The organism is Kitasatospora sp. NPDC003701, from assembly GCF_053587085.1.
Map to the genome: position 1 here is coordinate 1 of NZ_JBSFNM010000071.1, position 46,590 is coordinate 46,590.

At 73.4% G+C, this 46,590-nt stretch carries 37 protein-coding genes and 1 pseudogene; 18 read left to right on the forward strand and 20 right to left on the reverse strand.

Annotated elements, in window-relative coordinates:
• Positions 1-112: 112 nt before the first annotated feature.
• Both ACWDRR_RS38345 and ACWDRR_RS38350 read right to left on the reverse strand, forming a co-directional pair.
• The gene (locus ACWDRR_RS38345; protein WP_449776912.1) at positions 113-2,548 is read right to left on the reverse strand and encodes a M4 family metallopeptidase; all 2,436 of its coding nucleotides are present in this window, start codon (positions 2,546-2,548) and stop codon (positions 113-115) included.
• Positions 2,549-3,174: 626 nt separating this feature from the next.
• Entirely contained in the window at positions 3,175-4,782 is a 1,608-nt protein-coding gene (locus ACWDRR_RS38350; protein WP_449776913.1) for a peptidoglycan-binding protein, read from the reverse strand.
• 562 nt (positions 4,783-5,344) lie between these two features.
• On the opposite strand from ACWDRR_RS38350, the gene ACWDRR_RS38355 reads away from it, so the two are divergent.
• The gene (locus ACWDRR_RS38355) at positions 5,345-5,725 is read left to right on the forward strand and encodes a hypothetical protein (protein ID WP_449776914.1); all 381 of its coding nucleotides are present in this window, start codon (positions 5,345-5,347) and stop codon (positions 5,723-5,725) included.
• A 236-nt stretch (positions 5,726-5,961) separates the two neighbouring features.
• On the forward strand, positions 5,962-6,504 hold the full coding sequence (locus ACWDRR_RS38360; RefSeq protein ID WP_449776915.1) for a DUF1349 domain-containing protein: 543 nt from the start codon (positions 5,962-5,964) through the stop codon (positions 6,502-6,504).
• Positions 6,505-6,658: 154 nt separating this feature from the next.
• Here the strand turns inward: ACWDRR_RS38360 and ACWDRR_RS38365 are convergent, their stop codons facing one another.
• From ACWDRR_RS38365 to ACWDRR_RS38380, 4 genes are all read right to left on the reverse strand, one after another.
• A complete protein-coding gene (locus ACWDRR_RS38365) occupies positions 6,659-7,717 on the reverse strand; it encodes an RNA polymerase sigma factor (protein ID WP_449776916.1) in 1,059 nt (352 codons plus the stop codon).
• 642 nt (positions 7,718-8,359) lie between these two features.
• Entirely contained in the window at positions 8,360-9,244 is an 885-nt protein-coding gene (locus ACWDRR_RS38370) for a DMT family transporter (protein WP_449776917.1), read from the reverse strand.
• Positions 9,245-9,368: 124 nt separating this feature from the next.
• Entirely contained in the window at positions 9,369-9,818 is a 450-nt protein-coding gene (locus ACWDRR_RS38375; protein ID WP_449776918.1) for an SRPBCC family protein, read from the reverse strand.
• 492 nt (positions 9,819-10,310) lie between these two features.
• On the reverse strand, positions 10,311-11,120 hold the full coding sequence (locus tag ACWDRR_RS38380; protein ID WP_449776919.1) for an alpha/beta fold hydrolase: 810 nt from the start codon (positions 11,118-11,120) through the stop codon (positions 10,311-10,313).
• 299 nt (positions 11,121-11,419) lie between these two features.
• Between ACWDRR_RS38380 and ACWDRR_RS38385 the strand changes: the two genes are divergently transcribed.
• Positions 11,420-12,718: a hypothetical protein gene (locus tag ACWDRR_RS38385; protein ID WP_449776920.1), complete on the forward strand. Its 1,299-nt coding sequence runs from the start codon at positions 11,420-11,422 to the stop codon at positions 12,716-12,718.
• A 159-nt stretch (positions 12,719-12,877) separates the two neighbouring features.
• Here the strand turns inward: ACWDRR_RS38385 and ACWDRR_RS38390 are convergent, their stop codons facing one another.
• Together ACWDRR_RS38390 and ACWDRR_RS38395 are read right to left on the reverse strand one after the other, a co-directional pair.
• Positions 12,878-13,681 (reverse strand): methyltransferase domain-containing protein, encoded by an 804-nt coding sequence (locus tag ACWDRR_RS38390; protein WP_449776921.1) that lies wholly within the window; start codon positions 13,679-13,681, stop codon positions 12,878-12,880.
• A 148-nt stretch (positions 13,682-13,829) separates the two neighbouring features.
• A complete protein-coding gene (locus tag ACWDRR_RS38395) occupies positions 13,830-14,174 on the reverse strand; it encodes an ArsR/SmtB family transcription factor (protein ID WP_449776922.1) in 345 nt (114 codons plus the stop codon).
• 88 nt (positions 14,175-14,262) lie between these two features.
• Here ACWDRR_RS38395 and ACWDRR_RS38400 point away from each other — a divergent pair, with 88 nt between their 5' ends.
• Together ACWDRR_RS38400 and ACWDRR_RS38405 are read left to right on the forward strand one after the other, a co-directional pair.
• Complete coding sequence (locus ACWDRR_RS38400) at positions 14,263-15,249, forward strand: quinone oxidoreductase family protein (RefSeq protein WP_449776923.1); 987 nt, start codon at positions 14,263-14,265, stop codon at positions 15,247-15,249.
• A 119-nt stretch (positions 15,250-15,368) separates the two neighbouring features.
• The gene (locus tag ACWDRR_RS38405) at positions 15,369-15,896 is read left to right on the forward strand and encodes an NUDIX hydrolase family protein (protein WP_449776948.1); all 528 of its coding nucleotides are present in this window, start codon (positions 15,369-15,371) and stop codon (positions 15,894-15,896) included.
• A gap of 184 nt (positions 15,897-16,080) precedes the next feature.
• On the opposite strand, the gene ACWDRR_RS38410 is transcribed toward ACWDRR_RS38405, so the two are convergent.
• Positions 16,081-16,683 carry a DUF4328 domain-containing protein gene (locus tag ACWDRR_RS38410; protein WP_449776924.1) on the reverse strand — a complete coding sequence of 201 codons (603 nt, stop codon included), beginning with the start codon at positions 16,681-16,683 and terminating at the stop codon, positions 16,081-16,083.
• 504 nt (positions 16,684-17,187) lie between these two features.
• On the opposite strand from ACWDRR_RS38410, the gene ACWDRR_RS38415 reads away from it, so the two are divergent.
• A complete protein-coding gene (locus ACWDRR_RS38415; protein WP_449776925.1) occupies positions 17,188-18,984 on the forward strand; it encodes an oleate hydratase in 1,797 nt (598 codons plus the stop codon).
• A gap of 132 nt (positions 18,985-19,116) precedes the next feature.
• Here ACWDRR_RS38415 and ACWDRR_RS38420 read toward each other — a convergent pair whose 3' ends face one another.
• Both ACWDRR_RS38420 and ACWDRR_RS38425 read right to left on the reverse strand, forming a co-directional pair.
• Positions 19,117-20,019, reverse strand: a complete 903-nt coding sequence (locus ACWDRR_RS38420) for an MBL fold metallo-hydrolase (protein WP_449776926.1) — start codon at positions 20,017-20,019, stop codon at positions 19,117-19,119.
• A 37-nt stretch (positions 20,020-20,056) separates the two neighbouring features.
• On the reverse strand, positions 20,057-21,307 hold the full coding sequence (locus ACWDRR_RS38425; protein WP_449776927.1) for an MFS transporter: 1,251 nt from the start codon (positions 21,305-21,307) through the stop codon (positions 20,057-20,059).
• A 157-nt stretch (positions 21,308-21,464) separates the two neighbouring features.
• Between ACWDRR_RS38425 and ACWDRR_RS38430 the strand changes: the two genes are divergently transcribed.
• Positions 21,465-22,040: a TetR/AcrR family transcriptional regulator gene (locus tag ACWDRR_RS38430; protein WP_449776928.1), complete on the forward strand. Its 576-nt coding sequence runs from the start codon at positions 21,465-21,467 to the stop codon at positions 22,038-22,040.
• 122 nt (positions 22,041-22,162) lie between these two features.
• Here ACWDRR_RS38430 and ACWDRR_RS38435 read toward each other — a convergent pair whose 3' ends face one another.
• A complete protein-coding gene (locus tag ACWDRR_RS38435; protein WP_449776929.1) occupies positions 22,163-22,921 on the reverse strand; it encodes a DeoR/GlpR family DNA-binding transcription regulator in 759 nt (252 codons plus the stop codon).
• Positions 22,922-22,970: 49 nt separating this feature from the next.
• Here ACWDRR_RS38435 and ACWDRR_RS38440 point away from each other — a divergent pair, with 49 nt between their 5' ends.
• Together ACWDRR_RS38440 and ACWDRR_RS38445 are read left to right on the forward strand one after the other, a co-directional pair.
• Positions 22,971-23,354, forward strand: coding sequence for a DUF4406 domain-containing protein (locus tag ACWDRR_RS38440; protein WP_449776930.1), 384 nt, complete (start codon positions 22,971-22,973; stop codon positions 23,352-23,354).
• A complete protein-coding gene (locus ACWDRR_RS38445; RefSeq protein WP_449776931.1) occupies positions 23,351-24,028 on the forward strand; it encodes an NUDIX domain-containing protein in 678 nt (225 codons plus the stop codon). Before ACWDRR_RS38440 ends, ACWDRR_RS38445 begins: the two co-directional genes overlap by 4 nt.
• 137 nt (positions 24,029-24,165) lie before the next feature.
• Here the strand turns inward: ACWDRR_RS38445 and ACWDRR_RS38450 are convergent, their stop codons facing one another.
• The 3 genes from ACWDRR_RS38450 to ACWDRR_RS38460 form a co-directional block, all read right to left on the reverse strand.
• Entirely contained in the window at positions 24,166-26,649 is a 2,484-nt protein-coding gene (locus tag ACWDRR_RS38450) for a SpoIIE family protein phosphatase (protein WP_449776932.1), read from the reverse strand.
• A gap of 49 nt (positions 26,650-26,698) precedes the next feature.
• Positions 26,699-30,994, reverse strand: a complete 4,296-nt coding sequence (locus tag ACWDRR_RS38455) for a HAMP domain-containing protein (protein WP_449776933.1) — start codon at positions 30,992-30,994, stop codon at positions 26,699-26,701.
• Between the two features lie 348 nt (positions 30,995-31,342).
• Entirely contained in the window at positions 31,343-32,278 is a 936-nt protein-coding gene (locus tag ACWDRR_RS38460; protein WP_449776934.1) for a SigB/SigF/SigG family RNA polymerase sigma factor, read from the reverse strand.
• A gap of 285 nt (positions 32,279-32,563) precedes the next feature.
• Between ACWDRR_RS38460 and ACWDRR_RS38465 the strand changes: the two genes are divergently transcribed.
• The 4 genes from ACWDRR_RS38465 to ACWDRR_RS38480 all read left to right on the forward strand — a co-directional run bounded on the left by ACWDRR_RS38465 (position 32,564) and on the right by ACWDRR_RS38480 (position 34,570).
• A complete protein-coding gene (locus ACWDRR_RS38465) occupies positions 32,564-32,899 on the forward strand; it encodes an STAS domain-containing protein (RefSeq protein WP_449776935.1) in 336 nt (111 codons plus the stop codon).
• Between the two features lie 164 nt (positions 32,900-33,063).
• A complete protein-coding gene (locus ACWDRR_RS38470; RefSeq protein WP_449776936.1) occupies positions 33,064-33,537 on the forward strand; it encodes an ATP-binding protein in 474 nt (157 codons plus the stop codon).
• 83 nt (positions 33,538-33,620) lie between these two features.
• Positions 33,621-34,115 carry a MarR family winged helix-turn-helix transcriptional regulator gene (locus ACWDRR_RS38475; protein WP_449776937.1) on the forward strand — a complete coding sequence of 165 codons (495 nt, stop codon included), beginning with the start codon at positions 33,621-33,623 and terminating at the stop codon, positions 34,113-34,115.
• Positions 34,112-34,570, forward strand: coding sequence for a MarR family transcriptional regulator (locus ACWDRR_RS38480; protein ID WP_449776938.1), 459 nt, complete (start codon positions 34,112-34,114; stop codon positions 34,568-34,570). Before ACWDRR_RS38475 ends, ACWDRR_RS38480 begins: the two co-directional genes overlap by 4 nt.
• A gap of 99 nt (positions 34,571-34,669) precedes the next feature.
• On the opposite strand, the gene ACWDRR_RS38485 is transcribed toward ACWDRR_RS38480, so the two are convergent.
• The 5 genes from ACWDRR_RS38485 to ACWDRR_RS38505 form a co-directional block, all read right to left on the reverse strand.
• The gene (locus ACWDRR_RS38485) at positions 34,670-36,793 is read right to left on the reverse strand and encodes a family 20 glycosylhydrolase (protein WP_449776939.1); all 2,124 of its coding nucleotides are present in this window, start codon (positions 36,791-36,793) and stop codon (positions 34,670-34,672) included.
• 470 nt (positions 36,794-37,263) lie between these two features.
• Positions 37,264-38,181: a carbohydrate ABC transporter permease gene (locus ACWDRR_RS38490; protein ID WP_449776940.1), complete on the reverse strand. Its 918-nt coding sequence runs from the start codon at positions 38,179-38,181 to the stop codon at positions 37,264-37,266.
• Complete coding sequence (locus tag ACWDRR_RS38495) at positions 38,181-39,095, reverse strand: carbohydrate ABC transporter permease (RefSeq protein WP_449776941.1); 915 nt, start codon at positions 39,093-39,095, stop codon at positions 38,181-38,183. Before ACWDRR_RS38495 ends, ACWDRR_RS38490 begins: the two co-directional genes overlap by 1 nt.
• Positions 39,096-39,140: 45 nt before the next feature.
• Positions 39,141-40,403: an extracellular solute-binding protein gene (locus tag ACWDRR_RS38500; protein WP_449776942.1), complete on the reverse strand. Its 1,263-nt coding sequence runs from the start codon at positions 40,401-40,403 to the stop codon at positions 39,141-39,143.
• Between the two features lie 553 nt (positions 40,404-40,956).
• Positions 40,957-41,757: a DeoR/GlpR family DNA-binding transcription regulator gene (locus tag ACWDRR_RS38505; RefSeq protein ID WP_449776943.1), complete on the reverse strand. Its 801-nt coding sequence runs from the start codon at positions 41,755-41,757 to the stop codon at positions 40,957-40,959.
• Positions 41,758-42,128: 371 nt separating this feature from the next.
• Here ACWDRR_RS38505 and ACWDRR_RS38510 point away from each other — a divergent pair, with 371 nt between their 5' ends.
• From ACWDRR_RS38510 to ACWDRR_RS38530, 5 genes and pseudogenes are all read left to right on the forward strand, one after another.
• Positions 42,129-43,223 carry an ROK family protein gene (locus tag ACWDRR_RS38510; protein WP_449776944.1) on the forward strand — a complete coding sequence of 365 codons (1,095 nt, stop codon included), beginning with the start codon at positions 42,129-42,131 and terminating at the stop codon, positions 43,221-43,223.
• A complete protein-coding gene (locus tag ACWDRR_RS38515; RefSeq protein ID WP_449776945.1) occupies positions 43,220-44,152 on the forward strand; it encodes a 1-phosphofructokinase family hexose kinase in 933 nt (310 codons plus the stop codon). Before ACWDRR_RS38510 ends, ACWDRR_RS38515 begins: the two co-directional genes overlap by 4 nt.
• A 138-nt stretch (positions 44,153-44,290) precedes the next feature.
• On the forward strand, positions 44,291-45,241 hold the full coding sequence (locus ACWDRR_RS38520) for an SIS domain-containing protein (protein WP_449776946.1): 951 nt from the start codon (positions 44,291-44,293) through the stop codon (positions 45,239-45,241).
• 130 nt (positions 45,242-45,371) lie between these two features.
• Entirely contained in the window at positions 45,372-46,208 is an 837-nt protein-coding gene (locus ACWDRR_RS38525) for a class II fructose-bisphosphate aldolase (protein WP_449776947.1), read from the forward strand.
• A 170-nt stretch (positions 46,209-46,378) separates the two neighbouring features.
• Positions 46,379-46,590: pseudogene (locus tag ACWDRR_RS38530) on the forward strand (N-acetylglucosamine-6-phosphate deacetylase); the annotation flags it as partial.

The following is a 46,590-nucleotide window of genomic DNA, read 5'->3' on the forward strand; positions in this document are numbered from 1 at the left end:
AGCTCGCGCCCGCGCGGGCACGGACCCCGCGCGGCTTGATTCGTTCCCCGGGGCCCCCCCGGCGCCCCCCCCCGTGCGCGCACGGGATCGGCCAACGGCTGCGCCGGGTCGCTCAGTTGCCGAGGGTGAGCGCGGTGTCGTCGATCAGGAAGGTGGTCCGGGCCGCGAGGTCCTCCCGGCCCACGAACCGGACGGTGACGTACTGTCCGGCGTAGGCGGACAGGTCGACGCTCCGGCGGACGTAGCCGGTGGTCGCGTCCAGGTTGGACCAGCTCGCCAGCGCGGTGTCGCCGGCCTGGACGGTCAGCGTGTCGTACGGGACCTTGGTGGTGCCTTCGTCGGTACTGATGGCCGTCCAGAAGGACAGCGTGGCGCGGCAGCCGTAGGGGATGTGGACGGTCTGGGACAGCGTGTCGGTGGTGGTGCTGCCGTGCCCGCTGAGCCAGGCCTTCCACGAGCCGCTGCGCGGGAGGGTGTAGGGGTTGGTGGAGTCGATGGTCCTGCTGTTCGACGCGCGCCAGTCAACGGGACCGGACTCGAAGCCGGGGTTGGCGAACTGCTGGGCCGTGGCGCACTGGCCGATGGTGTAGGTGATCCAGGAGAAGGACAGGACGTCGAACGCGCCGGTGGAGTCCGTGGCCGTGAGCGTGACGGTGCTGGTGGCCTGGGTGGTCGGGGTGCCGGAGATCAGGCCGCTGGCGGCGTCGATCGTCAGGCCGGCGGGCAGGCCGGTGGCGGTGTAGGTGAGCGGCCCGGGGTTGCTGCTGCCGGCCTCGGTCTGGAGGTTCACCGCCGTACCGGTCCGGGTGACCTGGTCGCCGGGGCTGACCAGGGTGACGCCGGTGGTGATGCGGGGGCCGACGTTGACGGCGGCCCAGGCGTTGGCGGTGTTCCGGTAGGTGGCACTGTCGGCGCCGTACAGGTCGGCGGCGGCCTTCAGGGTGGCGGTGCGGGCACCGGCGTAGTCGGTGGCGGAGGTCATGTAGGTACTGAGCGCCCGGTACCAGATACCTGCGGCTGCCTCGCGGCCGATCGGGTTCACCGGCAGGCCGTCGGAGGTCGGCGAGTCGTAGTCGATGCCGTTGACCCGCTTGGCGCCGCTGCCCTCGGAGGCCAGGTAGAACCAGTGGTTGGCCGGGCCGGAGGAGAAGTGGACGTCGGTGGAGCCGATGCCGGAGAACCAGGAGTCCTCGGACGCGCCGTCCTTGGAGGGCCTGTCCATGTGCCGCAGCGGGGTGCCGTCGCCGTTGATGTCGATCTTCTCGCCGATCAGGTAGTCGCCCGGGTCGGCGGCGTTGCCGGCCCAGAACTCCACGGCGGTGGCCATGATGTCGGAGGTGGCCTCGTTCAGGCCGCCGGACTCGCCGCGGTAGATCAGGCCGGCGGTGTTCGAGGTCACCCCGTGCGTCATCTCGTGGGCGGCCACGTCGATGGAGGTGAGCGGCCTGGCGTCGTAGTCGCCGTCGCCGTACGTCATGCAGAAGCAGGCGTCCCACCAGTACGCGTTGGCGTATCCCGTGCCGTAGTGCACATGGCTGGTGGCGGCGACGCCGTCGTTCCTGATGCCGTCGCGGCCCTGGACGTTCTTGTAGTAGTCCCAGGTCAGTTGGGCGCCGTAGGCCGCGTCGACGCCGGCGGTCTGCGTCTGGTCGGGCCGGCCGTTGCCCCAGACGTCGTCGGCGTCGGTGAACAGGGTGCCCGTGGCCCGGTCGTCCTCGGTGTGCTGCAGGTCGTAGGTGCGGTGCCCGCCGCGGGTGTTGTCGGTCAGGGTGTGGGTGCCGTCGGCCTCCGTGGTGGCGATGGTGACCTGGCCGGAGTACTGGCTGTTGCCGATGCCGTTCTTGACGCTCTGGTAGTCGAACAGCTCGGCACCCGTGCCGGCGTCGGTGATCACGTGCAGCTCCGACGGGGTGCCGTCGTGCTGCAGGCCGCCGATGACGCTCTCCCAGGCGGGCACCGGGGTACCGGAGGCGGCCCACACCACCTTGCGGACGGATTCGGCCTTCGGGTCCTTCGCGCCCGCGGCCCTGGCGCGCTCCAGGGCGCGGGCGTTGGCGGTTTCGGCGGTGACCCCCGCGAGACCGGAAGTCACCGCGATGGTCGCGTCCGTGGCCTTGTCGACGCCCTTGACGGTGCCGTCCGCGGCCGTGTGGACGACCAGATCGCCGCCGAGGACGGGCAGCCCGGCGTAGGTGCGGTCGTAGCGGGTGTGCCGCGTGCCGTCCGCGTCCACGGTGACGGACTTCGGCAGCAACTCCTCCTCGGCGCCCAGGCCCAGGGCCTCGGCGGTGCCGGACCGGCGCGACCGGGCATCGGCCAGCAGCGCGGCCTGCTGGTCGGGGTTCAGCGCCGCCGACAGGGCACCCGCCCGGGGAGCGGCGCCCCCGGGGGTGGCCCGACCGGCACCGGCGCGCTCGGCCGCGGTCACGGTGGTGGTGTCCGCTCCGGGCGTGGCACCGGCGGTACCGGTGGGCAGGGCGACGGCGACCAGGGCGACGCCGAGTATCAGGGCACTCGTGGCGGCAGCCGTGTGGGGGGAACGTTTCAACGGAACTCCTCAAGGCGGCAGGGAACTCGACCGGTGGGGCCCGGACGAGCCGGAGAGGGTGTCCAGTGGGTGGTCAGGACGGCGCCACGCACTCAACTGCCGTTGTCCACAGCATGCGTGAGTATGCGTCAGGCTGGCAGCAGCGTGCCATGTTTGCGCGGACATGTCATCACGGCCGCTCCGGATCGGCCGAAAGGCGCGCGTCGCCGGCGGCGGGTCGGCCGGCCCCGGCCGCGCCCTGCGGCGTCGTCGGCGGCGTTGGCAGGGGACTGGTCGGAGGGCGTGCGGGGGCGCCGTCGGCCGGCGTGGCGTCGGGGCGGGTTCCAGGGGTCAATCGCGTCGGGAGGCGGCCGCGGTGGTGGTGGGGGGATGGCCGAATGCGATCCGTCGCGGCCGCCGCCGGCGGGGTCCGGGTGGATCCCGCCGGCAGCGACGTGGCCGGCGCGGGAGTCGGCCTTCTCGTTCTCACCCGGCGGGCGGTCCCGAAGGCTGCGCCGACGCCTCGGCCGCGTCCGCCGGTGGGGCGCAGGCGAGTGGCCGGGTGCCAACTGCCGTGGCACTGAGGAGATCACGGTCACCGTCTTCTCCCGGCCAGCCGCGGATCACTCGATCGCCCGGGTGGCCGGTCACCGGCCCGGTTGCCCGGGCCGGCACCGCGGCCCCGCCATCGCCTGTTCGAGGGCCGCCCTGGTGCGGGCGCCGTACGCGACGAGATTGCGTTCCTCACCGCCGACCCCGGCGGCCTGCTGGAAATCGGCGAGGTAACGCTCGGTGGCGGCGTCGAAGCGGCCCCGCGCGAACGTCGGGTCGGTCGGTGCGCACCCGGCCTCGACCAGGAGTTTCTGCAGCGCCACCACGTCCGGTCCGCTGTCGCCCCGTCGGAGTGCCCGGGCGGAGGGCAACGCCGTGGCGGTCTGCGCGGCGGACGGGGGCGAGGACGGGGTGACCGGTGGTGGTGCGCTGGGCGTGGCCGGTGTGCTCGGTGTGCTCACTGCACCCGGTGCGGCCGCGGGTTCGGGGGCGGACGGTGCGGGCGGGAGGGCGGGCCGGGTGCCGGTCGGGGCGCGCGGCGTACTCCGGCCCGGAGTCGGCGTCCGCCTGACCGTCGGTGCTGCGCTCGTCGGGGGGACGGGTGCGGCGCTCGGGCCTGCCGTGCCCGGGGCGGCCGGGTCCGGGCCGATGACGTCCGGGCCGGTGACCGGGACCCGGTCGGGCACCGGCGAGCCGGTGACGTCGACCGCTGGTGGCTCGGCCATCGCCAGGCCGAGCGCCAGCGCGACCGTCCCGAGGCCGGCGGCCCCGATGGCGAGGCGACGGCGCGCCGCCTCGTGCCGGGCCGGTCTGTCGGTCCGGCGGTGGGCGGCGCCGATGACGACCTCGGCCGACGACTCCTCGCGGGGCGGTGCCGGTGCGTCCGCGGGGCCCGGCCCCGGGGCCTCCGGCGCGGTGGTGAGCAGGGCAGTGGTCCGCCCGGCGACCGAGGCCCGGAAGCGGAGCAGCAGAGCGTCCCGCAGGTGGTCGGCCTCCCAGCGGTGGACGGCCCGCAGGTCGTCCAGTGCCCGGTGGCAGCGGGGGCACCGCGGCAGGTGGGTGGCGAGCTCGGTGGACGCGGCCGTGCCGCCGGAGGCCGTCTCCGAGAGCAGGGCTGCCAGGTGCCGGCACCGCCGATCGGGCGCCCCGACGGCGTGGACCCGGATGTACGCGTCGGCGAGGCCCCGGCGGGCCGCCGGCGGGGGCACCGCGTCCGCGGCCGGTGCCGGGCCGGCTCCGGGGCCCGGTGTGAGCGCCCGCCACAGCTGGGTGACCGTGCGGTCCGGGAGCTGCTCCAGCGCACCCAGCAGCGGACTGTTCTCCTCGGCGGTGGCGACGACATCGCGGTAGCTCTGGTGCGGCGCCTTGCGTACGGCCAGCCAGGCCCGGAAGTCCGGTGACAGGTCGCCGCCCCGTCCGGTGGCGGCCCAGGCGGCGGCGAGCAGGCGGGCCTCGGCGAACAGCCGGCAGGTCCAGGACGGACCGGGGAGCTCGCCCCGCTGGGAGGAGTCGAGCGATCTGCCGAGGGCGGCGGTCGCCAGGGTGTGCGCGTCCTGCGGGGTCGCGCAGAGCGCACCGGCGTAGGCCAGGAGCGCGTCGCCGTAGCGGCGGGTCAGCTCCCGGGCCGCGGTCCGCCGCGCGGACGCCGAGAGCAGGAGCTCGCCGAGCTCCGCGTCGCTGAGTGAGTTGTGGGTGGGTGACATGAGGGTCCTCGGGTGACATCGGCCGACGGCGGACGCGTACGGATCGGGTGTCCGCCGTCGTCGAAGACGTGTGCGCTGTGGTGTCGGGTCAGGACGCGGTGGGCCGGGGCCGCCGTCCGTCGCACGGCGGTCGGGCGGGGCGCGGTCGGGCGCGGCGCGGTGCTCCCCGGGTGCGTGCGGCGGGTACCCGGTCCGGTCCGCTCCCGGTACCGGCGGGGGTCCGGCAACGGATCACGGCGTCGGCGGCACGACGGGACGGCACGGCACGGCGCGACGGCACAGCACACTCCTCGTGGCCGGGGACTCGAACTGGTGGAGCCGGAACCACCGTCGGCATCCCGTTGCGTTGCGCGATCGTTATCCGGTCGGAGTGGGGCGGACACCCTCGGCGACGGCGGGCCGGCCACTACCCATGACTACGCGGGGGAGTACCTAGGGTTCGGCGCACTCGCGGGCTTTTCGGGTGGCCGCAGTGCTGGACCGCGCCCCCGTTCTCGATCTTTCCTGGAAGCAGGAACACCAATCGAGCGAGGTGGGGGCGCCGCCCGTGGGAGAAGAGATCATGAACAGACGAAGTCGGCCGGTCGCGAGTCGCTCCACCGCCATCTACCTGCGCTGCTACCCGTACGACACGGCGTACCTGCTCGACTACTGGCGGGTGCTCGCCCGCTACGCGATCGAGTCCGGGCTGGGCGAGGCGACGGTCTTCATGGACAACGGCCGGCGGTCGACCGAACCGCTGGCGGCACTGGAGGACCTGCTGCGCGCCGCCGTGACCGGGCTGTGCGACACGGTGGTGATCCCCGGACCCTTCGTGTTCTCCCTGGACGACACGGTGGCCGCGGCCGTCATCCGGAGGCTGGAGGAGGCGGGGTGCCGGGTCGTCGAGATGCCGCGGCCCACCGGCGGGAGGCCCGCCGGGGACCTGGTGGCCGTTCGTTGAGGGGCGGGCCGGAGACGGTCCGGCCGTCGACGGCTTCTTCCGACGGGTCCCGACCCGTGCCACGATGCTCCGGCGGGCCGCGTCGCCCGCCCGCAGACCCCTGGGCGGGCCGCGTCGCCCGCCCGGTACCCGCCCGAGGGCGGTCGTCCATCCACCGCCCCTGTCGTCGGAAGTCGGACATGCAGCTCGATACCCTCACTTTCCTTTCGCGGGCGCAGTGGCTGGGATCCACGCCGGTGCACACCCTGAAGGACGGCACGCTGTCGGTCTTCGCGGAGCCGGGCACCGACATCCTCACCGACCCGCTGACCGGCGCGGTCCGGAGCAACGCCGCGATCGCCCTGGTCGATCCGCCGAGCGGTGACTGGCAGTTCTCCGCCCGCCTCCGCGTGGGGTTCGAGGCCCCGTGGGACGCCGGCGCGCTCTTCGTCCGGTCGGACCGGGACCACTGGGCGAAGGTCAACTTCGAGCAGGCGCCCGACGGGGTGCCGAGCATCTACTCGGTGGTCACCCGAGGCCGGTCCGACGACGCCGTCGGCTGGGCGGCCGCGGGCGGGGCGCTGTGGCTGCGGATCAGCCGGGTGGACGGTGCGTTCGCCTTCCACGCCTCCTCCGACGGCACGACGTGGCGGCTGGTCCGGCAGTTCGACCTCGGCCCGGACCGTGCGGTCCGCGTGGGCATCGAGGCCCAGTCGCCCGTGGGGAAGGGGTGCCGCGTGGACTTCGACTCCGTCCGGCTCACCCCGACGCGGCTGGCCCACCTGTTCGACGGCCGGTGAGCGCGCCGCTCCCGGGTGTGCGGTGCCGCGGGCGATGACCGGCGCCCGCCCGTCGTGACCGACGCCGCCGAGAGCGGGCAGCAGGGGGCCGGTCGCATCCCATGTGCAGAGGGCGCTGCGCGGTCATCCGTGGGCTGTGACGCGGGACGGTGCCTCAACCGCCGGCGTCCGGGTGCGGCCCGGCGTGCGATCCGGATCCGGCGGAGTTGCTCGCGGCCGAGGAGTTTTCGTCCCCCGCGTCGGCCGCGAGGGGCCCGGGCGCTGCTCCGCCTGTCGCGGGCCCGGGCGCTGCTCCGCCTGTCGCGGGCCCGGGTGCCGGCGCGGCCGCCGTGCTGTCCGGAGCGTCGGGTGTCGGCCCCAGGAGTGCCGTCCTTGCGAGCCGAAGGCTTCGATTGATGTCGCGCATCTCCTCGTAGCGGTGCCGGCAGGGTGCGCAGTCCTCCAGGTGGCGGGTCAGCAGCTTGGACTTCCTGCGCGCGGGGTGGCGGGCGAGTGCCTTGAGCCGGTCGGTGTGGGCGAGGCACTCGGGGGAGTCCGGTCCTTGCAGGTGGGCCGCCAGATAGGCCCGGCGCAGTCCCTCGTGGGCACGCGCGAGCAGCGAGGAGGCCCCGCTGCCGGTGAGGCCGAGGAGTTCGGCGACCTCCTCGGTCGGCCGTTGCTCGACCACGGAGTGCCGCAACGCCGTGCGCCAGCGCCTGGGCAGGGTGCGGTAGGCGGCGAGGACCAGGTCGCGTTCGACGGCCGACGCGAGGATCTGATCGGGGGACAGGGCGGCGGTGTTCCGGTCGGCCAACGGTTCGACGTCGGCGGTGAGAACGGTGCGGCGGTCGGCGCTCGCCCAGGCCATGGCGGTGTTCCGGACCACGGTGAGGAGGTAGGGGCGCCAGCTTCCGGTCGGACCGCTGCCGGCCCGGACGGCCGCGAGGGTGCGGGTGAACGCCTCGCTGGCGAGATCCTCGGCGGTACCCGCGGCGGGGCCGAGCGAGCGGGCGTGGGCGAGGACGGCCGGGTGGTGGCGTGCGTACAGCACCGACGCGACACCGTCCTCCCCCGAGCGCAGGCGCTCCGTCAGCTCCGCGTCGTCCTCGGGCTCCGCCGCCGGCTCCGCCCCGGGGTGAGGGGTGTCGCGTTCCTCCGCCGCCCGCTCGTCGCCGGCGCGGGGAGCGGGCAGGCGAGCGGACCGGTCGGAGCTCCGGGGCGAGCGACGGTGCATGGGTGGTCCTTTGACCGTGTGCGGTGACCTGACGAATCGGGGTGCACCGGCGCGGGCCGGCCCCGGTACCGCCATCCGGGGACCGGCGCCGCCCAAAGGCTGCGCCCCGCTGCCGGCAGCGGGGCGCGGGCCTCGCGAAGGGCGACGCGAACTCCCTGGAGTGCGAATGGACTTGCACAGATCAAGAGGCGCGGCCGGAGTCCGGCTCCTGCGGGGTTGCCTGATCGTTACCGATCGGGGGCGGGCTGCGGCGTCCGCCGCCCGCCTGGGCGGGGGTCACCAACGGTCGCGCCCCGCCGCATCCCCATCCAGAACAACATCAATCAGGAAGCAACACAGTAGAACATTGGGCGAGGTCGTGGACACACACGGCAACGGTCGCGTCGGACCGGCCGCGCCGCACCGGGGCGCCCACCACGGCGCCTCACGGTCGATGAGAGGCGGCTTCCTGCGGCCGGTTCGGAGCGGGGCCAGGGGGCGACGGCGGGACCATCAAGGGGGCTCGGGCTTGGTGCCCGTCGTGGAGGCGCTCGGGCGGCTGCTCCGCGTTGCCGGCTGCCGTGGGCGCGGGTGGTCCGGTGGTCGGACCGGAGGCGACCGCGGAGCCGACCGTCGCCTCCGGTCGAGGTGGTGGGGCTCCGTTCAGCTGCGCCGGGAGACGGCGACGCCGGCCAGGCAGAGCGCGCCACCCGCCAGGGTCAGCAGCGCGGGCGTCTCGCCGAGCAGGAGCCAGGCCATCAGCACGACCAGGGTCGGCACCGAGTACGTCGTCGCACCCATCCGTGCGGCGGTCGTCCGGGAGATCGCGTAGGCCCAGGTGGTGAACGCCAGCGCGGTCGGGAACAGGCCCAGGTACACCACGTCGAGCGTCGCGGACGGCGGCGCGGCCGCCAGGTCCGACACCAGCTCCGGGGCGAACGGCAGGCAGGCCACCGCGCCGATCAGACAGCCGAACGTCGTCACCTGGAGTGCGCTGGCGTGGCGCAGCGCCGGCTTCTGGCCGACCACTCCCGCCGCGTAGGCCACGGCGGCGACCAGGCACAGCGCGATGCCGAGCGCCGAACTGCCGCCCCCGCCCGACATGGAGACGCCCACCACCACGGCCCCGCCCAGTGAGACCGCCATCCCGGCCAGCAGCTTGGGCGGGAGCCCCTCACGCAGCAGCCAGCCGCCGAGCAGGGCGATCAGCACCGGTCCGATGCCGACCAGCATCGCCGCCGTGCCCGCGTCGACCTGCTTCTCGCCCCAGTTCAACGCGACCATGTACAGCCCGAACCAGAGCACGCCCGAGGTGGCGATCCCCGGCCAGGCCGCGCGCGGCGGCAGGCCCTCCCGGCGGTACGTCAGCAGGCCGAGCAGTGCCACGGCTCCCACCAGCAGCCGACCGAGCGCGAGCGAACCGGGCCCGAAGTGCTCGCCCGCACTGCGGATCGCCACGAACGCGGACGCCCACAGCACCACCGTCGTCGAAGCCGCCGCGAGTGCCCTGCTGTCCTTCGGGGCCACGCCCGTTGCTGAAAGGTCCATGCCGGAGAACCTACGGCCTGCACCGTTCGGTCCCCACCGAAATGTCGACGGGCCCGGGTGCTCTCCGGTGCGGCCGGGCGCCCGGGGTGTCGGATCCTCGGCCGCCGCCCGGGGTGGCGACTCCTCAGGCGTCGCCCGGGGCGGCGCGCCCGGTGGCGCCGCCCTCCTCGACGAAGTGCTTGAAGCGACGCAGGTCGCCCCTGACGATGCGATCGAGCACACCCAGTTTGTCCGCGGCGGTCTCGGCCAGTCCGGTGGGCTGGAACTCCATGATCATCGTGACGTGCGTCCGGGTCGCGTCGAGCGGTCGCAGCGAGACCATGCCGGTGTGCTTCACGTTCTTGCTGCTGGTGCGCCAGGACACCCGCTCGTCGGGGACCCGTTCGATGATCTCGGTCTCGAACTCGCGGGACAGTCCGGCGATCTTCGTCTTCCAGTGGGCGTGCAGGTCGTCGAGCTGCCTGACCTCCTCCACGCCCTCCATGAACTCAGGGAAGCGCTCGAAGCTCGTCCACTGGTCGTAGACGAAGCGGACCGGCACGTCCACGTCGATCGACTCCTCCACCCTGCCCATTGCTACACCCACCTCCACGCCGTCCGGGCGCTGCGCCGATGAACGGTCCCCCGGGGCGGAGGACGGCCGGCAGCGCCACCACGAATGTCCGTCCTCGGGTGGGCGACGGCAACCCGCCCGCCCGGGTGTCCGGCGCTCCCGGGGCCGTGCGGCTCCGGGAGCGGGCGGACGGCCGCGAGGTCCGGACGGCTGTCGGCCCGGGTGGCGTTCGACCGGTCGAAGGAACGACCGGCCTTCCGCCGCCCTTCCGCCGATGGTGTGTTCCGCTCCGGTGAACGCGCTCCTCCCCGGTGGCCCCGGGCCGGGGGAGGGGCCGATCGCGGTCGTCCCGGCAGCCGGCCCGTGGGGAGGGGGTTTGGGAGGGCGAATCGGGGTGAGAAGAGGGCGCGGTGGGTGCGCCCGCCGCGCCCGGACGGTGGCCGTCCCCCCTCGCCCGCCGTCCGGGCCGGGCGTCCGCGGTCGGGCCCCGTCCGGGCCGGGAGTTCGCGGTGGTCAGCGGTCCGGGCCGAGAACGACGTCGGCGATCAGGCGGGCCACCGCTTCGGGCTGTTCCAGCATCACCAGGTGCCCGGCGTCGGGGACCACCTTGAGGGTGACGGAGGGGCAGGCCTCCAGCGCGGCGTGCTCGGCGTCGGTGAGCCCCACTTCGTCCCGGTCGCCGCGCACCACCCAGGCCCGGGCGCCGGAGCCGCACAGCCGCGGCACCAGTTCGCCGTGCCGGTCCAGGTAGGCGAAGTACTCGGCCATGGCCCGGCGGCAGAACGACGCGGAGTTCTTCCTCAGGTCGGCGATCAGCGCCTCCCGCCGCCGCTCCGGCATGCTGTCCGCCAGGGCCTTCGGCGTCAGCCACAGCATCACCGGCCAGGCCAGCGAGCCGAGCCCGGGTACCCGCCCGAGTGCTGCGGCGATCGCCAGCGCCTTGGACTCGTCCGGCCGCGAGAACGTCGGGGAGAGCAACACCACCGGCCCGGAGAAGTGCCCGCCGCTCACCATCTCCAGCGCGATGTTGGCGCCGATGCTGTGGCCGACCACGGTGGTGCAGCCGTGTTCGGCCGCGAAGGCACCGGCGATCGCCGCGTAGTTCTCCATCGAGACGTCTTCGGGTGCGACCGTCCCGGCGTGCCCCGGGACGGTCGCCGCCACCAGCCGGATCGGCGCACCGTCGAGGGGAGGCGCGGCCGTCATGTCGTCGTAGAAGGCCGTACTGCACAACCCGCCGGGCAGCAGCAGCACCCGGTGCGGGGCGTCGGCCGGGCCCGACTCCCGGACGTCCCAGCTGTGGAATTGCGCGGTACCGCCCATGATGTGCCCTCCAGGCTCGTACGACCGCCTGGATTCTGCCGCGCCGGAGTCCGCCGGTCGGCGACCTTGGGCCGGGCGCGGCATGTCGGACGGTTGCCGGGGCGGCCGTGTTCGATCGCTCCGCCCGGGCCGGACCGCGGTCGGTGCGGGTGGGGAGCATGGGCACCGGGCCGGTCAAGGCCGGGCATCCTGATGTTCAAGAGCGGCCCAAATAATCGCACACCAAGCTGTTGATAATGTGATCAGATGTGACGTCACTGTGGCACTCCTCGCCACAGGGGGAGGGACCGGCCTGTCCCGTGAACAAGGCCCAGCCACACAGGAGATGCAGCATCAACACCGTCATCCGCCGGGCCGCGCGCAGCGCCCTGCCCGTCGCCGTCAGCGCCTCCGTCCTCGCAGCGGGCCTGACCGCCTGCGGCACCGTCGAGCAGCTCACCGCCGCCCAGAAGGTGAGCAAGGCCTTCGGCAAGCTCGGCGACAGCAAGGCCGCCGGCCTCACGATCTCCCTGGACGCCTCGCCCGAGCAGATCGTCGCCTTCGGCAACGCCACCGGTGACAAGGTCGAGCAGAAGACCGCCGAGGCGCTGTCCGGTCTGAGCGTCTCGGTCGCGGTGGCGGCCGACAAGCCCCTCAAGGACCTCGACACCTTCAAGAACGCGCAGGGCGCGGGCAAGGAGGCGACGCCGGACAAGTCGCTGCGCGTCTCCTACCTGCTCGCCGACAAGAAGGGCACCGCGCTCCTCGAGTACCGCCAGGTCGACGCCAAGGCGTACCTGCGCGCCGACGCCAAGGGTCTGGTGAAGCTGGTCGGCGAGGACCCGGCCGAGGTGGACTCGGTCAGCAAGGACCTGCCGGCCGAGCTGAACCCGGTCAAGGACGTGCTGGCCGGCAAGTGGGTCTCCTTCGACCTGCAGGAGCTGGCCGACCAGGCCAAGAAGCCCGACGCCGCCACGTCGCCCGCCCCGTCCGGCAGGCCCACGCTGGACCCGGACACCGCCAAGCAGCTGACCGCCTCGCTGAAGGACGTCTTCTCCCGCACCGTCACCTTCGACGACAAGGGGAAGAAGGACGGCGCCGAGCACCTCCTGGTGAGCGCGCCGGCCCGCCAGCTGACCGACGAGCTGCTGAAGGCGCTCAAGCCGCTGTCCGCGAAGCTCCCCGAGCAGTTCGAGAAGCTCCCCACCAAGGCCCCGGCCGACCTGCCCGACACCAAGATCGGCGTCGACCTGTACCTGAAGGGCGGCAAGTTCTCCTCGGCCACCTTCGACCTCGCGCAGCTGGAGCCCAAGGCCGGCCCGGGCAACCCCTTCCCGGTCAAGCTCGCGTTCAACGAGTCCGCCCCGACCGTCCAGGCGCCCGCCGACGCGGTCAGGATCACCGACAAGGACATCCGGAACGCGGTGCTCGCGCTGGCGAGTGCCGGCGCCGGCGAGGACGAGGACGCCCCCGGCGAGCCCCTCGCCCCCGGCAAGCCGCTGACCGACGCCCAGGTCAAGGAGCTCACCGGCCTCGGCATCCCCGAGGAGCAGGTCCGGCTCTTCAACGGTCTCGGCATGGACTTCGAGGAGATCAAGAGCTTCGCCAAGAAGAGCTGAGCACTCGGTGACGCCGGGGCGCGGGAGGTCGGATCCACCGACCCTCCCGCGCCCCGGCGGCCGTTGGCCGTCAGGGCGTGGCGAGCATCCGGACGCCCGGGGCCACGAGTGACCCCGGGACGGCCGTCGGCCAGGGGCGCCTCCCCGGGCGGCCGACGGCTACGGGCGGCGTCCCCAGGCGGAGACCATCGGCGCGGTGGCCAGGTCGAGCCGCCCGGCCGCGACGTTCGCCAGGTGCCGGTCGATCTCCTCCTCGGTGGCCAGGCCCTCCCGGACCAGATGGTGGCGGATCTGCCGCACCGTCGCGTCCTCCAGCACGGCGCACGCCGGTGAGGTGATCGGGAAGTACGCATCGGCCTGAACATCCTCCAGGCCGGCCTCGCGCAGCACCCTCGGCAGGGTGCGCCCGTACGCGAGGTCCGCGCCGCGCGCCGCCATCAGGGTGCGGAAGCCGGCCCGCAAGCGGTTGGCGAGCCGCTGCTCCGGCCCCGACTCGTCCGGGCACAGCAGCGGTTGCAGTGCGGGATCGGCGTCCTCCAGGAGCAGTCGCCCGCCGGGCCGCAGGGCCCGGACCATGCGGCGCAGGGCCTCGGCGCGGTCGGAGACGTGGACCAGGACGAGCCGGGCGTGCACCAGGTCGAAGCCGCCGGGCGGCGGTGGGTCGGCGGCCACGTCGTGGGTCAGCACCTCGATCGTGCCGCCGGCGATGCCCTCGGTCCACGACACGTCGATGTCGGTCGCGACCACCGCACCCGTCGGGCCGACCCGTCGGGCCAGCCCGAGCGGCACCGAGGGGCCGCCGGCGCCGACCTCCCAGCACCGCATGCCGGCGCCGATGCCGAGCCGGTCGACATGGCGGAACGTCACCGGGTCGAACAGCTCGGCCAGGGCGCCGAACCGGACACCCGCCTGCGCCTGCTTGTTGGCCAGCAGGTAACCGCGGTCGTCGGCGTGCTCGGTCATGCCGCGATTCTGGCAGACGGATGCGCGGGCGGGCCCGAGCGCCGGTCCGGCCCCTGCGGAGCGGCCGTGCGCGGCAGCGGACTCCGGCGCGCGCCGACGCCGACCGGGCCCGGGGGTTCCGGGGCGCCGCCCGGAAGGTGGTGGCGGCTCAGGCCGGGGCTTCCGCGGTGCGGTCGTAGGCGGTGAGGACGGTGTCGAGCAGCCCCGGGAACCGCTCCTCCAGCTCGGCGCCGCGCAGCGCAGTGAGCCGCCGGTTGGCCTCCTCGCGCTGCTGGATCAGACCGGCTTCGCGCAGCACCTTGAAGTGGTGGCTGAGCGTGGACGGCGCGACGTCCACCGGGAAGGTGCCGCAGGCCCGTTCGGGTTCGGCCCGCAGGACGCGCACGATCGTCATCCGGGTGGGGTCGGACAGGGCGTGCAGCACGTCCAACAGGTCGATGTCCTCGGCCGCGGGGTGCGCCGGCGGGGTGCGGCGTCGGCTGCTGCGGGGCACGGGCGGACCTCCGTTGTTCGACAGTCGTCGAAATTGCGTGATACTAATTTCGTCGTTCGTCGAACATCGTAGCTGGAGGGGGTCCGACATGCGCGCACTGGTGATGACCGCACCCGGTGGAGCCGAGAACTCGCGGGTGGTGGAGGTCGAGGCGGTCCACCCCGGCCCGGGTCAGGTGTCGATCGAGGTGGCCTACGCGGGGCTGAACTTCGTCGACGTGATGGCCCGTCGGGGCGATGCCGGGTACGTGAGCGCCTGGCCGTACCGTCCGGGCAAGGAGGTCTCCGGCAGGGTCCGGGCGGTCGGCGAAGGCGTCGTCGGCCTGGCCGAGGGCGATCCGGTGGTGGCCGCGCCGGTCGGCGGCGGCCTGGCCGAGGTGGTGGTCGCCGAGGCCGCGCTGACCGTGCCGCTCCCGGCCGGGGTCGCGCTGCGCGAGGCCGCGGCCGTCCCGCTCGGCCTGGCGACGGCTCTGCTGCTGCTGACCGACGCGGGCCGCTTCACCGCCGGGGACACCGTCCTGGTGCACTCGGCCGGCGGCGGCATCGGCGCCGCGGTCGCCCAGTTGGTGCCACTGCTCGGCGGCGGCCGGCTGATCGGCACGGTCGGCCGCCCGGAGAAGGCGGCCGCGGCCGTGGCCTCCGGCTACCACGCCGCGTTCGCCCGCGACGAGCGGCTGAGCGAGGCCGTCCGGGCCGCCACCGGCGGGCACGGCGTCGACCTGGTCCTCGACCCCCTGGGCACCGAGGCCCTGGAGACGGACCTCGAACTGGCCGCACCGGGCGGGCGGATCGTCCTGTTCGGCAACGCGGGCGGCGGCGCCGTCGACGCGCTGCCGCCGCTGGGCCGGCTGCTCGCCGGCAATCTCACCGTCACCGGATTCAGCCACCGCTCCCTGGCCGCCGCCGCCCCGGCCAGGCTGGCCCGGGGGATCGGCCGGGCACTCGACCTGCTCGCGGACGGCCGGCTCACCCTGCCGGTCGGCGAACTGCCGGGCCTCGCCGACGTTCCCGCCGCCCACGACGCCATGGCGGCCGGCCGGGCCACCGGGAAGTACGTGGTGCGGGTGGCCGGCTGAGCGGCGTCCACCCGGCCGGCTCGGGGCCCGCCCGCCCCGGCGACCGATTCCGGACGGGCCACCGAGCGGGGCAGCAGCCGGGGGAGGGCGGGGGAACGTACGATCAGCGAATGTCTGACATGACGGATACCAAGCCAGGCTGGCTCGCCCCCGAGGAACTCGAGACCACGCGGGCCCGGATACCGATCCTCTACGTCGAAGCCGTACCGGTGCGCGTCGACGACGCCGGCGAGGTCACCCAGATCGGTCTGCTGCTGCGCATCGGGCCGGACGGGACGGTCAGCCGCACACTGGTCTCGGGCCGGGTGCTGTACCACGAGCGGATCCGCGACGCGCTGCTGCGGCACCTGGAGAAGGACCTCGGCCCGGTGGCACTGCCCCGGATCCCGGCCTCGCTCCAGCCGTTCACCGTCGCCGAGTACTTCCCGACCCTGGGCACCACCGAGTTCCACGACCCCCGGCAGCACGCGGTGTCCCTCGCCTACATCATCCCGGTGGCCGGTGACTGCCGGCCGCGGCAGGACGCACTCGACCTCGTCTGGTTCAGCCCGGAGGAGGCCGCGTCGCCGCTGGTGCAGCAGGACATGCCCGGCGGGCAGGGGGCGCTGCTCAAGCGGGCCCTCGCGCACGTCGGCCGCCTGACCTGAACCCCGGCCGCACGCCGTCGGCGTGACCGCCGCCGCGCCCTCCTCCGCGCCCCGCGTCCCCGGGCCGGAGGAGCGCTCGGCGGTCGGTCACCCGCTTCCCCGGCACCGCCGCGGGGGACCCCCGGCCGTCCTCGCCGCGAGCGAACCACCGGAGCCCGGGTCCGCCCGGAGCCCGCCCGCGTGCCTACAGCGCCGGCGAGTTCGTGGGTTCGGCGCGTTCGACGACCGGCGTGCCGAGCTTCGAGAGCGGGGGAAGGCCGAGGGCCTCGACCTGGCGGGTGGTGACCTGGCCGATGATGCGGATGAAGGCCACCGCCCTGAGCGGCAGCACCGCGCACGCGGCGAGAACGGCGGCCCGGGGCGGGTCACCGAGCACCGCGGTCGTGCCGCAGAGGAACATGACGACGCCCGCTCCCCACCACAGGTTCACGAGCCGCTCTCCCGCCAGCCCGCTCGCGCGCCGGATGTCCAGCAGGATCCGGCGGGGCAGCCAGAGGTTCGCCACGGGGACGAACCAGATGCCGGCGGCCCAACCACGGCCCAGGCGCTGGTGTCCGGGCGCGATCAGCTCGGCGTTCGTCCAGCAGCGCCGGAACCAGACGCTGCGCACGATCCAGTACGCCACCAGCGAGCCCAGCGTGACCAGGACGATGAGGCCGAGCACGGTCCGCGAGGGGGTGTAGAGGAAGGCGGTGTTGGTCAGGACGAGACCGGCGGTCATCAGAGCGGTGAGCGCCCTGAGGTTGGTGGCCGGCTCCCGGGGGTCGGCCGGCTGGACGGACGTCACTGGTGGTGTTCCTCTCCGTGTCATGATCGCTGGGAGGCTACGAGACGATCGGTCCGGCTGTCCAGATCCAGCCCGTCGGGCCGCGCGGGCGGCCGACGGGATCAGCGCCCCGGCCACGGTCCGAGGTGCTACCGGCCTCCCACCGCCCGCACGTTGACGGGACCGCAGGGCGGCGGCGGGCCGACGTCCCGGCCGTGCTCCCTCGATGCCGTCGCGGCTGCGCCGGTGGGGATCGCGAACGCGGCGGAGCGGGGGAGCCGGCCCCGTGCCCGGCCGGCCGCGGCCTCACCCGGACGGCCCACCGGGAGTGCGGCCGCCCCCGCCGTGACGGTGAATGGCCGGGTGCATGCCTGCGCGCGGTGCCCACCGGAGCGGAGGGCACGCGAGCATCAGCGACCCCGCTGACCGGGGGCGGCACCGACGGCCCGGCCGGCTGCTCCTTCGTCGGCCGCGCGGTCGGGCCCGGATCGTCGGCCGGCCGAGCACACCACCGAGGAGTCGAGCGTGTACTACAGCAGCGGCAACTACGAGGCCTTCGCCCGCCCGCGGCGGCCGGAGCGGGCCGAGCGGGTGAGCGCCTGGTTCGTCGGGGCGGGGCTGGCCTCGCTGGCCGGGGCGGCGTTCCTGGTGCGGGACGCACAGGTGCCCGGGGAGCGGATCACGATCCTGGAGCGGCTCGGGCTGCCCGGCGGTGCGCTGGACGGGATCAAGGAGCCGAAGAAGGGCTTCGTGATCCGGGGCGGCCGGGAGCTGGAGGACCACATGGAGTGCCTGTGGGACCTCTTCCGCTCGGTGCCCTCGCTGGAGGTCGACGGGGCGTCGGTGCTGGACGAGTTCTACTGGCTCAACAAGGACGACCCGAACCGCTCCCTGCAGCGCGTCACCGAACGCCAGGGCCGGGACGCGGGCACGGACGGGCTGTTCGCGTTGAACGACCGTGCGCAGAAGGACCTCGTCAAGGTCTTCCTCGCCACGCGCGAGGAGTTGGAGGGCAAGCGCATCGACGAGGTGTTCGGCCGGGACTTCCTGGACAGCAACTTCTGGCTGTACTGGCGCACCATGTTCGCGTTCGAGGAGTGGCACGGCGCGCTGGAGATGAAGCTGTACCTGCACCGCTTCGTCCACCACGTGGGCGGCCTGCCGGACCTGTCGGCGCTGAAGTTCACCAAGTACAACCAGTACGAGTCGATGGTGCTGCCGCTGACGCGCTGGCTGATGGACCAGGGGGTGACCTTCCGCTTCGGCGTGGAGGTCACCGACATCGACTTCGACATCGCACCGGGCCGCAAGCAGGCGACCCGCCTCCACTGGCGCGAGGGCGGCGGGCAGGGCGGCGGGGGCACCGGGCAGGGCGGCGTGGACCTGGGCGAGGACGACCTGGTGTTCACCACCATCGGCTCGCTCACCGAGAACTCCGACAACGGTGACCACCACACCCCGGCCCGCCTGGACGAGGGCCCCGCGCCGGCCTGGGACCTGTGGCGCCGCATCGCCGCCAAGGACCCGTCCTTCGGGCACCCCGAGGTGTTCTGCGGCGACATCCCCCGGAGCAAGTGGGAGTCCGCCACCGTCACCACCCTGGACGAGCGGATCCCCCGCCACATCCAGAAGATCGCCAAGCGCGACCCGTTCAGCGGCCGGGTCGTCACCGGCGGCATCGTCACCGCCCGCGACTCCGGCTGGCTGCTGAGCTGGACGGTCAACCGCCAGCCGCACTTCAAGCAGCAGCCCCCGGATCAGATCGTGGTGTGGCTGTACTCGCTGTTCGTGGACCGGCCGGGCGACTTCGTCAAGAAGCCGATGCAGGAGTGCACCGGCGAGGAGATCACCCGGGAGTGGCTCTACCACCTCGGGGTGCCGGTCGCGGAGATCCCCGAACTCGCCGCCGGCGCCGCCCGCTGCGTGCCGGTGATGATGCCCTACATCACCTCCTTCTTCCTGCCCCGGCGGGCCGGCGACCGCCCGGCGGTGGTGCCTGACGGCGCGGTGAACTTCGCGTTCATCGGGCAGTTCGCGGAGACGGGCCGGGACTGCATCTTCACCACCGAGTACTCGGTCCGCACCGGCATGGAGGCCGCCTACCGGCTGACCGGCGTCGAGCGGGGCGTGCCGGAGGTCTTCAACTCCACCTACGACATCCGCACGCTGCTGGCCGCCGCGAGCTTCCTCCGGGACGGGGCCGAACTCGACCTCCCCGGCCCCGCGTTCGTCCGCAAGCGCGTCCTGCGCCGCCTGGAGGCCACCGAGGTCGGCGAGCTGCTCCGGGAGTTCGATCTCGTCAAGGAGCAGGATCAGCCCTGAGGACCAGCCCTGACCGGCGAAGTCCCGGCCCTTCCGCGCCTGTTCGGCAGGGCCGGGTACCGGACTCGCGGCCGTGACCCGCACCGATCGACGGCCCGCCCGTTCCCGCCCCGGGGAGCCGGCGACGCCCGGTCAGCCCGCCGCCGGGACGGGCAGCAGCCGGTAGGCGTCACCGTGCGCGATCACGCGGCCGGCGGTGGGCGGCGCGAAGTGGGTGCCGAGGACGAGGGCGTCCGTGCCGGCGAGCGAGGAGAGCAGCGCGCGGCGCGAGGCCTCGGACTGCCGCGGGTCGATGTCGACGCAGGCGCCGACGGCGGGGTGGGCGAGCTGGACCGGGTGGTGGATGCAGTCGCCGGTGATCAGCGCCGTCTCGCCCCGGCTGTTCAGCTCGACGGCGACGTGGCCGGGGGTGTGTCCGGGCGTGGGCAGCAGGCGCAGGCCCGGCACGATCTCGACGCCCCCGGCCGGGACGTCGACGAGGTCCAGCAGGCCCGCCCGCTCGACCGGGGTCACGGAGTCGCGGAACATCTGCCGCCGTGCCTCGTCCATGTCGTAGGTGGCCCAGAACTCCCGCTCGGCGCGGGAGGTGAGGTAGCGGGCGTGGGGGAACGTCGGGACCCACTCGCCGTCCACCTCCCGGGTGTTCCAGCCGACGTGGTCGGCGTGCAGGTGGGTGAGGACGACCAGGTCGACGGAGTCCGGGGCGAATCCGCCGGCGGTGAGGCGCTCCAGGTAGTCGGTCCGCAGGTCGTGCCAGGCCGGGTTGGCCCGCTGCTTGCCGTTGCCGATGCCGGTGTCGACGAGGACGCGCAGCCCGCCCACGGTGAACGCGAAGCTGTGGCTGTCGAGGTGCAGGACGCCTTCGTGGTCGGCGAAGTGGGGGTGCAGCCAGCTCTGCGCGGTCACCAGCCCGGGGGTGGCGTCGGGCAGCAGCCACGGTCCGGTCGCGGGCGGCAGGAGGACCTCGTCGACGCGGTGGACGGTGATGTCGCCCACGGTCCAGGAGGGGAGCGGGGTGGCGGCGGGAGTCTGCATGGTCGGTCGTTTCCTTTGTACGTGTCGGCTGCGCGGGTCAGCGGAGGTGGTCGGCGGCGGGGCGGGCTGCCGCGCGCCGTGACGCGGCGAGTGCCGCCAGGGCCGCGACGGCGAGGAGGGCGGCGAGGAGGGCGTAGGCGTGGGTGGCGGTGCCGAGCCCGACGCGCCGGGTGGCGGCCCCGGCGGCGATCGCGGGCAGGCTCATGGAGAGGTAGCTGAGGACGTAGTAGGTGGCCAGGGCGCCGGCGCGGTCCTGCTCGTCGAGCGAGGCGAGGACCAGGCGCATCGCCCCCTGGGAGACGGCGCCGAAGGCGATCCCGGCCAGGGCGGCGCCGCCGTAGACGGCGGGGAGGCCGGTGCCGTGCAGTCCGCTCAGGGTCAGGGCCGCGGCGGGCAGGACGGTCAGGCAGCCGCCGATCGCCGTGGCGAGCGGCGCCGTGCGCCGCAGTGCCCCGACGGTGAGGGCCGCGGCGGCGCTGAGGGTGAAGAAGACCATGCCGCGGGCCGCCTGCGGGGCGTCGGGTGCCACCAGGCGCACCAGGGCCGGCCCGAGGGAGGAGTAGAAGCCGCCCAGGGCCCAGACGGCGACGACCCCGGTGCCGGCGGTCGACAGTGCGCGGCGGACGGTGGGCGGGAGGGCGAGCCGCGGGCGCAGCGACTTCAGCGCGCCGGGCCGGCGGTGGGCCGTCTCCGCGGTGAAGGTGACCGCGATCGCCTGGGCGACGAACAGCGCCGCCAGCAGGAGGTAGACGGTGACGGTGGGGGCGGGCGCGAAGCGGACGAGGAGGGTGGCGGCGAGGACGCCCGCGGCCATCCCGGCGACCGGGGTGATGCTGTTGGCGAGCGCGGCCCGGCCCGGGCGCCGGGTGTCCTCCAGGTCGAGAAGGGCCGCGCCCGCGGCGCCGGTGGCCGCGCCGGTGGCCACGCCCTGAAGGACCCGGGCGGCCGTCAGGGAGCCCGCGCCGTCCGCCGAGGCGAGGAGCACCATGGAGCCGGCCTCCGCGAGCAGCGCGCCCAGCAGGACGGGGCGCCGCCCCAGGTGGTCGGAGAGCGCCCCGGTGGTGAGCAGGGCCAGCAGCAGCGCCAGGGCGTAGGCGCTGAAGACCACCGTGACGGCGAGCGCGGAGAGGTGCCACTGGTCCTGGTAGAGCGGGTACAGCGGGGTCGGGGCACTGGACGCCGCCAGGAGGGCCACCAGGATCGAGGCGTTGAGGACGAAGGACGTCGCGCGGGCACGGGCGATCCGGAGGGGACGGTGCGCGGGTGCGTCGGCGAGGACGCTGGGCATGGGACTCCTTCCCGGTAAACGCAATGTGTTTGCTTTAGCTGACCGTAGGGCCTGCGGTCAGCTAAAGCAAACTCTTAGCGTTTGGGGATCGGGGCGTGCTTCCCGGCTTCGAGGCGAGTCCCCCCTAAACGCAAGTGCTGTGCTTTAAGGTGGTGTCATGAGCGGCAGACAGATGGTGCGCCCCGGCGGGCGCAGCGCCCGGGTGCAGGCGTCGGTGCACACCGCCGTGCGGGAACTCCTGGCGGAGGTGGGCCGTGATGCGCTGACGGTGCCGCTGGTCGCGCAGCGTGCGGGAGTCACCCCGTCGACGGTCTACCGCCGCTGGGGCGACCTGCAGGAGCTGCTGTCGGACGTCGCGGTGGAGCGGCTGCGGCCCGACGCCGAGCCGGGGGACCACGGTGACCTGCGGTCCGACCTGACGGCCTGGACCGAACAGTTCCTCGACGAGATGGCGTCCCCCTCCGGCCGCGCCTACATCCGCGACGCCCTGCTCGGCGACCCGGACGGCAGCAACGCCGGCCGGTGCTCGGCCTACGCGGCCGAACAGCTCGACGTGGTGCTGGCCCGGGCGGGCGCCCGCGGCGAGAGTGCTCCCGGGGTCGAGGCGGCCATGGACCGTGTCGTCGCCCCCCTGATGTACCGCATCCTCTTCCGCCCGGCCGGCCTCGACGCCGCGTACGCGCGCCGGCTCGTCGCCGAACTCCTCGGCCCCGGCGGGGAAACCGGCCGCTGACCGGGTGCTGACCGGGTGCCGACCGGCCGCGAGCCCGGCGTTCTCGACCGGCCCGTTCTCGCCCGGCCCGTTCTCGCCCCGCCCGTTCTCGTTCCCCGGCGCGGGGCGGCCGCCCGGCGGCGTCAGCCGGTGGTGAGGACCTCCACGCCGCGCGCCGTGAGCTGCTCGACGACCGCGTCGTGGGGGTCGGCGTCGGTGATCAGGCCGCTGACCTCCTCCCAGGGCAGGACGCGGAACCGCGAAGCCGTGCCGATCTTCTCGGAGGAGGCGAGGATGTAGGTGTCCGCGGCCCGCGCGGCCAGGGCGCGTTTCATCGCGGCCTCCTCGGCGTCCCCGGTGGTCAGGCCCGCCTCGGGATGCACGCCCGTGACGCCGAGCAGACAGAGGTCGGCGGAGACGTTCTGCGCGGCCTCGACCGCGGCGGCCCCGCAGGCGACGGCCGAGTGCTTGAAGACGCGGCCGCCGAGCAGGAAGATCTCCGCCGCCGGGTGGTCGAGCAGGGCCGCGGCGATCGTCGGGCTGTGGGTGATCACGGTGCAGGCGAGGTCCGGCGGGAGCGCCTGGGCGACGGCGAGGGTGGTGGTGCCGCCGTCGAGGATCACCGCACCGCCCTGGCGCACCAGCCCGGCGGCCACCGCGGCGACCTTGCGCTTGCCGGAGGGGGCCACGGCCTGCCGGGCCGCGTAGTCCGCCACGGCCGGCGAAACCGGCAGCGCCCCGCCGTAGACCCGCTGGCAGAGCCCCTCGGCCGCGAGATCGCGCAGGTCGCGCCGCACGCTGTCCTCGGAGATCCCCAGTTCGGCGGCGACGTCCTTGGCGACGACCTTGCCCTCCCGGGCGAGCAGACCCAGCAGGTGGTCACGCCGTTCAGCAGCCAGCATCCGTATTCTCTCCTGTTCTTGCCTGTTTCTGCATGTATCGTAGCGCCCCATGACAGACAAGCCCATGCTCGTCCTGATCGCCGGGCCCTACCGCTCCGGCACCGACGGCGACCCCCAGGCCATGGCCGCCAACCTCGCGCGGCTCGAAGCCGCCGCGTGGCCCGTGTTCGCCGCCGGCCACCTCCCCGTGATCGGGGAGTGGGTCGCCCTGCCCGTCCTGCGCTCGGCCGGCGCGGGCCCCACCGACCCCCTCGCCGACCAGGTGCTTTACCCGACCGCCGAGCGACTGCTCGCGCACTGCGACGCCGTGCTGCGCCTGCCCGGCGCCTCCGTCGGGGCCGACCAGGACGTCGCCACCGCGCGCCGTCGCGGCCTGCCCGTCTACCACGACGTCGCACAGATCCCGCCCCGGGCCCCCGAGGTGGCCGCATGACGCCCCGCCCGGGCGTCGACAGCCCCGACCACCGCGGCCGCACCGGCCTCGACACCGCCGGACGCGGCCTGGACCGCAACCCCGACGTCGTGATCCGCGAGGTCGAACTCACCTCCCAGGGCTGGCACGTGCTGCGCCGCACCACCTTCGACCAGCGCCGCCGCGACGGGCGCTGGGTCACCCAGCAGCGCGAGACCTACGACCGCGGCAACGGCGCGGTCGTCCTGCCGTACGACGTCGAACGCCGCTGCGTCCTGCTCACCCGCCAGTTCCGCTACCCGGCCTACGTGAACGACCACCCCGACGGCATGCTCGTCGAAGCGGCGGCGGGGCTGTTGGACGCGGACGACGCGCCGACCGCCGTCCGGCGCGAGAGCGCCGAGGAGCTCGGCGTCGCACTCGGCCCGCTCGTCCACGTCCTCGACGCCTACATGAGCCCCGGCTCCGTGACCGAGCGCCTGCACTTCTTCGCCGCCCCCTACACCGCGGCGGACCGGACCGGGGCGGGCGGCGGCCTGGAGGAGGACGGCGAGGACATCGAGGTCCTCGAACTCCCCTTCGCCGAGGCCCTCGCCATGACCCGCGACGGACGGATAGCCGACGGGAAGACCATCATGCTCCTGCAATGGGCGGCCCTGGACGGGCCCTTCGCCCCCGTACCGGCCGGCCCCTGACAACGAACGGGCCCTGACAACGAACGGCACCTGACAACGAACGGCACCTGACGGCCCGGACGGCCGGCGGCAGCAGGCGGGGGAGGCCGGAGCGGGGGAGGCCCGGGCGGCGGCCCTCCCCACCCGTGGGCCGCCGGTCAGCGGACGGTGACCCCGATCAGGCAGGTGTCGTCGTCGGTGTCGGAACTGCTGTACCGCAGGAGGTGGTCGAGCCGGCGGTCGAGCTCCGTCAGGCCGTCCGCGTCCCCGGCGGTGGTCAGCAGGTCCTGGAGCGACTGCTCCAGCGAGCGGTCCCGGCGTTCGATCAGGCCGTCGGTGTACATCATCAGGGTGTCCCCGGGCTTCAGCCGGATCTCGCCCTCCTCGTAGTCGGCCTGGTCGATCGCGCCCAGCAGGATCCCTGCGACGGTGGGCAGTTCGGTCGCCAGGCCGTCGCGGACCAGGATGGGAGGGAGGTGGCCGGCCCTGGCCCAGCGCAGGGCCCGCGTCCGCGGGTCGTACAGCGCGCAGATGGTCGTCGCGGTGACGTTGTCGGTCAGATGGTGGGTCACGGTGTTGAGCCAGCCCAGGAGCTGGCCCGGGCCGGCCCCGGTGGCGGCCAGGCCGCGCAGGGCGTTGCGCAGCGCGACCATGCCGGTGGCGGCCTCGATGCCGTGCCCGGCGACGTCGCCCACGCACAGGAGCACCTGGCCGGTGGGCAGCGCGAGGGCGTCGTACCAGTCGCCGCCGACCAGGTGGTCCTTCTCGGCGGGCCGGTAGCGCACCGCCACGTTCAGGTCGTGCAGGTCCAGCGGGCCCCGGCTGGGCGGCATGATGGCGTGCTGCAGTTGCAGGGCGAGCCGGTTGCGTTCGGCGGCCTGCTGTTCGGTGTGGGCGAGCTGGTCGCGGGTGGCGGCGAGCGCCACCTCGGTCCAGTGCTGGGCCGAGACGTCCTGGTAGGCGCCGCGGACGGCGATGATGCGGGCATCGGCGTCGAGGACGGGTTCGGCGACGACCCGGATGTGCCGGGCGATGCCGTCGGCGCGCTGGAGGCGGAAGGCCGTGGAGGCGGGCCGCTGGTGGTGCAGCAGGGTCCGCAGGAACCGGCCGATGGTGTGCCCGTCGTCGGGGTGCGCGTGGGCGGGCAGGTGCTCCAGCGGGATGGGATCGGCGTGGGACGGGAGGCCGTGGAGGTCGAACAGGGTCTCGTTCCAGACGATCTCGCCGGTGTGCAGGTTCTCCTCGAACCCGCCGATCCGCCCGAGGCGCTGAGCGTGCTGGAGCAGGCTGGCGACCCGCGCGGTACCGTCCTCGGTGCGCCAGATGACGACCGCGCTGGTCCCGTGGCGGCTGATGCTCACCCGGGCCCGGGTGGTCAGCGGGACGCCGTCGACCAGCGCGGACAGGCTCATCCCCGGCGAGCGGAACGATTCGCCGGTCGCCAGGACGTGTTCGATCTTCTCGAAGAGGCCGCCCGGCTCGGCGGCCAGCGGATAGGCCTCCAGCAGCCGGGCGCCGACGACGGCGCTGCGTGGCCGGCCGGCGAAGTCCTCGAAGTGCGGGTTCCCGTGCGTGATCAGGTAGTCGGCCGCCCGGCCGGCCGCGTCGACGTCCGGTCGCATGACCAGGCAGGGATCGTGCAGGCCGTGGACCAGCTCCAGCAGGTCGGCGGTCTGCGGGTCGACGCCGTCCTCGCCGCCGCAGGCGGCCGGCCGGGACTCCAGCGCGGTGGCGCACAGCTCCGCCAGCGCCTCGAACTGCCGTTGCAGCGACTGGGACTGCGGCGGGAGGCCGCCGCTCCAGCAGACCTCCAGGACGCCGGTGATCCGGCCGCCCGCTCCGGCCGGCACCGCCAGCCGTCCGCCGCCGAACTCCCGCTGCCCGATGGAGGGGAGCCCCGCGGCGGCCAGCGACTCGTAGGCCGCGGGGCCGCGCTCGGTCAGCGCGCGGCGCGCCGGGACGGGCACACCGGGCGGGACGTGGCGCCAGCGGATCGCCTCCTCGTCGGCGAATCCGGCACTGCCCGCCAGGGTCAGCGACTGGTCGGAGTTGGCCGCCCAGATCGCCACCGCCTGCGCCCCGAGCGGCCGCAGCGCGTGTTCGAGGACGGACTGGGCGACGGCCTGGACGTCGTCGGCGCCCAGCATGCCGGTCTCGGCGCTGCGCAGCCGGACGGCCACGGACGGCTCGCCGGTGGAGGCCAGGAAGTCCCGGGCGACATCGGCGATCCGGTCGTGCGAGGCCTGGTTGACCAGGTCGGCCGCCAGCTCCAGGACGGACACGTTCGACTGGCTCGCCAGGTCCTCGAGCTGTCGCAGGGCGTCGGCGGGGCCGTAGCCCAGCCGCTCGACCAGGATGCCCTTGGCGAGTTCGACCAGCGCCCGGCCGTCGGCCTCGGCCCGCGCCACGGTGAGTTCACGGCGGAGGCGCTCGACGGTGGCGGTCAGCCGGCCGACGACGCCGGAGTCGGCGGGCCGGTCGGGGGGCTGGTCGGGCGACTGGTCGGGGGGCCGGTCGCCCGGCGTCCGCTGGGCGACGACCGGCCGTGCGGTCGGTACGGGCGCCCGGTCCGGGGTCTCGCCGCCCTCCGCCGCGGGGTGGGGTCGGTCGTCGGCGCCCCGAGGCGGTCGGCGGTCGCGCATCGGTCTCTCCTCGGGGTTGCACGGTGTCAGGTGGGCCGGCCGGATCGCCCTACGGGCGCAGCCACTGCTCGATGCGGGCGATGAGGTCGCGCGCGTCGACCGGCTTGGTGACGTAGTCGCTGGCGCCGGAGGCGAGGCTCTTCTCCCGGTCGCCGATCATCGCCTTGGCGGTGACGGCGATGATCGGCAGATCGGCGTACGCGGGCATCGCGCGGATGGCCGAGGTGGCCGCGTAGCCGTCCATCTCCGGCATCATGACGTCCATCAGGATCAGGTCGACCCCGGCGTTGCGGGTCAGGGTGTCGATCGCGGCGCGTCCGTTCTCGGCCTGCAGGACCAGCATGCCGTGCAGCTCCAGGATCCCGGTGAGGGCGTACAGGTTGCGGTCGTCGTCGTCGACGACGAGCACGGTGCGGCCCGCGAGCGAGCCGTCGACGTCCTGGGGGAGCGGGGCGGCGGTGTCCTCGGCCCGTACCAGCGGCAGCACGTCGCCGGGCTGCTCCGCACTCAGGTGCAGGGCGATGCGCTCACGCAACTCGTCCAGGCTGGACAGCAGTTCCAGTGGTTGTGTGGTGGCGCGCTCCTGCAGCAGCCGCTCCTGCTCGGCGCCGAGGCGCCGGTTGTTGTGCGCCAGGACGGGCACGCTGTGCAGCGCGGCGTCCCGTGCCATCTGTTCGAGGAAGTCCAGCGCCGCGCCGTTCGGCAGGTCCAGCTCCAGGACCACGCAGTGGCACGGCGTCGCGGCGAGCGTCTCCGCCGCCTCCCGGGCGCCGACCGTGGTGATGACCTCGACGGCCCCGCGAGGCCCGCCGAAGTCGGCGTGCCCGGTCAGGTCGGCGACGGCGCTCTCCGCGACGAGGGACAGCAGGCCGCGCCGGCGCTCCTCGATGACCAGCAGGCGCTTGGGCTGGACGACCTCCGGCGCGCCGGGCTGGCCGGCCGGGTCCTCGTGGCCGGTCCGGGCCGCCTCGGCCGGTCCGGGTTCCGCGGCCTCCTGCGGGTCCTGGGTGCTCAGTTCGAGGAACTCCGCCCGGGCCGCGGGCAGGTAGAGGGAGAAGGTGCTGCCCTGGCCCGGGGTGCTCTGTGCCGTGATGGCGCCGCCGAGGAGGAAGGCGATCTCCCGGCTGATCGACAGGCCCAGGCCGGTGCCGCCGTACTTGCGGCTGGTGGTGCCGTCGGCCTGCTGGAACGCGCCGAAGACGCTCTCCAGGTGCTGGGGGTCGATCCCGATGCCGGTGTCCACGACGTGGAAGGCGATGACCGGGCCGTCGTCGCGGCGGGCCACCTCCGGCACCTGCGCGTCGTCCGCGACCTCGATGCGCAGGTCGACGCTGCCCCGCTCGGTGAACTTCACCGCGTTGGACAGGAGGTTCCGCAGCACCTGCCGCAGCCGGTAGTCGTCGGTGAGCAGCTCGGCCGGCACGCCGGCGCCGGTGGTGGCCTGGAAGGTGAGGCTCTTCTGGCTGGTCAGCGGCCGGACGGTGGCCTCGACGTAGTCGAGCAGCTTGCGCAGCGGGATGCGCTCCGGGGTGACGTCCATCTTCCCGGCCTCGACCTTGGACAGGTCGAGGATGTCGTTGATCAGCTGCAGCAGGTCGGAGCCGGCGGAGTGGATGATCCCGGCGTACTCGACCTGCTTGGCCGTCAGGTTGCGGGTGGGGTTCTGGGCGAGGAGCTGGGCCAGGATGAGCAGGCTGTTGAGCGGGGTGCGCAGTTCGTGGCTCATGTTGGCCAGGAACTCCGACTTGTAGGTGGAGGCCAGCGAGAGCTGGTGCGCGCGGTCCTCCAGCTCCTGGCGGGCCTGCTCGATCTCCAGGTTCTTGGTCTCGATGTCCCGGTTCTGGGCGGCCAGCAGGGCGGCCTTGTCCTCCAGTTCGGCGTTGGAGGACTGCAGCTCCTCCTGCCGGGCCTGGAGCTCCGCGGAGCGGACCTGCAGCTCGGAGGTGAGGCGCTGGGACTCGCCGAGCAGCTCGTCGGTGCGGGCGTTGGCGACGATGGTGTTCACGTTGACGCCGATGGTCTCCATCAGCTGTTCGAGGAAGGCCCGGTGCACCGGGGTGAAGTCCTGCACGGCGGCGAGCTCGATGACGCCCAGCACCTGGCCCTCGACGACGATCGGCAGCACGATCAGCGAGGTCGGTTCGGCACGGCCCAGGCCCGAGGAGACGCTCACGTAGCCGGCCGGCAGGCGGTCGACGGCGATCGTGCGCCGGCTGCGGGCCGCCTGGCCGACGAAGGACTCGCCGAGCCTGAAGCGGGGCGCGGGCGAGCCGGCGGGGAAGGCGTAGGAGCCGATCAGGTTGAGGAAGGTGCCCTCGCCGGTGTCCTCGGCGAGGTAGAAGGCGCCGTACTGGGCGGAGACGAGCGGGGTGATCTCGTCCATGATCAGTTCGGCCACGACGGGGAGGTCGCGCCGGCCCTGCATCAGGGCGGAGATCCGGGCCAGGTTGGACTTGAGCCAGTCCTGGTCCTCGTTGGCCCGGGTGGTCTCGCGCAGGGACTCCACCATGAAGTTGATGTTGTCCTTGAGGTCGGCGACCTCGCCGGAGGCGTCCACGGTGATCGAGCGGGTCAGGTCGCCCTCGGCGACCGCGCCGGTGACCTCGGCGATCGCGCGGACCTGGCGGGTGAGGTTGCCGGCCAGCTCGTTGACGTTCTCGGTGAGCCGCTTCCACGTCCCGGAGACGCCCTCGACCTCGGCCTGGCCGCCCAGCCGGCCCTCGCTGCCGACCTCGCGCGCCACCCGGGTGACCTCCGCGGCGAAGGCGCTCAACTGGTCGACCATCGTGTTGATGGTGGTCTTGAGCTCCAGGATCTCGCCGCGGGCGTCCACGTCGATCTTGCGGGTGAGGTCGCCCTTGGCGACGGCGGTGGTCACCTGGGCGATGTTGCGGACCTGGCTGGTGAGGTTGTGCGCCATGAAGTTGACGTTGTCGGTGAGGTCCTTCCAGGTGCCGGCCACGTTCGGGACGCGCGCCTGCCCGCCGAGGGTGCCCTCGGTGCCGACCTCGCGGGCCACCCGGGTCACCTCGTCCGCGAAGGCGGAGAGCGTGTCGACCATCGTGTTGATGACGCCGGCCAGTGCGGCGACCTCGCCCTTGGCCTCCACGTTGATCTTCTGGGAGAGGTCGCCCTTGGCGACGGCGGTGGCCACCTGGGCGATGGAGCGGACCTGGCCGGTGAGGTTGGAGGCCATCACATTGACGTTGTCGGTGAGGTCCTTCCAGGTGCCGGAGGCGCCGCGGACGGTGGCCTGGCCGCCGAGGTTGCCCTCGGTGCCGACCTCGCGGGCCACCCGGGTCACCTCGTCCGCGAACGCGGAGAGCTGGTCGACCATCGTGTTGATGGTCTCCTTGAGCTCCAGGATCTCGCCGCGGGCGTCCACGTCGATCTTGCGGGTGAGGTCGCCCTTGGCGACGGCGGTGGTGACCTGCGCGATGGAGCGGACCTGGGCGGTGAGGTTGTCGGCCATCACATTGACCGACTCGGTGAGGTCGCGCCAGGTGCCCGAGACGTCCCGGACGTCGGCCTGGCCGCCCAGCCGCCCCTCGGTGCCGACCTCGCGGGCCACCCGGGTCACCTCGCCGGCGAACGCGGAGAGCTGGTCGACCATCGTGTTGATGGTCTCCTTGAGCTCCAGGATCTCGCCGCGGGCGTCCACCCGGATCTTCTGCGACAGGTCGCCCTTGGCGACCGCGGTGGCGACCTGGGCGATGGAGCGGACCTGGGCGGTGAGGTTGCCGGCCATGAAGTTGACCGAGTCGGTGAGGTCGCGCCAGGTGCCCGAGACGCCCTTGACGTCGGCCTGGCCGCCCAGCCGCCCCTCGGTGCCGACCTCGCGGGCCACCCGGGTCACCTCGCCGGCGAACGCGGAGAGCTGGTCGACCATCGTGTTGACGGTGTTCTTGAGCTCCAGGATCTCGCCGCGGGCGTCGACCGTGATCTTCTGGGACAGGTCTCCCTGGGCGACGGCGGTGGCGACCTGGGCGATGTCGCGGACCTGCGTGGTGAGGTTGCCGGCCATCGCGTTGACGGAGTCGGTCAGGTCCTTCCACGTCCCCGACATGCCGGGGACCTCGGCCTGCCCGCCGAGCCGGCCGTCGGTGCCGACCTCGCGGGCGACCCTGGTCACCTCGGAGGTGGACAGGGCGAGCTGGTCGACCATGCCGTTGAACACGGTGGCGATCTCGCCCAGCAGGCCGTCGGCGTCGTCGGGCAGCCGGGTGCCGAAGTCGCCGTCGCGTACGGCCGTCAGTCCGGCCAGCAGTTGCCGCAGGTCCGGTTCACCGACCTGCGCGGTGCCGTTCGTCGTGCGCTGTGCTGGGGGCTTCGTCGTGCCGGCCATCGCGACGCCGCTTCCTCGTAGAGCGACGGGCCACCGGCCCGCCACAGTCAACGCCCGCTCCGGCTTCGCACCCGACATCACAAGGGGACGTGCCACAAAGCCGTGCCAGGCATCCGTCCGTATCGTCAGGGACGCTACAGCACCCGCTCCGCCGGGGGCGAACTTCCGGGTGACGGCGAACCGGCCCCGCGCCCGGGCGGGTTCGAGCCGTCGGCGGCACCGGCCGGCCGGTACCGCACCGGTCCCGTCGCGGGCCCGCCCGGGCCCCGGGCGTCCGGCGGCCGTGCCGGACGCGTCCCGGCGGAGGGCGGATTCACGCCGGGACGCCCGCGGTCCCGCCCGGGGCGGTCACGCCTCGGTCAGGAGTTCGGCGCGCAGGCCGGCCAGGATGCGGGTGAGCAGCCGGGACACGTGCATCTGCGAGATGCCCAGCCGGCGGCCGATCTCACCCTGGGTCAGCTCGGCGCCGAAGCGCAGGGAGAGGATGGTGCGGTCGCGCTCCGGCAGGGCGGCGATCACCGGCTTGAGGGTCTCCAGGCAGAGCATGGTCTCGTAGGCGACCTCCTCCTGCGCGACCCGGTCGCCCAGCGCGTCACCGCCGTCCGCCTCGCTCCGTCCGGGCACCGGGGCGTCGAGCGAGCCGGCGCTCTGCGCCTGGGAGGCGATCAGGCCCTCGCGCACCTCGTCCTCGGTCAGGTCGAGCTGCGCGGCCAGCTCGGCGGGGGTGGGCGCGCGGTCCAGCAGCTGCTCCATCGCGTCACTGGTCTTGGCCAGCGTCAGACGCAGTTCCTGCAGCCGGCGGGGAACGTGCACCATCCAGCCGGTGTCGCGGAAGAACCGCTTGATCTCGCCGCGGATGGTCGGCAGCGCGAACGTGGAGAACTCGACCTCGAACGACGGGTCGAACCGGTCGATGGCCTTGATCAGGCCGATCGTGCCGACCTGGACGATGTCCTCGACCGGCTCCTTGCGGTGGGTGAACCGGCTCGCGGCGAACTTCACCAGCGCCATGTTCAGTTCGACCAGGGTGCCGCGCACGTACGAGTACTCGGCGGTGCCCTCCTCGGCCGCGTGCAGACGGGCGAACAGGGCCTTCGACAACTCGCGGGCATCCGCCGGGCACACCTGCGCGGGCTGGTCCGCCGCGATCCCCAGCTGCCCGGCCACCCGGGCGAAGTCGGCCGAGCAGGTCATCTCGTCGCCGCTCACGACCGGACCGGTCGCGGGGGACGAAGCGCCGTTGGTGCGGGCAGTGGTCGAAGGGCGGGACGCGACGGTCGGCATGCTCTCTCCTCTGCAGGTGATCATTCGCTCGGGTACGACGCAACTCACGTGCCCCGCCTCGGCCCGAACAGGCCCTCCTTCGCCAAAAGGACTCATCATCTTGACGTCTTCCACACATTTCGACGGCTTGGTCGACGGCCTTCGCCAAGTGGCCTACAGTGCGCGCGGATGCCGCCGTAAGGTCGTACCAGCAGCCGCGGCCCCACGCGACGAAGGAGAGCGATGCCGGACAGCCTCCCCGAACCGACCACGGCCCCCCGCCCCCCGGGTGAGGGGCACGGTGCCGTGCGACTCAGGGCCGATCTGCGGACCCGGGGCGGGACGGTCGTCGTCTCACCCGTCGGCGAGCTGGACTACGACAGCGTCGCGTTCCTGCGCGAAGTGCTGCTGGAGGCGATCCGGCAGGCGGCCGAGCGGGTCGTCGTCGACTGCCGGGACCTCTCGTTCTGTGACTCCACCGGCCTCAACCTGCTGCTCAACACCCGCGCCGAAGCGGAACGGGCGGACCTCGCACTCGTCCTCGCCGGCCTGCAGTCCTCGGTCGCCAGGGTGTTCGAGGTCACCGGGGTGCAGACCGTGTTCGACATCCGCGCGGACCTCGGCGCGGCCCTCGCCCGATGACGCGGTGGCCTCCCGGGCGGTGCCCGGAGGACCGCGCGGCCGCCGTTCGCGGGCGGATGCGACTCGGTGCGCGTCACCGGTGTCCCGTGCGAACCGGCGGGCACACGTAGCAATCAAAGGGCCGGTCGCCACCCGGTCCCGGTCGGTCGTCGGAGTGAGGACAGATGAGTGCCAGTGAGTACCGGACCGCGAGCCCCTCGGTGCTGTCCGGGATGCCCGCCACGGGCCAGACCCGCAGGCTGACCCTGACCGGCATCGCGGGTGCGGTCGGCCGCTGCCGCGACCAGACCCGGACCGCGCTGGAGGACTGGGGCTGGCTGCCCACCACCGACCCGGACCGGCAGGCACGGGCCGACGACGTCCTCCTGCTGGTCTCCGAACTCGCCACCAACGCCTGCCAGCACGCCGGCGGACCGGACCAGCTGGTGCTGTCCGCGAGCGCGCGCACCCTGCGGATCGAGGTGCTGGACGGCTCGGACGCCCCGCCCCGCCGGCGCGTGCCGCATTCACCGGCCCGCGCCGGCGGCCACGGCCTGTACACCGTGGAGCTGCTGGCCAGTCGGTGGGGACACCTCCCGCGGGCCGATCGTGCCGGAAAGGCGGTCTGGGTCGAGATCGACCTCCCGCAGGCCCCGTGAGGCCCAATGAGGCCCCGGGAGGCCCCGTGAGGCCCGCCCAAAAATAGTAGCCATGGACATAGTAGCCATGTACTCTATGTGGCATGAGCAAGGGTTCACCGGGTCCCACGCCCGGCTTCCTGGTGTGGCGGCTCGCCAACAAGTGGCGCGTCGCGGTCGATCGTGCGGTGGCTCCGCTGGGCCTCACCCACGCGCAGTACTCGCTGGTCGCGTCGCTGCACGGGATGCAGCGCGCCGGTGAGCGGCCCAGCCAACGGCGACTCGCCGACCACACCGGCCTGGAGGCGCTGTACGTCTCGAAGCTGGCGCGCGCCCTGGAGTCGGCCGGTCTGATCGAACGCACCCGCGACCCCCGCGACCCGCGCGCCGTCCAGCTCGCCCTCACCGAGCAGGGCCAGGACGTCACGCGGCAGGCCATCACGGTGGTCCAGGAACTGCACCGGCGGTTGCTGGAGCCGCTCGGCGGCCTCGACGCCCCTCGGACGCGCGTGCTCACCGACGAACTGACGGCCCTGCTCGACGCGCCTCTCGCGCCGTCCCCACCGAACGACGAGAGCACTCAGGGGAGAACACCATGACCACCACCGCAACCTCCACCACCGCGCCCGTCGCCGACGCCCGCGCCCTCGGCCTGGCCCACTACGCCGCCCGCGGCGTCCTGGAGCACGTCCTGGCCGGGCACGGCCTCACGTTCCAGCAGCAGGTCGCCCTGCGCGCCGCCGTCACCGCCGACACCCCGCAGACGCCGGAGCAGCTCGCCGCCCAGCTCCGGGGCTCGCTCAAGGCCGATCCGGCCGACGTCCGCGCCACGCTCGACGAGCTGCTGGCCGCGCGGCTGCTCGTCGCGGACGGCGCGCACCTGCTCCCCACGGACGCGGGGCGCGAGCTGCTCGCCGCCGTCGCCGCGCAGACCGCCCCCGTCACCGCCCGCATCTGGGGCGGTATCCCCGCCGAGGACCTGGCCGCCGCGGGTCGCGTCCTCGCCCTGGTCACCGAGCGCGCCAACGCGGAGCTCGCGACGCCGACCGCCTGACCGGCCGACCCGCGGGCGGGCCCCGGCGCGGACGCACCCCCGCTCCGGACGGCGGGGTCCGTCCGGAGCGGGGGCGGGCGGTGGCCCGTGGCGGGACGGTCAGTCGATCGTCCAGTGCTGCAGGACGGAGCCGGTGTCGGGCTGCTGGGTCGCCTTGGCGCCGTTGGCGGTCGAGGCGGCGGTGAGCACGAGGCCGGTGCCGGCGGAGGTGATGGTGCTCTGGTCGTCGGCGGTGGGGGTGATCCTCCAGCGCTGGGCGGTCCGGCCGTCGCACGCCCGCTGGACGACGGTGGCGCCGGCGCCACCGGTGGCCTCGGCGCACTTGCCGGAGCTCTTGTTGGTCATGGTGTAGGTGCCGTCGGACTGCGGGGCGATGGTCCAGGTCTGGTTGTTCCCGCGGTTGGTCGCCCACATCAGCAGGTCGGAGCCGTCGGACGCGGAGCCGCCGTTCTCCAGGGCGATGCCGCCGGTCACGATGGTGTGGACGCCCTCCACGGTCCTGACGACGCCGGGCCAGGGGATGCCGGGGGCGGCGTAGTAGCCGATGCCGGCCGCCGTCCAGCGGGGGCCCTGCTGGGCCAGGCGCTGGCGGAAGCCGTTCCAGTCACGGGCGGACTGGGGGCTCCAGCCGACCTCGGCGAGGGCGGGCAGCCGGGGGAAGCTCATGTAGTCGGCGTAGGCCTGGGGCGTGGGCCAGGTGGTGGCCGGGGTCGGCAGCGCGTTGCTGCCCTCGTAGGCGCGGTCGGCCCAGAGGGCGGCCTCGACGCCGGCGATCTTCTGGGCCGGGACGATGGCGCCGGTGCCGTCGAGCTTGCCGGTGACGGTCGCCGGGTCCCAGTCGTAGGACCGCTGCACCGGCACGTAGCCGGACCAGCTCAGGCCGTACGGGGTGCCGACGTCGTACTTCATGTCCAGGTAGGCGTGGTCGGAGGGGGACATCACGAACCTGGCACCCTGGGCGACCCCGTTGCGCACGAAGCGGACGCTGTCGGTCTCGTCCGGGGTGCCGATGCTCTCCCGGTCGTCGTCCTCGCCCCAGTACTGCAGGAGGCTGCCGGCGGGGACGGGGGCCTGGCCGAGCTGGTGCCAGCCCATCACGGTCTTGTCCCGCCCGACGGTCGCGTCGGTGGCCGCCTTGACGTAGGCGGCGTACCCCTCCGGGGTGGCCTGCGGGGTCTCGTCGCCGCCGAGGTGGATGTAGGGGCCGGGGGTGAGCTTGGCCACCGCCTTGATGACGGTCTTCAGGAAGCGCCTCGTGTTGCCGATGTGCGTGCCGTCGTCCAGACAGTAGAGGCTGATGCCGACCTCGAAGCCGGAGTAGGGCGCCTTGGCCTTGTTGTCGCAGTTGAGTCCGGGCACCGAGGCCAGCGCGGCCTCGGTGTGGCCGGGGCCGTCGATCTCGGGCACCACGGTCATGAACCGGGACGTCGCGTAGGAGACGATCTCCTTGTAGTCCGCCGCCGTGTAGTACCAGTCGGTGCCGCCGGTGAAGCCGCTCTGCGTGCTGGCGCCGACCTTGGTGAGGTCCGGCAGGGCGTCGATGGCGATGCGCCAGCCCTGGTCGTCGGTCAGGTGCAGGTGCAGAGTGTTGATCTTGTATGCCGCGGCCTCGTCGATGTAGCGCTTGACCTGGTCCACGGGGTAGAAGCGGCGGGCGACGTCCAGCATCACACCGCGGTACTCGTACCGGGGGGAGTCGGAGATCTGCACGGGTGAGACGGTCCACGAACGGGACTGCCTGGTACGGGACTCCACCGCGGCGGGGAGCAGCTGGCGCAGGGTCTGCACGCCGCGGAACAGGCCCTCGGCCCCGTGCGCCTTGACGACGACGCCGTCCGTGCCGGACGTCAGGGTGTACCCCTCGGCGCCCAGGCTCTCGGGGCCGTTGGGGTCCAGGACCACGGCGTTCTTCGGCGCCTTGGTGTCCTTGACGACGCGCAGGTCGTAGCCGGTCGCGGGGGCGAGCAGCTTCGAGAGGTAGGTGCCGACGCCGACCGCCGCCGAGTCCTTGGACAGGACGGAGATCCGGGTTCGCGGGGTGAGGGCGAAGCCCTGGCCGCCCACCGCCTGCTGCGAGACCGGCAGCGGTACGAGGGCGTAGGGCGAGGGGGCGGGAGCTGGGGGAGCGGCCACGGCCTGGGTGACGGTGGCCGTGAGCGGGAGGGTGAGGGTGACTGCGACGAGGGCGGCGAGGCGACGGCCTCGTCGGTGCAACCGGCTCATGGTTGACTCCTTCGGACAGAAGGGCACGGGACCGCACACCGGGGTGCACGGCCGGGAGGGCGCGATCCGCGCCGGGCGGTGACGGTGACGCGTGGGGCGTGGGGACCGGACCGTTGGGGGTCGTTCCGGGGCTTCGCGCCGGAGCGGGCCGTCGCCGGAACCGTCGTGCTGCGTGATCGTCAGGGGGCAGCGGACGTGCGGCGCTTCACGCGGCAGAGCAGATGCCTTGCTTGAAGATGCTGCAACTACTTGTCTTACGAGCAGCTTCAACCAAAAGGTGTCAGGGGGTAAGGGGATCGTCAAGGCCTACCTGGCCGTAGCTTTTGTCCGTTCGTGGGCGGCTTCGCCACGTCGGCGGCACGGGAGAGGGCGCTCTCCCGCCCCTGTTCCGCGACCCCCGGGGGACGGCAAACGCCCGCCCCCCGGGGTCGGGGGACGGGGGGCGGGCGGCCGGGGGTGGCGTGCGGGGGTTACTTGACGGAGCCGGCGGTGAGGCCGGAGACGACCTTCCGCTCGATGAGCGCGAAGAGGACGACGACGGGCACGATCGCGATGACCGAGCCGGCGAACAGGTAGTTCCACTGGACGGTGTAGTTGCCGATGAAGCTGTTGATGCCGACCGTCAGCGGCTGGTTCTCGGGAATGGTGGAGAGCGTCAGGCCCATGACGAACTCGTTCCACGCGGCGATGAAGGTGAAGATCATCGCGGTGACGACCCCGGGCATCGCGAGCGGCAGGGTGATCCGCAGCAGCGCACCTCCCCTTCCCAGCCCGTCGATCATCGCGGACTCCTCCAGCGCCACCGGGATGGAGGCGAAGTAGGCCGTGAGGATCCAGATCGCGAACGCCAGGTTGAAGGCCGCGTTGCAAAGGATCAGCGTCCACACGGAGTTGAGCATGTGCAGCTGGTAGAACTCGCGGTAGAGGCCGACCAGCAGGGAAGTGGGCTGGAACATCTGGGTGACCAGCACCAGGAGCAGGAACAGGTTGCGGCCGCGGAACTTCACGCGTGCGGTGTAGTAGGCGGCGGGGACGGCGACCAGCAGGACGAGGAGGGTGGACCCCCCGGCGACCAGCAGCGTGACGCGGAGGTTGTCCCCGAGGTGGGACTCGCGCCACACGTTGACGAAGTTCGACCACTCGAACTCGGTCGGCAGGTAGGTGGCGTCGCGCAGTTCGCTCGCCGGTCGCAGCGCGGTGATCACCATCTCCGCGTACGGCAGCAGGAACACGGCCGCCAGCAGCCAGGCGACGGCGGCGATCAGCAGGGTGCGCGGTCGCAGCGTGCGCGGTCGCACCGTGCGGGCTCCGGGCCGGGTGCCGCCCGCGGGGGAGCGGGGGGTCGGGGCGGGCCGGGCCTTCGCGCGCGTGAGGGCGGGACGGTCCATCAGTTCTCCTCCTGGTTCCAGCGACTGGCCTTGAGGAAGACGACGACCATGACCACGACGAGGGCGAAGTTCACGACGGACATCGCCGCGGACCGGCCGATGTCGGAGTTCTTGAGCTGGTACATGAACACCGTGGTGGTCGCGGTGTCGCTGTCCGGCCCGCCGTGGGTCATGCTCCAGATGATGGGGAAGGAGTTGAAGACGTTGATCAGGTTGATGACGACGCCGACGAGGAACGCCGGCCGCAGCAGCGGCAGGGTGATCCGCAGGTACGTCTGCCAGGTGGTGGTGCCGTCCACCCTGGCCGCCTCGTAGATCTCGCCGGGGATGGTCTGGAGCCCCGCGAGCAGGGTGTAGGTGGTGAACGGCAGGGAGACGAAGACGGCGACGAACATCATCCAGGGCCACGCCGTCGAGGGGTCGCCCAGCCAGTCCTCGGGGCCGTCGATCAGCCCCAGATCAGTCATCAGCGTGTTCAGGACGCCCGCCGTCTGATTGAGCATCCACTTGAAGCCGATGGCGGTCATCACGACGGAGGCGGCCCAGGGCGCGATGAGCGCCCAGCGGGTGACGCGCCGGCCGGGGAACCTCTGGTTGAAGAGCTGGGCCAGCGCCAGGGAGATCACCATGGTGGCGGTGACCACGACCAGGGTCCACACCACGGTCGACAGGACGACCGAGGGCAGCGACGGATCCTCGAACAACTGCTTGTACTTGTCGAACCCGGCCGATCCCCGGACGAATCCGCTGCTGCTGATCCGCAGGAACGAGGTGCGGACCATCTCGTAGACCGGCCAGAGGACGACCAGGGCGATGAGCAGGACGGCCGGTCCGATCCAGGGCAGCGGCCCCAGGCGGACCAGACCGCCCGGGCGCTTGCGGCCGGAGCCGGAGGTGGGTGGGTTGGGGGACACGATGGGGAGCCTGCCTTCCGTGACAGATCGGTGCGCCGGGTCTGCCTACTGGTTGGAGACCGCCGCCTCGGCCTTCTTCTGCAGCTCCCCCAGCACCTTGGCGGGGTCGGTCACGGCCGTGCCGCCGCTCTTCTTGATCTCGGCGGAGACGGCGTCCCAGGTGGTGTTGCCCAGCGGGTAGAACGCCGCGTTCGGCAGCAGCGCGAAGAACGGTTCGAGGTCCTGGTGCTTGCCGCTGCCGGTCATCTCCTGCAGCGTGTCCTCGGTGACCGGCATCAGGTTGTACAGCTCGTCGAACTTGAGCGTGTTCTCCTTGGAGTACGCGAAGTCGAGGAACGTGCGGACCTGGTCCTTGTGGCCGTTGTCCTTGAAGGCCATCATCCAGTCGGCGACGCCCAGCGTGGACTTCAGCGCCCCGGTCTTCCCGGGGATCGGCGCGACGCCGTAGTCGACCTTGCCGTCCTTGGACATCTGGATCAGGGAGGGGTGGCCGTTGAGCATCGCGGCCTTGCCGGCCGCGAAGTCCGCGAACGCGGTCTTGCGGTCCGTCGTCGCGGGGTTGGCGTAGGTGAGGCCGGGGTCGACGAGGTTCGACTTCAGCCAGCTGAAGGCGTCGACGTTGGCCTGGCTGTTCAGGGTGTACGTGCCCTTGGCGTCCGCGATGCCGCCGCCGTTGCCGAGCTCCCAGATCAGCGACTCGCCCTGGGCCTCCTCCGGGCCGAGCGGAAGCGCGTAGGGCGTCACGCCCGGCACCTTCGCCTTGATCTGCTCGGCGGCGGCCTTGAGGTCGTCCCAGCTCTTGGGCGCCTCGGTGATGCCGGCCTGGGCGAAGACCGCCTTGTTGTAGAAGAAGGCCCGCGCCGAGGAGACGAACGGAATGCCGTACTGCGTGCCGCCGACCTCGCCGGCCTTGGCGAAGCTGTCGATCAGGTTGGCGCGGGTCTTCTCCGACAGCACCTCGTCCGCCCGGTACAGCAGGTCGTCGGCGACCTTGTCCGCGTAGCCGCCGGTCTGCAGGACGTCCGGGACGTTGCCGCTCTGGATCATCGTCTTGACCTGGGTGTCGATGTCGTTCCAGTTGATGACCTGGACATCGACCTTGATCTTCGGGTTGGCGGCGGTGAAACGCTGCGCCACGTCGTTCCAGTAGGCCGCCGAGCTGTTCGAGGCCTTGTCGCCGTAGTCGGCGGCCACCAGCTTCAGTGTCACGGCCTCGCCGCCCGAGGCGCCGCCGCTGCTGCCGCAGGCCGTGAGGGTGAGCCCGATGCTACAGGCGCCGGCCGCCACTACCAGGAACCGCTTGTTCATCGTCCGTACCGCCTTGTCTCCTGGCCGGTCGCAGCGACGCGGCCCAGTGGGGGTCTGGGAACTGCCGCAGATTCGGAGCGTGCACACAGGTGAAAGATAGACCCGCGTTTCGCTCATGAACGAGCATCTGCTGTGGGCAAAGTAAACACGAGGAAGTGGGCTCAGAACCAGGCCTGTTACGCAAAAGATGCCAACCCGGCAGTTGTCGAACCCGGCCGGGCCGTGGAAGGGGGCAGCTCAGGGCCCTGTTCGTCCTCACGCGGCCGAAGGTTGGCGCGGTCGGGTCGAGCAGCCTTCCGGTTGAAGCTCATGATCGGCCGTGTGCGCTGTTGTTGCTCCGTTCGACGGTGCCACCTTCCTCCGCGGTAGGGAAGGGGCCCGGCGGCCGGAGGACTCCGCTGCGGCGACGGCCCCGGGGCGGCGGTGTACGGGCCCGCCCGCGCGGGGCCGGGTGACGGACCGCGGAGGCGTGCCGGGCCGCGGGCGGCCGTGACCACGGCGCCGCCGGAAGGGCGGGCGGGCCCCTCCGGCGGCGCGGGTGCGGTGCGGGGCGTCAGACGGTGACGACCTCGATGCCGGCCTCGGTGAACTGCGCCGCCAGGTCGGGGGCCAGGCCGGAGTCGGTGACGAGCACGTCGATCCGGTCCAGGCCGCAGATCGTCGCGAAGGCGCGCTTGCCCATCTTGGAGGAGTCCGTCGCGAGGACCACCCTGCGGGCGCGTTCGGCGAACAGCCGGCTGATGCCGGCCTCGTCCTCGTGGTGCGTCATCACGCCGAGCTGCGGGTCCACGCCGTCGACGCCCAGCACGGCGGTGTCGAGCACCACCTGGTTCAGTACGCCCTCCGCCAACGGGCCGACCAGTTCATAGGTCTGGGGGCGTGCGACGCCGCCGGTCACCACGAGCTTGAACCGCGGGCGGACCGCCAGTTCACCGGCGATGTTGAGGGAGTTGGTGACGATCGTGTACATCGCTCCGGTGGGGGTCTCGCCCCGCTCCGGCGCTCCCCCGCGCGCCCGGAGCACGAGGGCCCGGGCCACCTCGGTGGTGGTGGTGCCGCCGTTGAGTCCGACGACGTCCCCCTCGCCCAGCAAGTCCGCGACGGCGATCGCGATGCGCTGCTTGTCGGAGACCCGCCGCGAGGACTTGTAGCGCATCGGGAGCTCGTAGGAGACGCCGTGCGCGATCGCCCCGCCGCGGGTGCGGACGAGCAGTCGCTGCTCGGCCAGTTCGTCGAGGTCGCGCCGGATGGTCGCCGGTGACACCGCGACCGAGGCGGCCGCCTCCTCGACCTCCAGCCTGCCGTCGACCGCGAGCAGCTCCAGCAGCCTGCTCCACCGCTCGTGCTTGGACATGCGTCGTCCTCCCTCTGTGCCGTGGACTTCTGTGCCGTGGACTCCGGTACCGCGCACCGGGGGGCCGGGTTCCGCCCCCGGGCGGCCGATCACCGCCCGGGAGTGTGCGCGAAGTTGATCGTAACGGCGCACCACCGCGCATCGTGCGGCGCGGATGATCGGTGCACGTGACGCAAGCTCGGGTCGCCACCCCCTGGACGCGGCAGGCTTCCATCTGGATACTTCGATCATACATCTTGACCGAATCCGTATATTTCATGCGCCAATCGCGCATGTTCGATCATCAGGGTGGTTCGACATTGATGGACAGCAACGCTTCCCGAGCCGAAGACGTCCCCCCGAGCGGCCGTCGACGCGAAGGATCCGGCCCGGTGACCCGGACCCCCGAGGCCGTGCCCCTGTGGATGACCGCACAGCCCTCGGCCGCCGTGCCCCCCGAACCCCCGTCCGTGCGGACCGGGGTGTGGGGGAGAGTGGCCTCGGTCCCGGAGGGCCCTGAGATCGGCGGCGCCCGGGTGCAGGGGTGCGTGATCGCCCTCGACGTCGGGGGCACCGGTATGAAGGGCGCGGTCCTCGACCACGCGATGAGGCCGTTGGACACCGTGCACCGGCCCACCCCGCGCGCCGACGGACCGCGCGCGGTCCTGCACGCCGTCGCCGACACCCTGCTCGCGCTGAAGCGGTCGGCCGCCGGGCGCGGGCTGACGGTGCGCCACGCGGGAGTGGTGGTCCCGGGCATCGTGGACGACGGGCTGCAGCGGGCCGTGTGGTCGGCGAACCTCGGTTGGCGCGACCTCGCCCTCGCCGCGCTGCTGGAGGAACGGACCGGTCTGCCCGTCGCCCTGGGCCACGACGTCCGCGCGGGCGGCGTGGCCGAATGCGCCCTGGGCGCGGCCCGCGGAACGCGGAACGTGCTCTTCGTGGCCATCGGTACCGGCATCGCCGCCGCTCTGGTCTGCGACGGCAGGCCGGTCCGGGCCGACGGGTACGCCGGCGAACTCGGCCACATCGCGGTCGGGTCCGGGGCGGGGGCGTGCGCGTGCGGCGGCTCCGGCTGTCTGGAGACCGTGGCGTCCGCGGCCGCCGTCGCGTCCGCCTACACGGCCCGCACCGGCCGGGCCGTGGACGGCGCGGCCGACGTCGCAACCCTGACCGCGCAGGGCGACCCGGTGGCACGGGAGGTCTGGAACCGCGCGGCGACCGGGCTGGCGGAGGCGTTGGCGACCGCCACCGCCCTGCTCGCACCGGAGTTGATCGTCCTCGGCGGCGGTCTCGCCGAGGCCGGCCCGCTGCTGCTCGACCCGGTGCGCGCCGGGCTGGAGAAACGCCTCACCTTCCACCGCCGCCCCCTCCTCGTCCAAGCCGAACTGGGGGACCGGGCCGCGTGCCTGGGCGCGGGTCTCGCCGCCTGGCAGGCGGCCGGGCACGCCGCGCCCGCCGACCGGACGGGAGCGCCCGCGCGATGATCCTCACCGTCACCCTCAACGCCGCCCTCGACCTCACCTGGGGCGTCGGGAGCCTGCGGCCCCGCACGTCCCACCGCGTCGACACCGCGCAGGAACGGGCGGGCGGCAAGGGGATCAACGTCGCCCGGGTGCTGGAGGCCCTCGGGCACACCCCGGTGGCGACCGGCCTGATCGGCGGGGACACCGGCCGGCGGATCCGCGACGGACTGCGCACCACCCGGATCCGGGACGCCTTCGTCGAGGTGGCGGGCGAATCGCGCCGGACCCTCGCCGTGGTCTCGCACGACGACGGCGACGCCACCGTCTTCAACGGGCGCGGACCGTACGTGACCCCGGCCGAATGGCAGCTGTTCTCCCAGCAGTACGCCGCTCTGGTCGAGGGGGTGCGCGTGGTCGTCCTGAGCGGCAGCGCCCCGCCGGGGCTGCCGGAGGACGCCTACGCACACCTGGTCGGCACGGCGTCGGCGGCCGGTGCGCTGACGGTGCTCGACACCAGCGGCCCCGCCCTGCTGCACGCCCTGGCGGCCCGCCCCGACGTGATCAAGCCCAACGCCGACGAGATCGCGGCGGCCACCGGGTCCACGAACCTCGTGCAGGCCGCGGGCATGCTGCGCGCCCTCGGTGCCCGCGCGGTCGTGGCGTCCGCCGGCGCCGACGGCCTGTACGCCGGCACGTCCGAGGGCGCCTGGACCGCGGTTCCCCCCGAGTACCTCTCGGGGAACCCGACGGGTGCCGGCGACGCCTGCGTGGCGGCGATCGCCGCCGGGTTGGAGGCCGGCTCCGCCTGGCCGGACATCCTGCGCACGGCCGTGGCCCTGTCGGCCGCCGCCGTGCCCTGTCCGGTCGCCGGTGACATCGACGCCGCGGTCTACCGCCGGCTGCTCGCGAAGGTCGTGGTCGAGAAGTCCCACCCCGACCGCGCGCACTGATGCCTGCTCCCTGCCATCTGCGCGCACATGCTCAATTGAACTGATTTTCAAGCAACAGTTGACACTCATGCTGCTTGTAGCACAGCATTCTGAGCTACCCGGACCCTCTCCAGCCCCCTTCGAGCCCAAGGAATCCGCGTGACCACCTTCGAAACCTCCCGCACCTCGGCCGAGATCGCCTCCCAGCCCGAGACCTGGGAGCGAGCAGCCCGGGCCGCCGGCTCGTACGCCGGTGTCCTGCCCCGCCGCGGCGAGCGCGTCGCCGTCGTCGGCTGCGGCACCTCCTGGTTCATGGCCCACGCCTACGCGCAGCTGCGAGAGAGCGGCGGCCACGGCGAGACCGACGCGTTCGCCGCCTCCGAGTTCCCCCTCGGCCGCACCTACGACCGGATCGTGGCCCTCACCCGCTCCGGCACCACCACCGAGGTCCTCGACCTGCTGGCGAAGGTCAAGGGCACCACCGCGACCACCGCCGTCACCGCCGACCCGGCCACGCCCGTCATGACGGCCGCCGACCACGCCGTCGTCCTCGACTTCGCCGACGAGGAGTCGGTCGTCCAGACCCGGTTCGCCACCACCGCGCTGGTCCTGCTGCGCGCACACCTGGAGTCCGAGGGCGCCCTGCCGGCCGGGGTGCGCCCGGTCGCCGAGGCCGTCGGGGACGCCCGGCGCGCCCTCGACCTCCCGCTGGGCCCCGAGGTGAGCGGCGCCGAGCAGTTCACCTTCCTCGGGACGGGGTGGACGTACGGCCTCGCCCTGGAGGCCGGCCTGAAGATGCGCGAGGCCGCCGGGGCCTGGACCGAGGCCTACCCCGCCATGGAGTACCGCCACGGCCCCATCAGCATCACCGGTCCCGGCCGCGTGGCCTGGCTGTTCGGCCCGGCTCCGCGGGGCCTCGCCGAGGACATCGCCCGGGTCGGCGGCCACTTCACCTCCGCGTCGGCGGGCGCGCCCGGCTCACTCGACCCGCTCGCCGACCTGATCGTCGCCCAGCGCCTGGCCGTGCTCCTCGCCGAAGCGCGCGGCTACGACCCCGACCGCCCCCGCAACCTGACGCGCTCCGTGATCCTCGGCATCACCCCCGCGTGAGCCCCCGGCTCCTCCCTCCCGCCCCGCGCCGGACCGGCGCGCGTCCGTGGGCGACGCGTGCGCCCGGCCCGCAGCAGCGGAGCCGACGCCCCTGCCCCTTGCTCCGCCACCGCCTCCGTGGAGAACCCTCATGCCTTTGACACCCACCGGCGACATCGTCGGTCCCGCCCACACCGGTACGTACGGTGCCGGGGCGTTCAACGTCGTCCAGATCGAACACGCCGAGGCCATCGTCACCGGGGCCGAGCGGGCCGCCCAGCCCGTCATCCTCCAGATCAGCGAGAACACCGCCCGCTACCACGGCTCGCTCGCCCCGATCGCCCTGGCCTCGCTCGCCCTCGCCCGGGCGGCCGCCGTCCCGGTGGCGGTCCACCTCGACCACGCCGAGTCCGCCGAACTCGTCCACGAGGCCGTCCAACTCGGCTTCACCTCCGTGATGTTCGACGCGTCCAGGCTCCCGTACGACGACAACGTCGCCGCCACCCGGCAGATCACCGAGCACTGCCACCGGGCGGGCGTCTGGGTCGAGGCCGAACTGGGCGAGATCGGTGGCAAGGACGGCGCGCACGCCCCCGGCGTCCGCACCGACCCCGCCGAAGCCCGTGCGTTCGCCGCGGCGACGGGCGTGGACGCGCTGGCCGTCGCCGTGGGAAGCTCGCACGCCATGCTCACCCGCGACGCCGCCCTCGACCTCGACCTGATAGCCCGCCTGCGTGCCGAACTGGACGTGCCCCTGGTCCTGCACGGCTCCTCCGGCGTCGACGACGCCGACCTCGCCAAGGCCGTAGCGGCCGGCATGACGAAGGTCAACATCTCCACCCATCTCAACAAGCTCTTCACCCGCACGGTGTCCGACCGCCTGCGGGCGGCGCCCGATGTCGCCGACCCGCGTACCTACCTCGGGCCGGCCCGGGACACGGTCGCAGCCGAAGTGGCCCGCCTGCTGGGCATCCTCGCCACCCGCTGACCGCCGGGCGAACGTGCTCCGGGGGCCCTCGGGAGCGCCGGGCGCACCTCATGACCCCGGGCCCGGCGTCGGCCGGTGCACGAGCGCGGTCAGCGCCGCCGTGGTCGCGCGTCCACAGCGAGCGGTTCCGCGCACCGGTACGGACAGTCTCTTGGAAAGGTGGTGACCGCGTGACAACCGCGGACCGTTCTGCACTGGCCGGCGCCCGGCTGGTCCTTCCCGGCGGTGTGGTCGACAGCGGCCGTCTGGCCGTCGCGGGCACCCGCATCGCCGGCGTCGGTGGTGAGCCCGAGCCGGGTGACCTCGACCTGACCGGGTACACCGTGGTGCCCGGCTTCGTCGACCTGCACGTGCACGGCGGCGGCGGCGCCTCCTACGCCTC

Excerpts from the sequence above, each read along its gene's own strand:
- ACWDRR_RS38350 (WP_449776913.1), bottom strand. The coding sequence starts at position 4,782 with ATGTCACCCACCCACAACTCACTCAGCGACGCGGAGCTCGGCGAGCTC.
- ACWDRR_RS38355 (WP_449776914.1), top strand. The coding sequence starts at position 5,345 with ATGAACAGACGAAGTCGGCCGGTCGCGAGTCGCTCCACCGCCATCTAC.
- ACWDRR_RS38365 (WP_449776916.1), bottom strand. The coding sequence starts at position 7,717 with ATGCACCGTCGCTCGCCCCGGAGCTCCGACCGGTCCGCTCGCCTGCCC.
- ACWDRR_RS38370 (WP_449776917.1), bottom strand. The coding sequence starts at position 9,244 with ATGGACCTTTCAGCAACGGGCGTGGCCCCGAAGGACAGCAGGGCACTC.
- ACWDRR_RS38375 (WP_449776918.1), bottom strand. The coding sequence starts at position 9,818 with ATGGGCAGGGTGGAGGAGTCGATCGACGTGGACGTGCCGGTCCGCTTC.
- ACWDRR_RS38380 (WP_449776919.1), bottom strand. The coding sequence starts at position 11,120 with ATGGGCGGTACCGCGCAATTCCACAGCTGGGACGTCCGGGAGTCGGGC.
- ACWDRR_RS38390 (WP_449776921.1), bottom strand. The coding sequence starts at position 13,681 with ATGACCGAGCACGCCGACGACCGCGGTTACCTGCTGGCCAACAAGCAG.
- ACWDRR_RS38400 (WP_449776923.1), top strand. The coding sequence starts at position 14,263 with ATGCGCGCACTGGTGATGACCGCACCCGGTGGAGCCGAGAACTCGCGG.
- ACWDRR_RS38405 (WP_449776948.1), top strand. The coding sequence starts at position 15,369 with ATGACGGATACCAAGCCAGGCTGGCTCGCCCCCGAGGAACTCGAGACC.
- ACWDRR_RS38420 (WP_449776926.1), bottom strand. The coding sequence starts at position 20,019 with ATGCAGACTCCCGCCGCCACCCCGCTCCCCTCCTGGACCGTGGGCGAC.
- ACWDRR_RS38425 (WP_449776927.1), bottom strand. The coding sequence starts at position 21,307 with ATGCCCAGCGTCCTCGCCGACGCACCCGCGCACCGTCCCCTCCGGATC.
- ACWDRR_RS38430 (WP_449776928.1), top strand. The coding sequence starts at position 21,465 with ATGAGCGGCAGACAGATGGTGCGCCCCGGCGGGCGCAGCGCCCGGGTG.
- ACWDRR_RS38435 (WP_449776929.1), bottom strand. The coding sequence starts at position 22,921 with ATGCTGGCTGCTGAACGGCGTGACCACCTGCTGGGTCTGCTCGCCCGG.
- ACWDRR_RS38440 (WP_449776930.1), top strand. The coding sequence starts at position 22,971 with ATGACAGACAAGCCCATGCTCGTCCTGATCGCCGGGCCCTACCGCTCC.
- ACWDRR_RS38445 (WP_449776931.1), top strand. The coding sequence starts at position 23,351 with ATGACGCCCCGCCCGGGCGTCGACAGCCCCGACCACCGCGGCCGCACC.
- ACWDRR_RS38450 (WP_449776932.1), bottom strand. The coding sequence starts at position 26,649 with ATGCGCGACCGCCGACCGCCTCGGGGCGCCGACGACCGACCCCACCCC.
- ACWDRR_RS38455 (WP_449776933.1), bottom strand. The coding sequence starts at position 30,994 with ATGGCCGGCACGACGAAGCCCCCAGCACAGCGCACGACGAACGGCACC.
- ACWDRR_RS38460 (WP_449776934.1), bottom strand. The coding sequence starts at position 32,278 with ATGCCGACCGTCGCGTCCCGCCCTTCGACCACTGCCCGCACCAACGGC.
- ACWDRR_RS38470 (WP_449776936.1), top strand. The coding sequence starts at position 33,064 with ATGAGTGCCAGTGAGTACCGGACCGCGAGCCCCTCGGTGCTGTCCGGG.
- ACWDRR_RS38475 (WP_449776937.1), top strand. The coding sequence starts at position 33,621 with ATGAGCAAGGGTTCACCGGGTCCCACGCCCGGCTTCCTGGTGTGGCGG.
- ACWDRR_RS38480 (WP_449776938.1), top strand. The coding sequence starts at position 34,112 with ATGACCACCACCGCAACCTCCACCACCGCGCCCGTCGCCGACGCCCGC.
- ACWDRR_RS38485 (WP_449776939.1), bottom strand. The coding sequence starts at position 36,793 with ATGAGCCGGTTGCACCGACGAGGCCGTCGCCTCGCCGCCCTCGTCGCA.
- ACWDRR_RS38490 (WP_449776940.1), bottom strand. The coding sequence starts at position 38,181 with ATGGACCGTCCCGCCCTCACGCGCGCGAAGGCCCGGCCCGCCCCGACC.
- ACWDRR_RS38500 (WP_449776942.1), bottom strand. The coding sequence starts at position 40,403 with ATGAACAAGCGGTTCCTGGTAGTGGCGGCCGGCGCCTGTAGCATCGGG.
- ACWDRR_RS38505 (WP_449776943.1), bottom strand. The coding sequence starts at position 41,757 with ATGTCCAAGCACGAGCGGTGGAGCAGGCTGCTGGAGCTGCTCGCGGTC.
- ACWDRR_RS38515 (WP_449776945.1), top strand. The coding sequence starts at position 43,220 with ATGATCCTCACCGTCACCCTCAACGCCGCCCTCGACCTCACCTGGGGC.
- ACWDRR_RS38525 (WP_449776947.1), top strand. The coding sequence starts at position 45,372 with ATGCCTTTGACACCCACCGGCGACATCGTCGGTCCCGCCCACACCGGT.